We start from the raw sequence: 57079 nt of genomic DNA, 5'->3' as shown, positions 1-57079 counted from the left end.
GACATTCCACCGTGACGGGGTCGTTCATCTGGAGGCGCTGGCCGATGCGACCACGTGTGCACGCCTCCTCGCGGCAGCAGATCGCCGCCTGGAGGATTTCCGCAAGGAAAAGCCCGGCGAATTCGCCAACAATCTCGCGAAGGACGGTACGTTCCTCAGCGAGCGCGAATGTTACAAGCAGGACCCGGTCTTCAACGATTTCTGCATGACGTCACGCATGGCTGCGATCGCCGGCCAGGCGCTGCGATCGCAGGAGGTGCGGTTCTACTTCGATCACCTCTTCATGCTCGACAAGGATTGCGCCAAGGACAGCTACTATTGGCACCAGGACATGCCCTATTGGGGATGCGGCGGCACGCAGATCTGTTCGTTCTGGTTGGCTTTGACTCCGTGCTCCGTGGATAGCGGCGCGCTGGAGTTCGTCAAGGGCAGCGACAAGGGCCGGCTCTATCTGCCCTCGGCGTTCGGCGATGCGGCCAGTGAACGCTTTGCCACCGAAACAGAAAAGACGCCCGAGTATCATCGCCAGCGCGATGTCTACGATATCGCCTCATGGGATATTCAAGTTGGTGATGGCCTGCTGTTCAACGCCCGCATCATGCATTCATCGCGGGGCAATCATTCCAAGACGCAGCGTCGTGTCGCCTATTCGACGCGGTGGATCGGCGACGATGCCGTCTTCGAACCCAAGCGAGGCTTTCAGGATCCGATCACCTATCCCGAGGAGGGGTTTCCGGCCGGCGAGAAGCTGTCTCGGAGCAGCAGGTTTCCCCTGCTGTGGAAGTCGGGCGACCTCGCGTAGTCCCATAACGTGGCACAGCGCGGTGATCGCTCACCGCGCTGTGCCGGTCACCTTGCCCCGTCATCGGACGAGGCGCGCACACCTAGTTGGTGGTACGCGGCGTCGATCCACCCGTGCTCGGCGGCGGCGTGCGCGGAACCTCCTTCACGTAGCCGGGATAATAGACCGCGCTGCGATCGAACTTCGGCATCTTGGACACCGATTCCTTGGTGGCGGACGGATAGACCATGTGGTCCGACGCCATCTGCAGGTCACTGATCGGGACCGCGACCAGCCGGTCGCCGATGCCCAGGAAGCCGCCCACGCTCAGCACGGCGTAGTTGACCTTGGAGTCGTTGCCCATCAACAGATCGTCGATGGTGCCGATCTTGTCGCCCGCACTGTTGCGGACCGACGTGCCGATCATGGCATTGGCGCGCGCCACGGCGCCATCAGGCACAACGCCCTTGTCCGTAGTCGAGCTCACCGGCGGCGGTGATGACGGCGGTTGGCCGGGCGACGTCGTCTGGCCCAGCACGGGTCCGGTCAACGCAAGCGACACGGCCAGTGCCGACGCCACTACGGGGACGGTCACATGCTTGGTTTTCATGGCTTTCTCCACTTTGCCGACTAGGGCCCGCCGCCGCAGGTTTGCACCCGCCGTAGCGCGCTCTAGAGGCCAACGCGCAATAGCCGGGGAAGTTGCCGCGATTCGGCATGGCTGGGGTTGAAGAAGTGGCAACGACACAAGGGCTGCAATAACCCACGGCCGGCCGCTGTCGCCGGGCTGCCATTCGAGGCCCGTCGGGGGCTACGGCGAACATTTTTCACCGCAACGTCATCGTGCTAACGTTCCCGGGACGAGGAGGGCGCAGCAGCGCCGTGCCGGCAGAAGGAGGGCACGATGCCGCGTCAGGACAACAAATCGCGGTGGCGCAATATCGCCATCGCCAGCCTGGTGCCGGTTTTTCTGAGCGGGGCCGCTGAGGCGCAGCAGGCGCCGGGCCCGCAGAGCGAGCGCGTCCGCCTGCCGGATGCCGTGAAACGCGCGTTGCCGGCGGTCGTCGCGCTGAAGGCAACCATTCCGCGCACGGCACGCTCGGCCGAGACGCTGGGCACCGAGCGGGCGGGCCATGGTGTGTTGATCGACGACAGCGGCCTGGTGTTGACGGTCGGCTATCTCGTCATGGAAGCAGAAGCGGTCGAGGTCATCGAGGCCGGCGGCCGGCGCGTATCGGCCACCGTGCTGGCCTACGACTACGAATCCGGCTTCGGCCTGTTGCGCACGGCACTGCCGTTGCGGGCGAACGCGTTGCCGTTTGGCGATTCCGACGTTCTGAAATTCCGCGATGTCGTGACGGTCGCCGGTCACGGTGGCGAGGAGATGGCGCAGCGCGCCGTGGTGGTCGATCGTCGCGAGTTCGCCGGCTACTGGGAGTATCTGTTGGAAAATGCCGTTTTCACCTCGCCACCCTACGGACTGTTCGGCGGTGCCGCGCTTCTGAGCGACGAGGGGAACCTGCTGGGCATCGGCTCGCTGTTCGTCGGCGATGCCTATCGTGCCCACGGCGGCACACTGCCCGGCAACATGTTCATCCCGATCAACCGGCTGAAGCCGATCATCGCGGTCATGAAGGAGGGCAAACGGCCGCCGACCTCCAAGCCCTGGATCGGTGTCTACACCCAGGAGGTGGATGGCCGGCTGGTCATCGCCTACGTTTCACCCGACAGTCCCGCCGACAAGGCCGGCCTGCGTCGCGGCGACATCATTCGCGATGTCGGCGGCAGCGAGGTGGAGGAAGTCGCCGATTTCTATCGCAAGCTGTGGGCCACCGGAAACAGCGGTACGGTGGTGACGCTCGGTATCGAACGCGATGGCGTGGCGGAGGATGTACCGGTGCGTTCGATCGACCGCTACCGGTACCTCAAGCTCGATTCGAGCCTCTAACTGCCATTGCCGATTGAGTTGACTCGCCTGTTGGGCCTATATAGTTACACATGAAACTAATTGGCCGTTGGACAGCGGCCGCGCTGGACGGCGCAGAGGAGGGACGACGATGGTCAAGGCCTTCGCCTCGCAGGCAGACCTGGAAGACAAGAAGATCACCTTCAGCCGGCTGTCGGAGCACGCCTACGGTTTCACCGCCGAGGGCGATCCCAATACCGGCGTCATCGTTGGTGACGACTGCGTGATGGTGCTCGATGCCCAGGCAACGCCTGCCATGGCGCAGCAGGTCATCGAGCACATCCGCACGGTGACCGACAAGCCCATCAAGTACGTGCTGCTCAGTCACTACCACGCGGTACGCGTACTGGGCGCTTCGGCCTACGGTGCCGAGCACATCATTGCCAGCGAAGCCACGCGCGAACTGATCGTCGAGCGCGGCATGCAGGACTGGAAGTCGGAATTCCAGCGCTTCCCGCGCCTGTTCCGCAACGCCGAGTCGATCCCCGGGCTGACCTGGCCCACCATCACCTTCAACGACCGCATGACGATCTGGCTGGGCAAGGTCCAGGTCGACATCATCCATGCCGGGCGTGGCCACACCAAGGGCGACACCATCGCCTGGCTGCCCGACGAGCGGGTGCTGTTCTCGGGTGACCTGGTCGAGTTCGGCGCCACGCCCTACGCCGGCGACGCCTATTTCGAGGACTGGCCGCAGACCCTGCAGCGGCTGCGCGACCTCAAGGCGGAGGCTTTGGTGCCGGGCCGCGGCGATGCGCTGATGACGCCGGAGGCGGTCGAGGAAGGGCTGGCGGGCACGCAGGCGTTCATCACCGAGCTCTATGCCGAAGTGAAGAAGCGGGCGCAGGCCGGCGGTGACCTCAAGACCGCCTACGATGCCGCCATGGCCAAGCTCGGCCCACGCTACGGTAACTGGGTGATCTTCGAGCATTGCATGCCCTTCGACGTGTCGCGCGCCTACGACGAGGCCAAGGGCATCGAGCATCCGCGCATCTGGACGGCCGAGCGCGACATCGAGATGTGGAAGTCGCTGGAATAGCATCGCGCTTTGGCCAACCGGGAAGGCTGCGCCGATGGGCAGCTACGTCTATCCCAAGTATGACTACACACCGCCGCCCGAACTCACGGTCGGCGCCTGTGCTGCGCCGACCTATCCAGTGGTGATCGTCGGCGCCGGGCTGGTCGGCCTCACGCTCGCGCTCGACCTGGCGCTGAAGGGCGTGCCGGTCACCGTGCTCGACGAGGACGACACGGTCAGCATCGGCAGCCGCTCGATCTGCCAGGCCCAGCGCACGCTGGAGGTCTGGCATCGCCTGGGCGTCGCCGACCGCATGGTGGCCAAGGGCGTCACCTGGGACACTGGCGAGCTCTATGTCGGCGAACAGCAGGTCTATCGCTTCAACATGCAGCCGGAGCCGGGCCAGCGGTTCCCGGCCTTCATCAACCTGCAGCAATACTATTGCGAGCAGTTCCTGATCGAGCGCTGCCGCGAGGTCCCGGGCGTCGACCTGCGGTTTCGCAACAAGGTGGCAGACGTGCGGCCGGCCAACGACCATGTCGCCGTCGATGTCGACACACCCGACGGGCGCTACATGTTGCGTGCGCAGTGGTTGGTGGCCTGCGATGGCGTGCGCAGCGCGGTGCGCGGCCTGCTGAAGCTGCCCTACGAAGGCGAAGTCTTCGACGATCAGTTCCTGATCGCCGACATCCACATGAAGACGGCGCTGCCCAACATCCGCAAATACTGGTTCTACCCGCCGTTCCATCCCGACAACTCGGTATTGCTGCATCGCCAGGCCGACGACGTGCTGCGCATCGACTTTCAGCTCGGCCGCGAGGCCGACGCCGACAAGGAGCGCAAGATCGAGAACATCGACCGGCGCCTGCGCATGATGTTCGGACCCGAGGCACGCTGGGAGCACGAGTGGACCAGCATCTACAAGTTCACCTGCCGCATGCTGTCGCGCTTCGTGCACGGCCGGGTGATCTTCGCCGGTGATGCCGCGCACGTGGTCTCGCCGTTCGGCGCGCGCGGCGGCAATTCCGGCGTGCAGGACGCCGACAATCTCGGCTGGAAGCTGGCGCTCGTCGTCAAGGGCGACGCGCCGGCAGCGCTGCTGGAGAGCTACAACCACGAGCGCGTGCAGGCGGCGCGGGAGAACATCCGCCAATCGACCCGCAGCACTGATTTCATCACACCCAAGTTTACTGCCAGCCATGTGTTGCGCGATGCCGTCCTGGATCTGGCCCGCGCCTTTCCCTTCGCACGCGCCATGGTCAACAGCGGCCGCCTGACGCGACCGACCCGGTGTGCCGATTCGCCTTTGCACGCGACCAACGACGACGGTGACTGGTCGCAGGCTCCGGTTCCCGGCGATGTGCTGCCGGATGCGCCGCTGGCCAACGGCAGCAGCACCTGGACCACAGAACGGGTCGCGGGGCGATTTGCTGTCGTGACGTTCACCGATGCGCCACAGACGCTGCCGGCGGATGCCGCGGCACGTCTGGCCGGGCCGATCGATGTCGAGCGCCTGGCCATCGTGTCGGACCCTGGAGCGTCGCCTGCGGGCTGGACCGCGCTGCACGATACCCAAGGCCTGCTGGCGCGGCGCTGCGATGCGCGGCCAGGCACGACCTATCTGGTGCGGCCCGATCAGGTCATCGCCGGCCGATGGCGCGCGCTGGATCTGGCCGCGCTGGCCGACGGCGTGCGCCGGGCCACGGGCTGCTGAAGGAGGGACCATGGCGTTGCGGCGTGACCTCAACCTGGCGCGGCCGGATGACGTGTACAACCTGCTCGTGGACGCCCACAAAGGTCTCGACGAGGCGCAATCCCGCGCCTTCGACGCCCGCCTGATCCTGCTGCTGGCCAATCAGGTCGGCGACGAAGCCGCCATCCGCGAAGCGATCGACGCGGCGCGGGCCGGCCTGGCGCCCTGAGCGTTGAAGTCCTTCCCCCTCCGGGGGAAGGATACGAGAGAGGTGGAGCGTGACGGATAATCTTCTGAGCGGCCGCGTCGCGATCGTCACAGGCGCCGGCCGCGGCAATGGTGCCGCGATCGCGCTCGGGCTGGCCAAGGCGGGCGCCGTCGTGATCGTGACGGATGTCGATGGCGCCCTGGCGCAAGAGAGCGCGGCGGCGATCCAGAGCGCCGGCGGTGCGGCGCACGCCGTGACACTCGATGTGCGCGACGCCGCGGCCTGCCTGCAGCTCGCGCGCAACGTCGAAGCCAGGCATGGCAAGGCATCGATCCTGGTCAACAATGCCGGCATCCTGCTGCGCGGCGGCCTGTCGGATGCCGATGCGCGCGACAAATGGCGTGCCACGTTCGACGTGAATCTCGACGGCACCTTCAACGTCACCACGGCTTTCGTCGAGCAGATCAAGGCCACGAAAGGCAGCGTGGTGAATGTCGCCTCGATCCAGTCCTTCGTCGGACCGCCCAACTCGGCGGCCTATTCAGCGTCCAAAGGGGCGATCGCGCAGTTCACGCGGGCGCTGGCCAACGAGCTGGCGCCGCATGGCGTGCGTGTCAACGCCATCGCGCCCGGCATCATCGAAACGGAGATGACGACGCAGACCCGTGCCGATCCCGAGCGCCTGCGCCAGTACCTCACGCACGTGCCGCTGCGCCGGTGCGGCGCCCCGGACGAACTGGCCGGGCCTGTCGTCTTCCTGTGCTCCGACGCCGCCAGCTATATTACCGGCGTCGTGCTGCCGGTCGACGGCGGCTATCTCGCGTTTTGAGCCAACCATGTCCCAGGTCACTGTCCGTCCGGCGACACTCGCCGACGCCGCCACCATTCACCGCTTCTGCGTTGCGCTCGCCACGTTCGAGGGTGAACCCGACGCCGTGAAGGCGACGCCGGAGGTACTGGCCCGCGACGGTTTCGGCCCGGACGCGAAGTTTGCCACCATGATAGCCGAGCTTGGTGGCAAGCCGGTGGGCTTCGCGCTCTACACGTTCAACTACTCGGTCTGGGAAGCCGGTCGCGGCCTCTTCGTCGAGGACATCTGGGTTGAGCAGGATGTGCGCCAGGCCGGTGTCGGCCGGGCGCTGATGGCGGCCTTGGCGCGCGAGTGCCGCGACAAGGGCTACGGCCGCATCGATCTCAACGTGCTGCACTGGAATCCGGCGCGCCGCTTCTACGAGGCAATCGGCTGCACCCATATCGAGACGTGGCTACCCTACCGGATTCGCGGCGCGGCCTTGCAGGCCCTGGCGGGAAGCTGAACAGCGCCGGGTCGGCAGCGCGGGTATCTCAGCGCCGCCGGATTGCAATGACGCGACCGGCCTTCTCCGGTTTGGACAGCTTGGCATGCGCCGCGGCCATCTGTTCCAGTCGGCGATAGGTCTCGGCCGGCCACGGTGCCGAGCGCCGCGTCTGGAAGTCGATGTTCATCAGGATCAGCTCGTTGGTGGCCGATACCCAGCCTTCGCTGCCATGATGCATGGTGTGGAAGTAGTGCACGCGCTTGCTGTCGTAGTCGAGGACCTGCGTGGTGATGCGCAGCGGGTCGCCCTCGCGCACCTCGCGATCGTAGGTGACATGCGCCTCGAGCACGAACGTCATGCCGACCTTGTCGCGCGTGTACTCCCAGCCGACGCCGAGCTGCGTGCAGAACGTGTCGGTCGCCTTGTCGAAGGCCACGACGTAGAAGCCGACATTCATGTGGCCGTTCCAGTCGATCCATTCCGGCAGCACGGTGGCGTGATGGCGATCGAGCGGTGCGGTGAGGTCGAGGTCGACGAGGGGGTAGGGCAGCGTTGTCATGGAACGACCGTAGCGAAGCGGTGACATCGGAAGCAAGTGTTCGTCTTTTTGGACTGCGCGCGTCCACGCGCGCATCGGCGTGCAACGCCGAATGGCCGTCGCCCTGCGCGTGCGCTTCGGGCGATGCGGGCGTGGACGCCCGCGGTCCAAGCGCTACGGCACCGCCAGCAGTTCGGCGGCGACCAGGTCGGGCGCCGAGATGATGCAGTTGTGGCCGGCTTCGATGGGGCGGAAGCGCACATCGGGCATCGCCTGAACGCGTTCGTGATTGCCGGCGGACACCGGATAGCGGGGCTTGACGCAGGCGATGTAGGTCATCGGTACGCCGTTGCCCGGCGGGTTGTGCAGGCGGATGGGATCGACATAGCAGCGCAGGGGATGCGGCGTCAGCTGCCGGTGGGTCCACTGCGCCAGGTCGCTGTCGTCGATGATCAGGCTGGTCACGGGTGCGAACGGCAGGACCTTGACGCCGTTGATCTCGGTCGCGAGCCTCTGACGCTTGTCGGCGATGTGCTGCGGGATGCGACCGAAGATCGACTGGCCGTCGCGCGGGATACCGCCGTCAATGATCACGAGATGCGATGCGTATCCTGGCGCACGATCGACCACCAGCCCCGCGATCAGGCTGCCGAAGGAGTGGCCGACCAGCACGACGTCCCGCAGGTCGTTGTCGGCGAGGCAGGCGATGGCGTCGTCGACGCAGCTCTCGTTGCTGGTCTCGGCCGACAGCTCGTGGGCCCGTTCAGCCAGGCCGCGGAAGGTCGGCGTGAAGACGATGTGTCCGGCCGCACGCAGCCTGTCGGCCACGAAGGTCCACGACCAGCCGCCCATCCAGGCGCCCGACAGGCAGACGAAAGTGCGAGGTATTGATGGAGTCATCACGGCGGATGATGCGAGGCGCGGTGATGCAAGTCGAGCCACGCATGCCATCGGCGTTTCGGTGCGCGAAGCCGTGGTATCGCTAGAGCCGGGTCAAAGGTCTGGTCGGATCAGGGCCAGGCCGCTCGCAGGATCGAAGCGCTTGCGCAGATGCACCGGCGATTCGGTGAGCACCACTTCCAGCGTGGGGCGTACCTGCGCCTGGGTGAGATGGCCGGCCAGCGCCGTGCCGTCGCGGCGGCCGAGCACGGCATGGATGTGCAGGGCCGGCTTGCCGTCGGGGGAGAGCGCGACATCGCCCGTGAGCGAGGCAACTTCGACCTGCTCGTCTACCGGGATGGGAAGATACTTTTTGCGCTCCCAGTCAAAATAGTTCAGCACGGCCGCGCTCAGTGCACCGATCGCCGAAAACTGCGCCGCGCCGATGTCCTCGGTCGCGACGAATTTCCGCAGCGATTCAAGTGCTTCCTCGCCGCTTTCCAGGACGATGGCGTATGTCCGCTGGCCATCATCTTCATGCAGCAGCTTGCTGCGCATTTCCGGCGGCCTCCTGACCAATCACTCACCCCGATAACGAGCGTTGCAGCCATGCGGTTCCCGTACTTGAGCGGCGCGCCGGGAAGGCTTACATCATTAGACACCGAGGCAACTGACACCTGCCGATGCCGTTAAGGCATTACCTGCAGCTGGAGGCAAACATGGCCACGGTCGATCGCTTCCATCGTTTCATCGCTGACCACGTGCATCACCATGCCAGCGACCATGCGGCATGGTGGGAAGTCGTCGCCTATGTGTTCATCGCACTGATGCTCGGCGTGTTGTTGGCATCGGCGTTTACTTTCGCCGTGCCGCGCATGATGGCCGGCTTCTGACGCCGAACACGTGAGACCAGCGCGCTCCGCGCGCGACGCACGGTCGAGAGGAATGGGCCCGCCGGGAGACCGGCGGGCTTTGTCATGTGTGATGGAAACTCAGCCACGCATAGCGCCGGTCACCGCCCTTGGCGTCCCAGTATTCGGCCTGGGACGGGCGCACGCGGATCGCCGCCATGTCAGGACCGTCGGGACCCTCCGGAAACCAGGTGTCGTCGTTCGACGTCCAGATCGCTCGAATCAGGTCGCGGTCCTGGGTCAGCGTCGCTGTCCCTGAGACCGACACGTAGTCCTCCCGGTCGGTGGCGAGAAAGGCGAGATTGACCTCGCCGATATCGTCGATCTCGTCCGCCTTGTGCGAGGAGCGTCGGGTCAGAAACCGAATCTCTTCTTGAGCCGGATCGATGTTGGGTGCCATCGGGCGCGAGCGCAACGAGAGGCCGTCGCGTGTCACCAGCATGCACACCGGCATGCCGGCGAGCAGCTTCCAGAAAGCTTGCGGATCGACGAGACTCATCTTTCACTCCGCCTGACCGTTGGCATCTAGGCAATGACGATGGACAGCAGCACGCCCAGGACGACCAGGCCGAGCGCAGTGGCAAGTCCCAGGAAAACGAATTGCAGCGGGCCCATCAATCGCACGCCGTCACAATGGCTGGCTGTGACGCCAACGTCGGACGTCAGGCGTCGTTCCCATGGTTTCGCCCAGCAAATCCATACGCTGGCGCCCCCGCGGTGATGCGACTACGGTGCCCGGCATAATTCAAAGGGAGGGGATTCCCAATGGCCGAGACGAACCGCCGCGTGCTGTTGAAGTCGCGTCCTCAGGGCGAGCCGACACCGGCGAACTTCGATGTCGTCGACGCGCCGCTGCCGGAACCCAAGGACGGCGAATACCTGTCGCGCACCATCTGGCTGTCGCTGGATCCCTACATGCGCGGCCGCATGAGCGAGGCCAAGGGCTACGCCGCCAACCTCAATCTCGGCGATGCGATGGTCGGCGGTACGGTTGGCCAAGTGGTGACGTCGCGCAATCCGAAGTTCAAGGAAGGTGATTTCGTCGTCGAGTATTCGGGCTGGCAAAGCCATGCCGTGTCGACGGGTGCGATGTCGATGAAGCTCGATCCGAAGGTGGCGCCGCTCTCGACGGCGCTGTCGGTGCTGGGCATGCCGGGGCAGACCGCGTGGTGGGGCCTCATGAAGATCGGCGCGCCGAAGGCGGGCGAGACGGTCGTGGTGTCGGCTGCTTCGGGCGCCGTCGGCTCCGTGGTGGGGCAGCTCGCCAAGCTGCAGGGCTGCCGCGCCGTGGGCATCGCCGGTGGCCAGGACAAATGCGACTACGTGATCAAGGAACTCGGTTTCGATGCCTGCGTCGACTACAAGGCGGCCGGCGCCAATCTGTTCAAGGCGATCCGCGAAGCCTGTCCCAAGGGCATCGACGTCTATTTCGAGAATGTCGGCGGTGCCGTGCAGGCGGCCGTGCTGCCGCAGCTCAACGACTTCGCGCGCGTGCCGCTGTGCGGTCTGATCTCGCAGTACAACGAGATGCAGATGAATCCCGGCCCCGACTGGCGGCTGCTGCTGGTCAAGCGGGCGCTGGTCAAGGGCTTCATCGTCAGCGACCACTTCGCCGACATGCAGGGCTTCTGGCAGGACGTGCCGGCCGCGGTGAAGGCGGGCAAGATCAAGTACCGCGAAGACATCGTGAAGGGCCTCGACAAGGCGCCTGAGGCTTTCATCGGCCTGCTCAAGGGCCGCAACTTCGGCAAGCTGCTGGTGCAGGTATCCGACGATCCGACCCGCGCATGACCGCGATCAGCGAAGAACACAGGAACACATGTCCGAGAAGAAACCGCCGGTAACGCCAGTCCCCGCCACCACCGTGCTGCTGCTGCGGCCTTCCGTCGACGGCGATCCGGCGTCGACGCCCGAGGTGTTCATGGTGGTGCGCCATCACCAGATTGATTTCGCATCCGGCGCGCTGGTCTTCCCGGGCGGCAAGGTCGATGCCGCCGACAGTGATCCGCGTCTGCGTGACCTGTGCACGGGCATCGATGGCGCATCGGATGCCGAGTTGGCGTTTCGCGTGGCCGGTATCCGCGAGGCCTTCGAGGAGACCGGCGTCCTGCTGGCCCGTCGGCGCGGCGCCGCCGACCTGATCGCCGCCGCGGCGCTCAAGCCGATCGAGGACCGCTATCGCCAGGCAATGGTGAAAGGCGAAGTGACGATGGCCGACATGGCCCGTGTCGAGAACCTGGTGCTGGCCTGCGATACGATGCTGCCGTATGCGCACTGGATCACGCCCACCTTCGTGCCCAAGCGCTTCGACACCCGCTTCTTCGTGGCGGCGGCGCCGTCGGACCAGGTGGCCCTGCACGACGGCCACGAGTCCGTCGATTCGGTGTGGATCCAGCCGGCGCAGGCGATCGCCGACGCCGAGGCGGGGCATCGCACCATGCTGTTTCCGACCAAGCTCAACCTGATGAAGCTGGCCGAGATCCCGACCGTTGCGGCCCTGCTGGCGCACTATGGCAGCTACTTGCCGAAGCCGATCCTGCCCATCGTCGAAGTGCGCGATGGCCGCCGGTTCCTGACGGTCGGCAAGGAGTCGGGCTACGCGCTCTTCGAGCGCGAGATGGATGCCAGCTTCCGCGGCTAGCCGGCGGCCTTTGCTTCTTCGGCGAGCCAGGCGACAAAGGCTGCCGTTGCCGGCTGCTGCAGGGCGCCGGGCCGGGTCACGACGTAGTAGGCGAACCGGGCCGGCCACGGGCAGTCGAGCGCGACGGCGAGCCGTCTGGCGGCGATCTCCTCGCGGGCGTAGATATCGCGGATGAGGGCGATGCCCTGGCCGGCGCCCGCGGCGCGGATCAGCAGGAAATCATCGTCGAAGCTCGTACCGCGCTCGGCCCGCGGATCGTCTGCGACATCGTGCGCGCGCAGCCACAGGAGCCAGTCGGCGCGATCGGAGTCCTGGAGCAGTGGGTACTGCAGGCAATCGATCGGGGCGCTGATCGGCGGGCCTTTCGCCAGCAGGTCAGGGCTTGCGACGGGAATGAAGACGGGCGTCATGAGATGGGTCGCGCGCAGTCCGGGATAGTCCCCCAGACCGTGCCGGATGGCGACGTCGACGCGATCACGCCTCAGATCGACGGGCGACGACGTTGCTTCGAGGCGCACCTCGATGGTGGGATGCCGTTGCGTGAAATGACCGAGGCGGGGGGCGAGCCACGAGGCCGCGAATGACGGGACGGCACTGACGGTCAGCGTCTGGTGCGCATGAATGGCGTCCAGCGCCGCGAGTGCCGTCTCGATCTGATCGAAGGCACGGGCAAGCGTTGCGTGGACGCGCGCGCCGGCCTCGCTGAGATGCAGGCCGCGCTGCTCCCGTTCGAATAAAGCGACACCGACCTGCGCCTCCAGCGCCTTGATCTGCTGGCTGACGGCGCCGGGCGTGACGCCCATCACAACGGCCGCCGCCTTCACGCTCCCATGCCGTCCCACTTCGGTGAAAGCGCGCAAACCCAGGAGCGGTAGAACCCTGTTCATATGATTTAGGCATTCTAAATTCAGGAATGAGAAGGAATCGCTCGTTTACCGAAGAATTGCAACATATCTCTCGAACGCATCCCGGCATCAGAATTTAGCGTGTCTCCATAATTGATGCCGGAACAGCAACATCCGGACCAGGAGTTGAGGCATGAACGCGCTCGGGACGACGGCAGCGGCCATCAGGACATCATCGCCGGCACCGGCAGCCGGCAGCTCAATCTTCGGCGCCCATCCCGGCTTCCGGCGCATGTTCGCATCGGACAAGTTGACCGTCGGCATCTTCCTGCCGCTGCGGTTCTACCAGGGCGACATGCGGGTTCTCGAAAACCAGGCCGATCACGTCGCGGCGATCGACCGCCGGAATTTTGCGGCCGTCTGGGTGCGCGACGTGCCCCTGTTCGATCCGAGTTTCGGCGACGCCGGTCAGCTTTTCGATCCGTTCGGCTATCTCGCGTATCTCGCGGCGCGAACCAGCAACGTCGCGCTGGTGACCGGCAGTGCCATCTTCACCCTGCGCCATCCGATCGACCTCGCCAAGGCGGCGGTCACCGTCGATCAGCTGTCGGGCGGTCGGCTGGTGCTGGCCATCGCATCGGGCGATCGGCCGGTGGAGTTCCCCGCGTATGGCATCGACATGGATGGGCGCAGTGTACGGTTCGCCGAATCGGTGCACCTGTTTCGTGCGCTGACCGCCGCGCGACGCGGCGCCATCCACTCGCCCCTCGGCGTGATCCCGCCAGGGGTCGAACTCCTGCCGAAGCCCGCGACCGGCGCGATCCCGCTCATTGTCACGGGCTCCAGCCGCCAGACGCCGGCGTGGATCGCCGAGCACGCCGATGGGTGGTTGAGCTACCCGGGACCCGCGGTAACGCGCCAGGACGTGATGGCGCTCAAGCCCAAGATCGATGCCTGGCGTGCGATGATTCCGGATGGCGCCTTTCGCCCGCACATGACCAACGAATGGATCGACCTCGTCGACGACCCCGATCACCCGCGCATGGCGCTGCGGGGTGGGTTCGTGCTGCGCACCGGCCGCAAGGGCCTGATCCAGCTCCTGGAGGAGTGGCAGTCAATCGGTGTCAATCATGCCGCGCTCGGCATCCAGTTCGCGCAAAGGCCGGTCGACGAGATCATCGAGGAGATCGCGCAGGAGGTGCTGCCGCTATTCCCGACGCATGACGGTCCGGCCGCCTTGCCGACCCGCTGGTGACGATGTGTCGGCGGCAATCACCAGCCGCATGGCGCGCACCAGCTCTTCCGTCAGCGTCGGATGGTCGAGTTGCAGCGGACCGGGCGCGTTGATCAGGGCGTTGATCAGCGTGCCGTTCATGATCTGGAAGGCAAAACGGATGCGCCGCTCCAGCGCCTGGGCCGGCCGATCGCCGGCATCCCGCGCCAGGCGGTCGAGGTAGCGGTCGGCCACGAAATGCCCATGCGCGCGCATGGGCTCCCACACCGACGGATCTTCCATGCTCTTGCGCAGGGCGGCACGCAGGAAGCCCGGCCGGCGCCGGAACGTCTCGGTGATCATGGCCACCAGCGCTTCCAGGGGATCGCCGTCATCAGGCGTATCCAGCAGGGCGGCGATGCCGGTGCGTGCTTCTTCCAGACGGTGGGCGATCAGGGCGCGGAAGAACGCATCCTTGTCGGCGAAGCGGAAATAGAAGGCGCCCACCGAGCAGCCGGCGGCCTTGGCGATGTCGGCGATCGACACCGCCTCGAAATCGCGCACCTCGACCAGGCGATAACCCGCGGCCAGCAACTGATCGCGCGTGCGGCGACTGCGCGCCTGCTTGGCGGGCAGGGCACCGGTCCTGTCGCCGTCGGTCGGGGGGAGGGCTTGACTCATAATCTGAATCATGGTTCTGGTTCAGATTATAGGGTAGAGGTGAACGGGTCAAGCATCAGCCGGTGAGGAGACGGTCATGACGTACGAAACGATCCAGGTGCGGCGGGTGACGGGCGGCTGCGGCGCGGAGATTTCCGGCGTCGATCTGACGCGGCTGTCCAACCGCCAATGGGACGAGGTCCGCCGCGCCTTCGTCGATCACGGTGTGATCTTCTTCCGCGATCAGGACCTGTCGCCCGAACAGCATATCCAGTTCGCGCGCCGTTGGGGCCCGATCGACATCAACCGTTTCTTCACGCCGGTCGAGGGCTATCCTGAGATCGCCGAGGTGCGCAAGGAGAAGGCGCAGAAGACCAACATCGGCGGCGGCTGGCACACCGATCACAGCTACGATCCGGCGCCGGCCATGGGCTCGATCCTGCTGGCGCGCGAGGTGCCGGACGAGGGCGGCGACACGCTGTTCGCCAGCATGTACGCCGCCTATGAGGCGCTGTCGGACGGGTTGCGCCAGACCCTGGAGGGCCTGCGTGCCATCCACTCCGACGAGCACGTGTTCGGCGCCAAGGGCTACCACAAGCAGACTGCCGATACCGTAGGCCGCATCGGCAACGCGCACGCCGTGCGCGGTGATGTCACGCATCCGGTGGTGATCACGCATCCCGAGTCGGGCCGCAAGGCGCTCTACGTGAACCCGGGTTTCACGGTGCGCTTTGACGGCTGGTCGGAAGCCGACAGCAAGCCGCTGCTGGAGCACCTTTACCGGCACGCGACGCGTCCGGAATTCACCTGCCGCTTCCGCTGGACGCCGGGCGCGCTCGCCTTCTGGGACAACCGCGCGACCTGGCACTATGCCGCCAACGACTATCACGGCGAGCAGCGCCTCATGCACCGCATCACGGTCGCGGGGTGCACGCTGTCGTAAGGGGGCATTCTCCCCACCGGCAGGTGGGGGAGGTGGCCGAAGGCCGGAGGGGGAACCAACGTAGTCTCAGTTATCAAGACCACGTCGCCTTCCCCACCGTTTCGACGCCAAGCGTCGAAACGTCGTATTGGGGCACCTCCCCAGCAAAGCTGGGGAGGATGGATGCCTCAATCAGTCGAAATCGAAGATATCGCCGAGGAACGACTTGCGGCGGCGGCCCTTGCCGTACTTGTAGTCGTCATCGTCGTGCTTCTTGTAGCGCGGGTCGTAGTGGTGATCATCCCGTTCATAGTGGCGGGGTGGCGGCGCCTCGCGCCGCTCGTCGTCATCCCGCCGCTCGGTACGCTGCTGCACACCACCGGTGGATTTCTCGATGAGCTTGTCCAACTCGCCGCGATCCAGCCAGACGCCGCGGCACTTGGGACAATAATCGATCTCAATGCCCTGGCGGTCGGCCATGACCAGGCGTTCGGTGGTGCAGACAGGACATTGCATCGCGACAGTCTCCCTGTTCGAGTTGTCTGCGATGTGTAGTGCCAATCGTGGCGTTTCAAGGACATCGAAGGCAACAATGTTGCACCTAGTCAGCGCGCGACCACGATCAGCTCCCGGCCGTATTCCGGCCCGGAGCCGCTGAAATCGCTGTAGTCGGCCTCGATCGTGAAGCCGCAGAGCTCGAGCAGGTGGCGCAGCTCCCACCGGTAGGTCCAGCGCAACGCCATCTCGCGCGTCGCTTCGGCAAGGACGGCGTCATTGTCGCCGACTTCGGCGTAGCGCCAGAGGTCCCAGCGCACCTGCGCGACAGGGTCGATATTGGCGCGCAGCACCTCGGCGACGTAGCGGCGCCCGGTGACAGGGTGCGTGCCCGACGCGATGCGGCCGGCACCGCCGTCACCGACCATAAGCTCGAGGCGCGGATCGAACAGATGCAGCGCCAGGCGGCCGCCGGGCTGCATGTGACGGCGAATGACCCCCAGCGCCTGGCGTTGGCGTTCGACGGTCAGCAGGAGCTGAAACGACCGGAACGCCACGAACACCAGTCCGAACGTCCGCCCCAGGTCCAGGTCGGTCATGTCGCCCTGGACGAGGGTCAGGCGCTCGCGCACCGGTGTGGGTGCAGCCTGCACGCGCCGGGCGGCGATGGCGAGCATGGCCTCGGCGTTGTCGACGCCGGTGACGTCCAATCCCGCTTCGGCCAAGGGCACGGTGACGCGGCCGGTACCGCACGCCAGTTCGAGAACCGGCCCACCGGTTGCCCGCGCCAGCCGCTCATAGAACGCGATGTCGCCCGCGAGCATCGCCGGCGGATCGGCACCGTAGAAGGCGTCATAGGCTTCGACGAAGATCGAGCCGACGCCGTCGTAGAACGAACTCACGCGCGTCTCCAGGCAAGCAAGTCGTGACAGTGTAGCGCCTGGCGCTGTTGTCAGGCACCCGGCTGCTTGGACGAGCTGAACGCTGGGGGCTGTTCCGATCGAATGGCCGCACGCGGTTGCTCGATCTCCGCCGTCGCCGTCATCCTGAGCGCAGCGAAGGATCCCGCAGTGTTGGCGTAACTGCTGTTGGCGCTGATGATCACCAGTACCGACATTCCTTGAGCGATCCACCGCAAGGTCCTTCGCTGCGCTCAGGACGACGGCAACGGCGATTCCATGAGACGATGAACCGCTCTAGAGACCGGCAGCCGGCGTGTTCAGGAACTCCCGCGCCACGTCATGCAAGGCGTGGTGCAGATCGATCGAGGCGTCGATTTCGTCTTTGTAGATCGACACGCTCTCGACGTTCAGTCCCAGCGGGATCGTCCGCACATAATCCTGGCTGAGGATGGCTTGCAGGTGGTCGCGACAGATCGCAATCGACCGGCTGAGCGGCGCGGCGTCGGCGAAGATCGATGCCGCCGTCGCGTCGGTGATGGCGATGCCGAGCCAGCGGATGAACGCGAGCGTCCTGGCGCGTCCGCACGGGATGAATGTCAGGATGACCCGTCGGGGAGTAACGCCCTCGCGCGCGCAGTCGCGGGCATAGTCGGTCAGCAGCCGTATCGTCGTTTCGGCGTCGTAGACGGCCTGGGAAATGAAGAAGCGGCATCCGTCGGCGGCTTTGCGCAGCATCCGCTCGCTTTCGTTCCGCCCGTGTCCGTGACGCTCGGCGATCGCGACGCCGCCGAGCGTGAATCCCGCCAGATGTGTCGCCGCTAGCCGCGTTGCCTCGGACAGGGGCAGTACGCTTGTGGCGCCACGCGATGATGGCAGGCCAACGAGAGACAGGTGGTCGATTCCATAGTCACGATGCGTCTCTGCCAACCACGGCGACCAATCGGCGCGCGTCATGTCCGCGACGCACTTGTAGGTCACGGTCGGCTTGCCCGTCAGTTGGTGCAGCTGGCGGCTGTAGTGGCGGGGGTCGATCGTCGGCAGGAAGGGGCGACGTATGGATGTGCGCGTCGCCTCATCCTGCACGTCGTAGACCACGAGGCCGTCGATCGGCAGCGCGCGCACGCGATCCGCCAGCCGCTCCGCTGCGCGCGCGACGTCTTCAAGGCCTGCATCGGCGCGTGGTGGTGTCGTGCCGTAGAGCGACACCATCCGGTCCGCGGGTACGCCCAGAAGAAGCGCGTCCTTTTCCATGACCGCCGGAGCCCGGCCGAGAAATCAGGCGTCGTATCCCAGGTTCGGCCGCAGCCACTTCTCCGCCTGCGCCACCGGCACGCCGCGGCGGGCGGCGAAGTCCTCGACTTGATCCTTGCCGATGCGGGCGACGCCGAAATAGGACGCCTGCGGATGGGCGAAGTAGTAGCCCGACACGGCGGCGGTGGGCAGCATGGCGAAACCGTCGGTCAGGCTCATGCCGGCGTTCTGTCCGGCGTTCAGCAGCCGGAACAGCTCGGGCTTCTGCGAGTGGTCGGGGCAGGCGGGATAGCCCGGCGCCGGACGGATGCCGTGGTACTTCTCGTGGATCAGCTCGTCGTTGCTCAGGCTCTCGTCCTGGGCGTAGCCCCAGAACTCCTTGCGCACGCGCTCGTGCAGGCGTTCGGCGAAGGCCTCGGCCAGGCGGTCGGCCAGCGCCTTGAGCAGGATGCTCGAATAGTCGTCGTGCGCCGCCTTGAAGCGCTGCAGATGCGCCTCGATGCCGTGGCCCGCCGTCACCGCGAAGGCGCCGAGATAGTCTTCGTCGGGCGAGACGAAGTCGGCCAGGCACATGTTGGCGCGTCCCTCGCGCTTGTCGATCTGCTGGCGCAGGAAGAACAGGCGCGACAGCTCCTTGGCACGCGCCTCATCTTCGTACAGCACCACGTCATCGCCCTCGCGCCGGCACGGCCAGAAGCCGATCGCGCCTTTGGCCACCAGCCACTTCTCAGCGACGATGCGGTCGAGCATGCGGCGCGCATCGTCATAGAGTTGGCGCGCGCTCTCGCCGACGACGGGATCTTCGAGGATCTTGGGATAGTTGCCGGCCAGTTCCCACGAGCGGAAGAACGGCGTCCAGTCGATGCGCTCGATGAGATCCTCGAGCGGATAGTCACTGAAGGCGTTGGTGCCGATGAAGCTCGGTCGGGGCGTCTTGTGGCCGTTCCACTCGATCTTCAGGCCGTTGGCACGCGCAGCGGCCAGCGTTGCCAGCTTGTCCTTCTGTCCGCCGGCGCGCTGGCGCCGGATCTCCTCGTACTCGGCCGCAACCTGGGCCGTGAAATCGCTGGCCTGCGTGTCGGAGGCCAAAGTGGTGCAGACGCCGACGGCGCGCGAGGCGTCGAGCACATGCACGGTGGGGCCGTGATACTTCGGCGCGATGCGCAGCGCCGTGTGGACCCGCGATGTCGTGGCGCCGCCGATCAGCAGCGGGATCTTGAAGCCCGACCGCGTCATCTCCTCGGCCACCGTCACCATCTCGTCGAGCGACGGCGTGATCAGGCCCGATAGGCCAATGAAGTTGGCGTCGTTCTCGTTGGCCGCCTTCAGGATGTCCTGCACCGGCACCATCACGCCGAGATCGACGACCTCGAAGTTGTTGCACTGCAGGACGACGCCGACGATGTTCTTGCCGATGTCGTGCACGTCACCCTTGACCGTGGCCATCACGATCTTGCCTTTGGGCTTCGACTTCTCGGTCTTCTCGGCTTCGATGAACGGGATGAGATGGGCCACCGCCTTCTTCATCACGCGCGCCGACTTCACGACCTGCGGCAGGAACATCTTGCCGGCGCCGAACAGGTCGCCGACCACGTTCATGCCCGCCATCAGCGGCCCTTCGATCACCTCGATCGGCCGCCGGGCCGACTTGCGCGCCTCCTCAGTGTCGTCGACCACCCATTGGTCGATACCCTTGACCAGCGCGTGCTCCAGTCGCTTGGCGACGCCCCACGAGCGCCATTCGGCCTCGACGGTCTCAGCGACGGCGCCTTCCTTCTTGTAGCGCGGCGCCAGCTCCAGCATGCGCTCGGTCGAGTCGGGCCGGCGGTTGAGGATCACGTCCTCGCAGGCATCGCGCAGTTCGGCCGGGATCTGGTCATAGACGTCGAGCTGGCCGGCGTTGACGATGCCCATGTCCATGCCGGCCTGGATGGCATGGTACAGGAACACCGAGTGCATGGCGCGACGCACCGGCTCGTTGCCGCGGAACGAGAAGGAGAGATTGGAGACGCCGCCCGAGATCTTGGCGTGCGGGCACTCGGCCTTGATGCGCCGCACCGCTTCGATGAAGTCGACGCCGTAGTTGTTGTGCTCCTCGATGCCGGTGGCGACGGCGAAGATGTTGGGATCGAAGATGATGTCTTCGGCCGGGAAGCCAACCTTGTTCACCAGCACGTCGTAGGCGCGTTTGCAGATCGCGACCTTGCGCTCGATGCTGTCGGCCTGGCCCTTCTCGTCGAACGCCATGATGACGGCGGCGGCGCCGTAGCGGCGCACCTTGCGGGCATGGGCGATGAACGGCGCCTCGCCTTCCTTGAGGCTGATCGAGTTCACGATCGCCTTGCCGGCGACGCACTTCAGGCCGGCCTCGATCACGCTCCACTTGGAGCTGTCGATCATGATCGGCACGCGGGCGATGTCGGGCTCGGCGGCAATCAGCTTGAGGAACGTGTCCATCGCCTTCTCGGCGTCGAGCAGGCCCTCGTCCATGTTGACGTCGATGATCTGCGCGCCGGCTTCGACCTGCTGGCGCGCCACGTCGACCGCGGCCGTATAGTCACCAGCCAGGATCAGGTTCTTGAACTTGGCCGATCCGGTGACGTTGGTGCGTTCGCCGATATTGATGAACGTCGCTACACGCTGTGACATCAGAAGAAACTCGCGGCTTCCATGCCCGACAGGCGCAGCGCGGGCGGCAGAACGGTGGGGGTACGCGGCGCAATGCCCTTCACGGCCTGGGCGATGGCGCGGATGTGGTCGGGCGTGGTGCCGCAGCAGCCGCCCACGATGTTGAGCCAGCCGCTCTCGGCCCAGCCGCGCACCAGGCGTCCTGTCGTCTCGGGCGCCTCGTCATAGGCGCCCATCTCGTTGGGCAGCCCGGCGTTGGGGTAGACGCACAGCAAGGTGTCGACCTGGGCATTCAGCACGCCGACATAGGGATGCAGCTCGGTGGCGCCGAACGAGCAGTTCATGCCCATGGTCAGCGGCCGGATGTGGCGCACCGAATGCCAGAACGCCTCGACGGTCTGGCCCGAGATGTTGCGGCCGGCGAGGTCGGTCAGGGTCATGGAGACCATGACCGGCAGTTCCTCGCCGCGCTCTTCCGCCGCTTCGTCGGCGGCCACGATCGCAGCCTTGGCGTTGAGGGTGTCGAACACCGTCTCGATCAGGATGAAGTCGACGCCACCGTCGAGCAGACCATCGATCTGTTCGCGGTAGATGGTCTTCACCTCGTCGAAGCTGACGGCGCGGTAGCCCGGGTTGTTGACGTCGGGCGATACGGACAGCGTCTTGTTGGTCGGCCCCAGGGCGCCCACGACGAAGCGCGGTTTGTCCGGCGTCTTGGCGCTCCAGCGATCGGCCGCCGCGCGCGTGAGCCGCGCCGCGGCGAGATTGATCTCGCGCACCATGGACTGGATGCCGTAGTCCGCCTGGCTGATGGCGTTGGCGTTGAAGGTGTTGGTGGCCACGATGTCGGCGCCGGCCGCGAGATAGGCCTCGCAGATCTCGCCGATGACGTCGGGCCGCGTGAGGTTCAGCAGATCGTTGTTGCCCTTCTGGTCCTGATTGAACGTCTGGCCGCCGCGGAAGCCCGCTTCGTCCAGACCGTAGTTCTGCACCATCGAGCCATAAGGGCCGTCCTTCACCAGGATCCGCTCGCGCGCCAGCCGGCGCAGCAGGTCAGCCTTCTCGTCGCGTCGCATCACGATCACTCCGCGCGGGGCCGCGCCTGTGGCCGCACGCCCAGCAGATGGCAGAGCGCGTAGGTCAGGTCGGCCCGGTTCAGGGTATAGAAATGGAAGGCCGAAACGCCCTCCGACTCCAGCTTGCGGCAGAGGTCGCCCGCCACCGTGGCGGCGATCATGCGGCGCGTTTCGAGATCGTCGTCCAATCCCTCGAACAGCGCGGCGAGCCAGCCCGGTACCTTGGCGCCGCACATGCCGGCCATGCGGGTGATGCCCGCGAAGTTGGAGACCGGCATGATGCCGGGCACGATCGGCACCTGCACGCCGACGGCCGTGGCGCGGTCGCGGAAACGCAGGAAGTCCTCGACGTCGAAGAAGAACTGCGTGATGCAGCGATCGGCGCCGGCGTCGACCTTGCGCTTGAGATTGTCGAGGTCGGTGATGTCATCCGCCGAATCAGGATGGCATTCGGGATAACCCGCGACGCTGATCTGGAAATCGCCGATCCGCTTCAGGCCGGCAACCAGCGCGGCGGCGTTGGCATAGCCGCCGGGATGCGCGACATACTTGCCACCGCTCTCGCGCGGCGGATCACCGCGCAGCGCCACGATATGGCGGATGCCGGCGTCCCAGTAGGCGCGCGCGACGTCATCGATCTCGCCACAGGTGGCGGCAACGCAGGTCAGATGCGCCGCGGGTTCGATGCCGGTCTCGCGCTTGATGCGCACCACGGTCTCGTGCGTGCGCTGGCGCGTCGAGCCGCCGGCGCCGTAGGTGACAGACATGAAGGCCGGCTGCAGCGGCGCCAGCCGCTCGATGGAGTTCCACAGGGTCTCGGCCATCGTGTCGGTGCGCGGCGGCGAGAACTCGAAGGATACCACCAGCTTGGATGGCTTGCGCGCCGGGAACTCGCTGGTCGGCACTGACGTGGAAAGGGGACCGGTGTCGGGACTCATCGCACTCCTGTCGGCGTCGTGACGCGCGTCAGCTCAAGGTGTCGTGGTTGGGCTTGCTGCCGTCCGACAGCGACGGCTGTTCGCGCCGCTCCGGGCGGCGTGCACGCCAGATGCCGACCATCAGCCGGCGGCCGGGCAAGTGGGTCGGTGGCTCGCTCAACAGGCCGGCGGCCGTCAGCCAGCCTCTGACCTGGTTGTCGGCGAAACCCAGGTGGACATGGGCATGCTCTCGGCGCAGTTCGACGAGATCGTGCGGGGCGAAGTCGACCACCAGCATCGTGCCGCCCGGCTTCAGCACGCGCGCCGCCTCGCGCAGCACGGCGGCCGGATCCTCGGCGTAGTGCAGCACCTGATGGATGGTGACGACGTCGACGGACAGCGACGGGAACGGCAGGGCATACATGTCGGCCTGCCGGATCTCGACGTTGCCGTTGCCGATGCGCGCCAGGTTGTTGCGGGCCACGGCCAGCATCTCGCGCGACTGGTCAATGCCGACGGCGTGCTCCACGTGCGGCGCCAGCACCTCGAGGATGCGGCCGGTGCCGGTGCCGATATCCAGCAGCGACTCGGTGTCTTCAGGCAGCTGTGCCAGCAGCGCCGCCTCGATCTCGGTGTCGGCGACATGCAGGGCACGCAGTTGATCCCAGCGCTGGGCGTTCTGCCGGAAATAGGCGATGGCGCGGTTCTCGCGCCGGCGCTTGAGATCGGTCAGGCGCGCCTGATCGGCGGCCAGCAGGTCATTATCGGTCGGCAAGCGGGCGATGACCTCGCGCACCAGGGATTGGCTCGACCCCAGGTCGCGCACCAGCCGGAAATAGGCCCACTGGCCCTCGCGGATGCGCTCCATCAGTCCGGCTTCGACCAGGAGCTTGAGGTGGCGCGACACGCGCGGTTGCGACTGGCCGAGGATGTCGACGAACTCGCTGACCGTGAGCTGGTCGCGGGCTGCCAGCGCCAGGATCCGCAGCCGCGTCTCCTCGGCGACCGTCCGCAGAACTGAGAGCAAATCATCCATACATACATATAAGGATATTTTTATGCGTTTGTCTAGCTGCCGGATGTATCGCGACAAGTGGCGGAACTTTCGAAGAACTTTTTGCCGTCAATGGCACAAAATCTGGGCGACATTTCCATGACGGTGTCATGGAAGGCTCAGAGGGCGCGTGCTATAAACCCGCTCAGATCAAGGTTTTCGGCGGCCACCGGGGTTGAACGTCGCAGTCAGTGGTCGCTCTCTTACTTTTGCATTGAGATTTAAGGGTTCACCTCGCCATACTGCCTCGCTGGCGTAGGCGGCTTAACGGGATGTCCATGATGCTTCGGGGTTGGGTTTCGGGCGCGTGCCGCACCATCGCAGTCCTCGCCGTGGCGGGGAGCTTGGTCGGCGGTTGCGCGACTCGTGAGGAAGGGGAGGTCTGGGATCCCCTTGAGACGCCGAACCGCTTCATGTTCGCCCTGAACAAGACCCTGGATACGTTCATCCTGCGGCCGCTGGCGGTGACGTACCGCGACCTGACGCCGCCGGGCGTGCAGCGTGGTACCCGCAACCTGCTCAACAACCTCGGCGAGCCGGTGACGGCGTTCAACGAACTGGCCCAGGGCGAGGGGACCCGCTCGGCCCAGACGGTGGCGCGCTTTCTGATCAATTCCACCATCGGCGTGCTGGGCCTCTTCGACGTTGCCAAGAACATGGGCCTGCCGGGCACCAAGGAAGATTTTGGCCAGACGCTGGGCGTGTGGGCCAAGGCGCCGCCGGAAGATGGCGGCCCGTACCTGGTGCTGCCGCTCGCCGGGCCCTCCAACGCACGTGACGCGGTGGGACTGCTGGTCGATTACCTGGTGGATCCGTTCCGGTTCGCCGCGGCGGAACTCAATGTCGACTATCTGCTCTACGTTCGCGGCGGCCTGGAGGCGGCGGACGCCCGCTCGCGTACGCTGCAGGCGCTGGACGATATCGAAAAGAACTCGGTCGACTTCTACAGCGCTATTCGCAGCGCCTATACGCAGCATCGCGCCGCCCAGATCCGCCAGCGTGGTGTCGTCTCGACCGCAGCGCTCCCGCTCGATGTCGCCGGGCGCGCTGAAATCGGTCTGGCGCGTTAATCCGCTTTTTATTCGGGAGGCCTGCCGTGTCGATACCGACGCTGTCGCGTCGCTTTGTCCTGGGTGCCGCCTGCGGCTTGGTTGCCGGCGCGGGCTTTGCCGCGGCACCGGCCGCCGCGCAGGATGCAGCGGCACTGATCAACAATATCGCCAACCGGCTGCTGACGCTGTTGAAGTCGGGCGTGTCGGACGCCGAGCGCGAGCGCGAGATGTCGACCATGCTGCGCCAGAGCTTCGACCTGCCGGCGATCGGCCGCACCGTGCTGGGACGGCACTGGAATGCCGCGACCCCCCAGCAGCAGCAGCGCTTTTTGGCGGCTTTCGAGCGCTCGGAGGTCAGGGCCTATTCCAGCCGCTTCCGTGAGTACTCAGGCCAGTCGCTGGTGGTGGGCAAGGTGACGCACCAGCCGCCCAAGGATCTGGTGAACAGCCAGATCGTGCAGCCCAACGGCGGACCGGCCATCCGGCTGGTCTGGGAGGTCGTGAACGGCAAGATTGTCGACGTCACCATCGAAGGCGTCAGCATGGCCATCACGCGCCGTTCCGATTTCAACGGCTACATTCAGCGCAACGGCCTTGATGCGCTGATTGCCGAGCTGGAGCGGCGTGCGAGCGCCTGAACGGGTGTCGCCCGAGTCTTTCTTGTTTGAGGGGCTACAAAAACTCGTGTGACGCGGGCTTGCAGTTGTTCGCATTCAAGGTAAGGCTTGCTGTCCAAGCGTACCCATTGCGGCGGGTCATCGGAGGAAGTGATGGATCACAGTGCGATTACCAAAATCGCTGCCGTGGACCCGGTCTGGGCGTCTGTCCGTGCGGCAGCGGAAGATCTGGCGCGGACGGAGCCGGGCCTGGGTGGCCTGCTGCACGCCGCCGTCCTCAACCAGCCGCGTTTCGAAGCAGCGCTCAGCTATCACCTTGCCCGCACGCTGGGCACGCCCGAAACGCCGGCGATGCTCATTCGCCAGACATTCGATGAGGCATTCTCGGCCGACCCCGAGATCGGCGTGGCGGCACGGGCCGACATCGTTGCGGTGAACGAGCGCGATCCGGCCTGCACCTCGCATCTCGATCCGTTCCTGTGGTTCAAGGGCTTCCATGCGCTGCAGACGCATCGTGCCGCCCACTGGCTGTGGAAGCGTGGCCGCAAGGGCATGGCGTTCTTCCTGCAGAGCCGGGCCAGCTCCCTGTTCGGCGTCGACATCAACCCGGCGGCCCGCATCGGCAAGGGCATCATGATCGACCATGCCACCGGCGTGGTGATCGGCGAGACCGCGGTGGTCGAGGACGGCGTGTCGATGCTGCACGGCGTCACCCTGGGCGGCACCGGCAAGGAGCGCGGCGATCGCCATCCCAAGATCCGTCGCGGCGTGCTGCTGGGCGCCAACGCCACGGTGCTGGGCAACATCGAGGTCGGTGCCTGCGCCAAGATCGCCGCCGGCAGCGTCGTGCTCGAGCCGGTGCCGGCGGGCTGCACCGCCGCCGGCGTGCCGGCGCGCATCATCGGTTGCGTCGATGTGCCGGAGCCGGCGCTGGAGATGGACCAGCGGATCTGACCGGCATTCCGCGTAAGCGCGTCGCCGTCATCCTGGTCACCGTCATCCTGAGCGTAGCGAAGGATCTTGCGGTGTTCGCATCAAACATAACCGGCGCTGGTGATCACCAGCGCCGGTATCTTTTGAATGATCTACCGCGGGGTCCTTCGCTCCGCTCAGGACGACGGCGACCTCAGTACCCGACCTTGAACGTCTTCGACCAGTAGTCCTTGACCTGGGTCGCTAGGCTTGGCGGCAGCGGCACGTAGCCGAGATCGGCGGCGTGCTTGGCGCCGTGATCCAACGTCCAGCGGAAGAAGTCGAGCGTAGCGCGCGGGTTCTGCAGCCATGTCGGCTGCTTGTGCATCAGCACGAACACCGTCGCAGCGATCGGATAGGCGTCGGTGCCGGGCGCATCGGTGAGCAGCAGGTGGAAGTCGCTGGTCTTGCTCCAGTCGGCGCGCGCGGCGGCCGCCTGGAAGCTCTGGGTATCCGGTTTGACGAACGTGCCGGCGCTGTTCTGGATCAGCGCGGTGGTGAGCTTGGCCTGGACGGCCTGCGTGTATTCGACGTAGCCGATGGCGTTGTTGGTCCTCTTCACCGCCTGCGCGACGCCCTCGTTGCCCTTGGCGCCCGTACCGGTCGGCCACTTCAACACGGTGTCGACACCCATCGCCTGGCGCCATGGCGGGCTTACCTTGGCGAGATAGTCGGCGAGGTTGAATGTCGTACCGGAGCCTTCGGCGCGGTGGATCACCGCGATCTTGGCATCGGGCAGCTTGAGGTCGGGGTTGACCGCCTTGATCGCCGGGTCCGACCACGTCGTGACCTTGCCCATGAAGATGTCGGCCAGCAGCGGTCCGGTGAACTTGATCTGGCCAGGGCCGATACCCTCGACATTGACCGCGACCACCACGCCGCCGATCACGATGGGAAACTGGCCGAGCCCCAGTTTGGCGAGCTCATCCGATTTCAAGGGTGCGTCGGAGGCACCGAAGTCGACGGCACGGTCCTTGACCCGCATCGTGCCGGCCAATGAGCCGCTGGGCTCATAGTCGAGGATCGAGCCGCTCTGCGGGTCCTCGAGACCGGAATTGGTGGTCGGGAAGTCGCCGCTGCCGCCCTGACGATAGGCGCGTGACCATTTGGTGAGAACCGGATGGGCGAAGGTCGAGCCGGCGCCCGTGATCGTCGTAACCTCCTGGGCGCTGGCGGCACCCATCCAGGCGGCGACACAAAGCGCGGCAAAGCCGAGCACGGCCGAGCGTTTCACGATACATCCCCCAACGTGACTGCGCGTCCATTGGTAGGATCAGACAATGACAGTGCAGTGACGGCCTGCCATCGACGGAACGAGCCCGTCAGGGTCGCATGAAGCCCATGGCCTCGTCGTCATCGAGGTTCTCGGCCGTGGCCACCAGTTCGGCGGCGATGTCGTCCAGCGGCCGGCCCTCCTGCTTGAAAATGCGAACCGCCTCGGCCAGCAGATTGCGGGCAACGACATCGGCCGAAATGGATTGCGAGGCTGCCTCCGCCAGGGCGGCGTCGACATGCTTGGCGATCAAGGCATAGGCACTCATCGGCAATCCTTTCTGACCGGTCGCGGCCGTCCGGCCTACGACGCCGCGGGTGCCTGCGCCGGCGGTGCGGCCTGCTCGAAGGTCGGGATCAGCAGCGCCTTTTCGGCCATCAGGCGGTCGATGTCGGCCTGCGTGTAGCCGTGCGCTTTGAGCACGTCGGGTCCGTCGATGCCCAGCCGTGGCGCATGACGGCGGAAGCTGGTCGGCGTCGCCGAGAAGTCGAGCGGGCTGGCCATGGTCGTGATGCGACCTTCCGTCGGATGCTCGCGCTCGCTGAAAAAGCCGGTCGCTACCAGGTGTGGATCGCGCGGGATATCCTCCAGGGTGCGCACCGGCATCGCCGGGATGTCGGCCTTGTCGAACAGGTCGAGCCATTCCTCGGTGGTGCGGTTCAGCAGCAGGGTATCGAGCACCTGGTAGAGTTCCGAGTAGTGCCGCGCCCGCGTCGGGCCGTCGCTGAAGCGCGGGTCCTTGGCAATGTCGGGGCGCTCGGCCAATTCGAAGAACTTCAGCCAGTGCCGGTCGGTGTAGGGCAGGGCGCAGATATAGCCGTCCCTGGTTTTGAACGGATGGCGGTATTTGTTGATGATGCGGTCGTAGCCCATGGCGCCCGTGGGCGGATCGAACGTCTCGCCGAACAGATGCTCGGTCATCCAGAACGAGACCAGGGTCTCGAACATCGGCACCTCGATCATCTGGCCCTCGCCGGTGCGCTGGCGATGGAACAGCGCGGCCAGCACGGCCATGGCCAGGTGCAGGCCGGTGGTCTTGTCGGCGATCAGGCTGGGCATGAAACGCGGCGGCCCGCCATCGACGCGCGATTGCAGGGACGCAGCGCCGCTGGCGCCCTGGACCAGGTCGTCGAAGGCCGGCTTGTGGCCGTAGGGCCCGCTGCGCTTGTAGCCCAGCGCATAGGCATAGACGATGTCGGGCTTGATCTTCTTCAGATCGTCGTATCCCAGCCCCAGCCGTTCGATCGCCTGCGGGCGGCTGTTGTGGATGAAGATGTCGGCGTCCTTCACCAGGCGCTTCACCACCGCGACGGCGGCGGGCTTCTTCAGGTCCAGGCACACCGAGCGCTTGTTGCGACCGGCCGCGACGTAGATCGGTCCCATCTTGGGCGACGGCCCGCGGCCGGAATTGCGCAGCAGGTCGCCTTCCGGTGGTTCGATCTTGATGACGTCGGCGCCCATGTCGGCCATGTGCTGCGTGGCAAATGGCCCCAGCAGCACCGCTGTCAGGTCGACGATCTTCACACCCTCCAGAGCGCCCGGCATGCCTGTTTCCTCACCGCTGTCGTCGCCAATGACTTTGTCTGTCCGCCAATCCTAGCGGACCGTCGCACCCGACTGTCTTGGAGATGTCGTAACCCTGTCATGTTGGCCGGGCAACAATCACGCAAGTTGTCTGGGGTCGTCAGGTTCGGGTCGATGCCGACCCGTGCGCTGTTGCGGCGTTGCTGCCGGAATTGTGCACGGTGTTTCCCGAGCGGCCGTGTCGTGCCGCGAAGGACGTGTGTTCCGCATCCCGAACGCGCTGACGTTCGCCCAGGCTCGTTTGGGGGCTTCGTGCGATGCAGGCTGACATCTTCAAGGACATTCTCGTGCCGGTGGTCGGCGGGCTGGGCATCTTCATGCTCGGCCTGGAGTTCATGAGCAACGGCATCCAGGCGCTCGCCGTCAACAAGATGCGGGCATTCCTGGCCAAGGTCGCCGGCACGCCGGTTACGGGCTTGGCCGCCGGCACGGTCATCACCGGCGTCATCCAGTCCAGTACCGCCATGACGGTCATGACCGTGGGCCTGGTCAATGCCGGCGTGCTCGGGTTGCGGCCGGCGATCAGCGTCATCATGGGCGCCAACATCGGCACCACCTTGGGCAATGGCCTGATCGCGCTGCCGCTGGGGCCGCTGGGTCTGATTCTGGGCGGTATCTTCGCGCTCATCTACGTGTTCGCCAAGGACGACAAGGTTCGCAACATCGCGCTCGCGTGCATGGGCTTCTCGCTGATCTTCTACGGCCTGAACCTGATGACCGGCGGCCTGCGGCCGCTGCGCGGCATGCCCGAGGTGATGCAGCTGCTGGCCAGCCTGAAGGCCGACAACTACGTCGCGCTGATCTACTGCGTGGTGATCGCAGCCTTGATCACCGCCATGATCCACTCCTCGTCGGCAACCATCGGCATCGTCATGGGCCTGGGCTCGGCCGGTGTGCTCGACTGGCAGACGGCCGTGGCGTTTTCGCTGGGCGCCGATCTGGGCACCACCATCACCTCGTGGATGGCATCGCTCAATCTGTCGAAAAACGCCAAGCGCGCCGCCTACGCCCATATCTCGTTCAACATCATCGGCGTGGCGGTGATGATCCCGCTGTTCTTCGTGTCCATGAACCTGCTGGTCTGGGTCATGGGCTGGTTCGGCGGCGATCCGGGGACACCCGAGATCGTGAACGGCAAGGAAACCTTCCCGCTGGTGCCGGTCGCGGTCGGCCTCTACTCGACGGCTTTCAACATCTTCAACACTGCGCTGTTGTTCCCGTTCACCGAGGTCTTCTATCGCGTCCTGTCCCGTGTCGGGCACAACGTGGCCGACGACAAGGAGGACTACTCGGTCCCGCGCTACCTCGATCCGCGCCACGGCAAGGACCTGACCAAGGGCGTGCCGGCGGTGCAGAAGGAGACCGTGCGCTACCTCGATGCGGCCAAGGAATTCCTGGCGATCGCGCGCGGCGCCGAGAACGCCCCGGACGATGCGCAGGAGCATTACGCGGCCATCGATACGCTGAGCCGGGACATCCGGCAGTACACTGCCGCGATGTTCGATCCCGACATGCCCTACGCCAAGGCCAACCTGCTGGCGAGCCTGATCGAGGAGGAGGACTTCACCGCCAGTCTCGGCGAGACGCTGTACCAGGTCGGCCGGCGCGTCGAACGCCAGATCTTCGGTGACATCGGCCGCGAACTGGTCAATGCCACGATCGATCAGATCGCCGAGGCGATGCGGGCGATCGCACCGGAGGACGCCAACGCCTCGCCGGTATCGGCTTTGGCCGAGCCGCGCCTGCCCGGTCTCGAGGCGCTGCGCGAGCGGTGCCTGAAACTGGGTGCCGAATTACCCTGGGTCGAGCGTGGCGCCATCCTGGCGCTGCTGGGCAGCGCCGAGCGGGCATTCTACCTGATCGAGCGCATCGATGCCGAGCGCCGCTCGGTGGCCCGCGTCGTCGAACCCGAGTCGGCGGCCGCCAGGGATTTGCCCGCCGGTCCCGCGCAGGCTGCGCCGCTGCCAGCGTGATCTCCTCTCCCGCAGGCGGGAGAGGAAGGGGCCCATCGTGCGTAGCACGATGGGAAGGTGAGGGGCCAAGGACACGACGCTTCGTGTGTAGTCCCTCACCCGCCGGACGCATCGCGTCCGTCGACCTCTCCCGCCTGCGGGAGAGGTTCATCAATACGACTTCGGCAGCCCCAGCACCTTCTCGGCGATGTAGCAGAGGATCAGCTGCGGGCTGACCGGCGCGATGCGCGCGATCATGACCTCGCGCAGGTAGCGCTCGACGTGGAACTCCTTGGTATAGCCGTAGCCGCCGTGGGTCATGATGGCGCGCTGGCAGGCTTCGAAGGCGGCCTCGGCGCCGAGATACTTGGCGGCGTTGGCCTCGGCACCGCACTCCTGGCCGTTGTCGTAGAGCCAGGCGGCCTTGAAGGCCATCAGGTCGGCGGCCTCCAGCTGCATCCAGCTTTCGGCCAGCGGATGCTGGATCGCCTGGTTCTTGCCAATGGGGCGGCCGAACACGACGCGTTCCTTGGCGTATTGCGTCGCGCGCTTCAACGCCGCGCGGCCGATGCCGATGGCCTCGGCCGCGATCAGGATGCGCTCGGGATTGAGGCCGTGCAGCAGGTACTGGAAGCCTTTGCCTTCCTCGCCGATGCGGTCCTCCAGCGGCACCTTCAGCCCGTCGATGAACACCTGGTTGGTGTCGACCGCCTTGCGGCCCATCTTGTCGATCTCGCGCACCTCGATCTTGGAGCGGTCGAAGTCGGTGTAGAACAGCGACAGTCCGTCGGTCGGCCGCTTGCACTGGTCGCGCGGCGTGGTGCGGGCGATCAGCAGCATCTTGTCGGCGATCTGCGCCGTGGTGATGAACACCTTCTTGCCGTAGACCACATAGCCGTTGCCGTCACGCTCGGCGCGCGTCTCCAGCGCCGTGGTGTTCAGCCCGGCGTTGGGCTCGGTGACCGCGAAGCAGCCCTTGACCTTGCCCTGGATGATGTCGGGCAGAATGCGCTTCTTCTGCTCCTCGGTGCCGAACACGACGATGGGGTTGGGCCCGAAGATGTTGAGGTGGATCGCCGAGGCGCCCTGCAGGGCGGCACCCGATTCGGCCACGGTCTGCATCATCACCGCGGCCTCGGTGACGCCCAGCCCGGCGCCGCCGTATTCCTCCGGCATGGCGATGCCCAGCCAGCCGGCTTCCGCCATGGCGGCATAGAAGTCGTTGGGGAACCCGCCTTCCTTGTCCTTCTTCAGCCAGTAGGAATCGTCGAACTGCGTGCACAGCTTCGCCACGCTGTCGCGGATCGCCTGTTGCTGCTCGCTGAAGCCGAATTGCATGGTCTTTCCTCGTTGCTGTGATGCTGCGCCATTCAGGCGTCGTAGGCCGCGGCGATCGCGGCGGTGTCGGTGTACTCGCGAAAGCGGCTGATGACGCCGTCGCGAACGGTGTGGACCTGGATCCAGTCGACGTCCCAGGCGCGTCGCGTCGCCCGTACCCGGAAATGCTCGCGGCCGAACACGACGACGGTGTCGCCATCGGCGATCATCCGCTCGACATCGAACGCCAGCACGTCGACGCTATTGGCGATCGTCGCCAGGAACGCCGCGACGGCCGCGCGGCCCTGGTGAGCGCCGGCGAACGGGATGGTCGGCGGACCTGTGAATTGCCAGTCGACGTCGTCGGCCACCGTCGCCAGCACGCCGGGGCGATCGCGCCGGCCGAGGGCGTCGTAGTGGGCGCGCACCACGTCGATGGCCTCGCGCGTCATTTGTTCTGCCGCAGCCACGACACCATGACCGGGTTGAACGTGTCGGGGTGCTCGACGTTGGGCAGGTGGCGGGCGTCCTTGATCTCCTCGTAGCGGCCGCCCGGGATCTTGGATGCGATCAGCTTGTTGGCGTCCGGCGGCGTGCCGGGGTCCTGGTCACCGCAGACGACAAGGGTCGGCACCTTGATGGAGTGCAGCTGGTTCTCGAAGTTGAAGTTCTGGATCGCGGCGGCGCAGCCCAGGAAGCCCTGCGCCGTCGTGCCCACGATGGTGTCGCGGATCTGCGTCCAGCGCGCCGGGTTGCGGTTCTTGAAGGCCGGCGTGAACCAGCGGTCCATGGTGCCGTCGGCGATCGTGGCCAGGCCGTTGGCCAGCCGCACCGCCGCCTTGCGCTCCTCCCACGAGGCCTCCGAGCCGGGCGGCGTGCCGGGCAGGGTGTCGCACAGCATCGCCGACAGCAGCCGGGTGCCGTGGTCCAGCAGCAGGGCCTGGCCGATCATGCCGCCGATCGACAGGCCGATGTAATGCACCTTGTCGATGCCCAACGTGTCGAGCGCCTTGATCACGTCGCCGGCCAGGATCGACATCGTGTAGTCGCCGGCCACCGGGTCGCTGCCGCCGTGGCCGCGCATGTCCAGCCGCAGCACGCGGAAGCCGGCGCCCAGCAGGATCGGCACCTGCTCCTGCCACATGCCGCCGTCCGACGACAGCGAATGGGTGAAGCACACGACCGGCGCCTGATCGGGGCCGACGATATCGTAGTAGACGCGGTGTCCGTCGATTGCCAGGAGCATGGATAGCCTCCGTTCCCTTTGTCATGCCGAGCGTAGCGCGGAATCTTTTCTCAGTAAGAACGCCTGCCGCAGAAGGTCCCTCGTGCCGCTCGGGATGACGGTCGCTTGCGCGACCGTCACATCGCGCTGATGCCGCCGTCGACCACCACTTCCGAACCGGTCATGAAGCTCGATTCGTCGGAGGCGAGGAACACGATCGGCCAGCCGACTTCCTCGGGCCGGCCCAGCCGTCCGATCGGCACCTGGCGGCCGAGCTTCTGTTGCATGACCTCGTCGCCGAAGCGCGTGCGGTAGCGGTCGAGGATCGGCGTGTCGATGAAGGTCGGGTGCACCGAATTGCAGCGGATGTTGTAGCCCGATTTGGCGCAATGTAGCGCCACCGACTTCGACAACAACCGCACGCCGGCCTTGGCCGAGTTGTAGGCCGCCATGTTGGCGCCGGCGATGATGCCCGAGATCGACGAGATGTTGATGATCGAGCCGCCCAGCGCCCCGGTATGCTTCTTGATCTCGCGCACGCCGTGCTTGCAGCCCAGGAACACGCCGTCCAGATCGATCGCGTGCACGCGGCGCCACTCCTCGAGCTCGATATCCTCCACGGTCTTGCCCAGCCCGATACCGGCCGAATTCACCAGCACGTGCAGGGCGCCGAACGTGGCGACCGCCGCGGCGATCGCTGCCTGCCATTGCGCTTCGCTGGTCACATCAAGCAGCACGAACGATGCGGCGCTGCCGATCTTGCCGGCCACGGCCTTGCCTTTGTCGGCCTGGATGTCGGCGATCACGACCTTGGCGCCTTCCTGCGCCATCAGGATCGCCGCGCATTCACCCAGTCCCGATGCGCCGCCCGTGATCAGCGCCACCTTGCCGTTCAACCGCCCGCTCATCCGTCACTATCCTCCGATCCGTCCGTCGATGGTGCGCCGCTTACCGGCGGCTTACCGGCACCGTTTCTGCACTTCTGCCATGACCTCGCGCTGCTTCGCCTCCGAATTGCCCAGCAGGATCTTGTCGGCAGCCGGCATGGGTTTGACGACGTCAAGCGCGCAGGTGCAGTAACGCTGCACCAGGGCTTCGGCGTCGGGTCCGGTCTTGCCCTGCTGCGTCAAGGCGCCACGCGCCGATTTCAGGCAGTTATCAAGGAAGCTTTCGTTGAAGGACTGGTCGAACGCCGGCCCGGCCTCCTGGACCACCATGCGATAGACCAAGAAGGCAATGACCAGCACGGCGGCGATGCCGCCGGCGACGATGGCCGCGATCTTGCCCCTGCTCATTGCTCCCCATCCCCTCGAAACCGGTTCACAAGAGGCATTTAAGGCGATTTCACGGGCCGGGAAAAGGCGATGCAAGAGCGCGGTGGTTACGTTGCCATCGCAGCGCGGCTCCGCTAGAGAAGCGGCCCGATTGCCCCCGAAATTTCGCGCAGCAGGAATCCATCATGGCCGCGTACCAGTACATCTATGTGATGAAGGGTCTGTCCAAGACCTGGCCTGGCGGCAAGCAGGTCTTGAAGGACATCTGGCTCAGCTTCCTGCCGGGCGCCAAGATCGGTGTGCTGGGCCTCAATGGCGCCGGCAAATCGACCCTGCTGCGCATCATGGCCGGCCAGGACGACAATTTCACCGGCGAGGCGTGGGCGGCCGACGGCGTCAAGGTCGGCTACCTGGCCCAGGAGCCGCAACTCGACCCGTCGAAGGATGCCCTGGGCAACGTGATGGATGGCGTCGGTGAAGCGGCACAGTTGGTGCAGCGCTTCGAGGAAGTGTCGAACCAGCTGGGTGAGGTCAGCGATCCCGATGAGATGGAGAAGCTGATCGCCGAACAGGCCGAACTGCAGGAGAAGATCGACGCCGCCGATGCCTGGGATATCCAGCGCACCGTCGAGATCGCCATGGACGCGCTGCGCTGCCCGCCGGGCGATGCCGATGTGTCCAAGCTGTCGGGCGGCGAGCGCCGCCGCGTGGCGCTCTGTCGCGTGCTGCTCAGCAAGCCCGACATGCTGCTGCTGGACGAGCCCACCAACCACCTCGACGCCGAGTCGGTGGCGTGGCTGGAGCGCTACCTCAAGGAGTTCCCCGGCACCGTCGTGGCGATCACCCACGATCGCTACTTCCTCGACAACGTCGCGGGCTGGATCCTCGAGCTTGACCGTGGCCAGGGCATTCCATGGGAGGGCAACTACTCCTCGTGGCTGCAGCAGAAGGAACAGCGGCTGGTGCAGGAAGAGAGGTCGGCCGACGCCCGCCGGCGCACTCTGCAGCGCGAACTGGAATGGATGGGCCAGAGCCCGGCGGCGCGGCGCAGCAAGAGCAAGGCGCGTATCGCCGCCTACGAGCAGATGCTGGCCGAGGGCGAGAAGCAGAACCTCGAGAAGGCGCAGATCGTCATCCCGGCCGGGCCGCGGTTGGGCGATCTCGTGATCCAGGCCGATCACGTCGCCAAGGGCTTCGGCGATCGCCTGCTGATGGACAACCTCAACTTCAAGCTGCCGGCCGGCGGCATCGTCGGCATCATCGGCCCCAACGGCGCCGGCAAGACCACGCTGTTCCGCATGATCACCGGCCAGGACAAGGCCGACACCGGCACGTTCACCGTCGGCTCGACGGTGAAGCTGGGCTATGTCGATCAGTCGCGCGATACGCTCGATCCCAACAAGAGCGTGTGGGAGGAGATCTCCGACGGGCTCGACGTTCTGCAGATCGGCAAGCGCGAGATGCCCAGCCGCGCCTACTGCGGCGGCTTCAACTTCAAGGGCGCCGACCAGCAGAAGAAGGTCGGCCAGTTGTCGGGCGGCGAGCGCAACCGCGTGCATCTGGCCAAGATGCTCAAGAGCGGCGCCAACGTCCTGCTGCTCGACGAGCCGACCAACGACCTCGACGTCGACACCTTGCGGGCGCTGGAAGAGGCGCTGGGTGATTTCGCCGGCTGCGCCGTCATCATCAGCCACGATCGCTGGTTCCTCGATCGCATCGCCACCCACATCCTCGCCTTCGAGGGCGACAGTGAGGTCGTGTGGTTCGAGGGCAACTTCCAGGACTACGAGGAAGACAAGCGCCGTCGCCTGGGCGCCGACGCCACTGAGCCGCATCGCATCAGGTACAAGCCGCTGACACGCGGCTAACGCGCCGTCTGTCATCCCGCGCCAGCGCGCGGGATGACAGACGGCCCAGACTTTGTTGCAATCGGAAATGTTACGTTATAACATTCTATAATTCGCGATCGGAAAGGTGCGTTGGGGAGTTCGGGAATGCGTTGTCGGTTCAACCGCTCGCGAAGACGGCTGTACTGGTCTCTGCTGGCAGTGGCGCCGATGATGTCGGGCGAGGGGCAGGCCCAGGAATCCCAGGAGCTGCCCGCGGTCGTCGTCAGCGCCACGACGACCGAACGCAAGCTGCGCGACGCGCCGGCGACAGTTACCGTGGTGACGCGCGATCAGCTGAGCCGGCGACCGGTCCAGGATCTGTCGGATGCTCTGCGCGGCACGCCGGGAATCACCATCGGCGGTATCGGCCTCAACCGGCGCGGCATCAGCATCCGCGGCATGCCGAGCGAACACACGCTGATCCTGGTCGATGGCAAGCGCGTCAACACCGCGGGCAGCGCCATCGCCCATGCCGACTACGACCTGAACTGGATTCCGGTCGAGGCCATCGAGCGCATCGAGGTGGTGCGCGGTCCGATGTCCTCGCTCTACGGCTCCGAAGCGCTGGGTGGAGTCATCAACGTCATCACGCGACGCGCCACGGATGCCTGGCACGGCGGTTTCTCCGGCACCGGTGGCCTGCAGCAGCGTCGCGGCGGCGATACGTATCAGTTCGGCGGCTATGCCGGCGGTCCGCTGGTGCCCGGTCGTCTCGCGCTCAGCCTCTATGGCGAGGCCAGCGGTCGCCAGCTGGCCCCCGATCCCACCGAGCCGCGCCGGTCGGAACTCGAGAAGCGCGACAGCGCCGCCGGCAAGGCGGTTCTGACATGGACGCCCGATCAGGCGCAGCGCATCGACCTCAGCTACGGCTATGGCGTCGATCGGCGCCTGTACAAGCTGTTGTCGGAGGGCCCCGCGCCGTCGTTCTACAAGACGACCGATGATGTCGAGCGCCAGCAGTTCTCGCTGACCCATCAAGGAGACTGGGGTTGGGGCAGCAGCACGCTGCGTGCCTATCGATCGACCCTCTATCGCGAGAGCCGGCGCTCGCAGGGGACACCGTCGGGGCCACACCGGCTGACCGACGACATTGTCGATGGCCATCTGACGTTCGGTGCGTTCGGCTTCAATCGCATCACGCTGGGCGGTGAATGGCGCGAGGAGCGCCTGAAGGACAGCACGGTCAACCGCCGCGGCCGGGCGCAGGCGACGCACCAGGCGCTCTTCCTGCAGGACGAGATCACGCTGGGCGCCGACTGGTCGCTGGTGATCGGCAATCGGCTCGATCATCACGATGCATTCGGCTGGCAGAACAGTCCGCGCGCCTATCTGGTGCATCACTGGAATGACGCGCTGACATTTCGGGTCGGCGTCGGTCGCGGCTTCAAGGCGCCGACCCTGAAGCAGCTGTCGCCGGAGTACCGCGCCGTGGCGGCGGCCGGCCGCTTCACCATCGTGGGCAACCCCGATCTGCGGCCGGAGATCAACACATCCTACGAGTTCGGTGCCGACTACCAGGCGGCGTCATGGTCGTTGCGCGCCACGGTGTTTCAGAACGACCTGAAGAACCTGATCCAGACCGCGTGCGTACGCTTCTGCGGTATCCGCGGTCGCGAGATTCGCACGTACGAGAATGTCGAGAAGGCGCGCATTCGCGGTGTCGAGATCGCCGGTGGCGTGGCGCTGCCCTGGCAGCTGCGCCTGGATGCGAACTACACGTTTCTCGACACCAAGAACCGCACGACGGGCCAGGAATTGCCGGAGCGCCCGCGGCACAGCGGCAACGTCACGCTGGGCTGGACGCCGCGCGAAGGCACGACCGTGCAACTGCGCGGTGACTATGTCGGGCGGCAGATCGTGTATCCGACCGCGACCGGCGGCCGGCGTCTGCCGGGCTATACGCTGTGGTCGATCGACCTCAGTCATCGACTGACCGACACGGTCACCATGCGCGCCGGCGTCCAGAACATCGCCAACGAACGCCTCGCCGAAAAATCGTCGTTGTTCACCTATGCCGAGCCGGGTCGCCTCTACTGGGTCGGCCTCAACTACAGGTTCTGACATGCCCACGATCGCGCGCGTGATGGCCTTGGTGTGCGCTCTCTTCTCGGCGAGCACTGCGCAGGCCGAGCCGGTGGTGCGCATCGTCACCAACGACTTCGTGCTGCCGGCCAAGTTCGCCAGGCTCGCCGCATGGGGACGTGAGGCCGGTGTGATGGTCGAGCCCGTCTACATCGACGCCGCGCCGGGCGACCCGGCTGCCTGGATTGCCGGCGCCAACCTCGTGATCCTCGACACGCCGCGGCCGAACGACCTGGCAGCCGTACAGGCGCGCCTGGGCACGGCCCTGACTCAGAGCACCATCCCCTGGATCCGCATCGGCGGCGGTCCCCCGGCCTTCGATCGCATCGCGCCTGAGCACGCGCAGCGCCTCGTCGCGTACTACGCCAACGGCGGCGAGGCCAACCTGCGTCGGCTGGTCGGCTACATCAAGCAATGGCAGGCCGGCGGCGACGTTGCGTCGGTGGCACCACCGGCGGTCCTGCCCAAGGCCGGTTTCTATCACCCCCGGGCGCCACAGCCGTTTGCGCAGGTCGAGACCTATCTGGCCTGGGGGGCTGATCGCTGGCGGCCGGATGCGCCGCGCATTGCGTTCGCCGTTCATGCCAGCGCACTGGCCAACATGCAGACCCGCGTCATCGATGCGCTGGTGGCGGCCAGCGAAGCGCGCGGTCTGGTGCCGCTGGTGTTCTGGTTCGAGGCGGCCGATCCGCGCGCGTTGCAGAGCACGCTGGGGTCCGCCAGTCCCGACGTGCTGGTCAACCTGCAGCACATGTTGAACGGCCCGGTGCGCCTGGCCGAGTTCCAGGCGCTCGACCGGCCGGTGCTGCAGACCATCACCTTCCGCGAAGGTGATCCGGCAGCGTGGCGCCGGGCCACCAGCGGTGTGCCGCCGCACATCGTGGCGCCGTTCCTCAGCCTGCCCGAGAGCTGGGGTGTCAGCGATCCGCTGGTGATCGATGCCGTGGAGAATGGCGAGCCGACGCCGCTGCCCGAGCAGGTCGCTGCGCTGCTCGACAAGGCCGCCGCGCTTGCCGCCCTGCGGCGCACGCCGGTGGCGGACAAGCGCCTGGCGTTGATGTTCTGGAACTACCCGATCGGCGAAAAGAACCTGTCGGCCTCGCACCTCAATGTGCCGCGCAGCCTCGAGCGGATCAGTAAGGCGTTGTCAGCGGCCGGCTATGACGTGACGCCGGCTGACGAACGGCAGCTGATCGACGCCGGACAGTCGATGCTGGCGGCGTTCTATCGGCCCGAGGTACTCGAGAAACTGCTGGCCGATGGGTTGGCGGAAGCTGTCCCGGTGGCGCGCTATCGCGCCTGGTTCGACGGGTTGCCCGAGACGGTGCGTGTCGCGCTCGTCGAGCGCTGGGGGCAACCCGAGGCGCATGCGGCGGTGCGGCAGGTCGATGGCCAGGCGCAGTTCATCGTTCCGCGTCTGCGGCTGGGCAAGCTTGTCGTGATGCCGCAGCCGCCGCGCGGCGGCGATTCCGCCAAGGCGTATCACGACACGCGCACGCCGCCGGATCATCTCTATCTGGCGGCCTACCTGTATGTCCGCCAGGTGCAGGGCGCGCACGCGCTAATCCATCTGGGCACGCACGGCACGCAGGAATGGACGCCGGGCAAGGATCGCGGCCTGGCGGCCAGCGACTTTCCGTTTCTCGCCGTGGGCGACCTGCCGGTTTTCTACCCCTACATCCAGGACAATATCGGCGAAGCCATCCAGGCCCGGCGGCGCGGGCGTGCCGTCGTCGTGAGCCATCAGACGCCCGCCTTCGCGCCAGCTGGCCTCTATGACGAACTGCGCGACCTGCATGTGCTGATCCACGATTACCTTCAGCTTGCCGAAGGACCGGCCCGTGATCGCACCGCGACGCAGATCCGCGCGGCGGTGCTGAAAGGCAACCTGCAGCGCGATCTCGGCTGGGACGAGGCCGCCATGACGCGCGACCCTGACGGCTTCGTCGGTGCCTTGCACGATCATCTGCATCAACTGGCGCGCCACGCGCTGCCGCTGGGGTTGCATACGTTCGGCGACCCCGCGGCGCCGGAGCATCGTCTGGCCACGGTGATGCAGCAACTGGGCGAGTCGTACTACCGGCGGCTGGGCCTGGATTCGCAGGAGGTCTTCGCCGAGGATTTTGCGGCGCTGCAGGACAGCGAGCCCTATCGCTATCTGCGACGCTATCTGCGCGAGGGCGTACCGATGGCGGACGTGGACGCCGGCATGCGGCAGGTGCTGGCGCGTGCCGTCGCGCTCGACCGGCACCTCGGCGACCCGCAGGAGATCGAGGCGCTGCTGGCCGGCCTCTCCGGCGGGTTCGTGGCGCCAGGGCCGGGCGGCGATCCGATACGCAACCCCGATGTGCCCAGCGGTCGCAACCTCTTCGCCTTCGAACCCGACAAGATTCCGACCCGCGCTGCCTACGACACCGGGCACGAGGCCTTGCAGAAGCTTCTCGATGCCTATCGTCTGCAGCATGACGGCAAGCCTCCCGAGAAGCTCGCCTTCTCACTGTGGTCGTCGGAGGCGTTGCGCCATCTTGGCGTGCTGGAAAGCCAGGTGCTGCACGCGCTGGGCCTGCGGCCGGTGTGGAACAGCGGTGGGCGGGTCGTCGCGCTCGACATCATTCCCGCGTCCGAACTGGGACGGTCGCGCATCGATGTCGTGCTGCAGGTCACCAGCGTCTACCGCGATCAGTTCGACGGCTTCATGCGACTGCTGGCCGACGCGATCGAGCGTCTGGCCATGCTCGACGAGCCCGGCAATGCAGTGGCGCACAACACGCGACAGATCATGCAGCAGCTGCAGGCGCGCGGTGTCGCGCCGCAACGCGCGCAGCAGCTGGCGAGCCTGCGGCTGTTCAGCAATGAACCGGGCGACTATGGCAGCGGCCTGCCGGACGCGACCTTGCGCTCCGCGTCATGGGACAGCGACGCGCCGTTGGCTGAGCGTTTCCTGGCGCGCCTGCAGTATGCCTACGGCAAGCGCGACTGGGGCGTGCGGCTGGATGACGGCAACCTGTTCGCCCTGCAGCTGCATGGCGTGCAGGCGGCTGTCCTGGCACGCTCGTCGCGGCTGCACGGCATGCTCTCGACCGACCATCCGTTCGAGTATCTCGGCGGCCTGTCGCTGGCCGTGCGCCATCTGACGGGCAATGCGCCCGACCTGTACGTCGCTGACCTGCGCGACGCCAAGGCGCGGATGACTCCGGCAGCGCGCCTGCTGGCCGACGAACTGCGGGCGCGATACCTCAACCCGCACTGGATCGGCGCGATGAAGCGCGAAGGCTATGCCGGCACCGTCGAAATTCTGAAGATCGTGAACAATGTCTGGGGCTGGCAGGTGACGGCGCCGGATACGGTGCGGGCCGACCAGTGGCAGGCCATTCACGACACGTTCGTGCGCGACCAGCGCAAGCTGGATCTGAACGGCTGGTTCGCACAGCACAATCCGACGGCCCAGGCGCAGGTCGTCGAACGCCTCGTCGAAGCGATTCGCGAAGGCTACTGGGATGCGAGCGAACAGACGCGGCGCGAACTTGTCGAGCGCTGGCAGCAACTGGCGCGCGATCATGGCGTCGATATCGGCGCCGAGGCCACGCGCGCCTTCGTGACGCAGGCTGCGGCGGGCTTCGGCCTGTCGGCGACAGCAGCGCCGGCGCAGTCCGCTGTGCCGCCCGCCGGACGTGCGCCCGAGCCGGTGCAAGGTCAGGTCCTGGCACCTGTGCCGCGGCAAACCACCGAGCCATCGGCGTGGCTGGCCTGGCTCTGCCTGTCGGCGCTGTGCACCTGTTTCCTGGTCGGCATGGCGTGGCAGGCCCGCAGCAACGCAGGCGCGCGAGAGGGAGTGTCATGACAGCCTTGGAATCGAGTCTCTATGAGGTCACCCGCCTGTTCCTGTTGCCGGTGCTCGTCCTGGTTCTGGTGGCTTTGGTCTACGTCTTTGTCGCGCTGGGTGCTTTCGCCATGGAGGCCTGGCAACGCTGGCGCGGCGTTCATCGCTCCCGTCTGGCGGCGCATCACCGCCAGACCAATTGCAATTCCGACGACCTGGAGATCTGGATCCTGAAGCGCCTGGAGTGGCTGCGCGTGGTTGCCCGCAGCACGCCGATGCTGGGTCTGGTGGCGACGATGATTCCCATGGGCCCGGCGCTGCTGGCGCTGACGAACAACGATGCCAAGGCGATGGGCGAGAACCTGGTGGTGGCGTTCTCGTCGGTCATCCTGGCGCTGATCAGCGCCAGTCTCGCCTTCTTCATGCTCACCGTCCGCCGCCGCTGGCTGCTTCAGGAACTGCGCGCCATCGAACGCGCGCGGGAGACATCGTGATGCGGTTCCTGGCCGATGATGATGCCGACGATCCGGTCCTCTCCGTCGTCAACCTGATCGACCTCTTTCTGGTCGTGATTGCCATCCTGATGGTCGCCATCGTGAACAACCCCCTCAACCCGTTCAGCGCCAGCAAGGTGGTGACGGTCGAGAACCCGGGCGCGCCGGATATGCGCATCACGGTCAAGGACGGCAAGGAACTGACGCGCTACCAATCCAGTGGCCAGATCGGCGAAGGGCAGGGTGTGCGGGTCGGCATCACGTACCGCCTGCCCGACGGCCGCCTGATCTATGTTCCGGGTGCCGACGGCCGATAGCAGCCGGCGTGCGGGCTACACCAGCGGCAGGTCGGGCCGTCCATCGGCGTCGAGGTCGAATGTGTGCCACCAGCTGCGGCGCACGCCGGCCAAGGTCGAGAGCATCATGTTGCGCGTCGGCGCCAGCGTGCAGAGCGTGCCGAAGCTGAGATCGCGCAGCCAACCCAGCGGCATCAGGTGCGACTGATAGAAGGGGGTCAGCAGATGGCTGGCCTGACGGTAGAAGCGCGTCGGACCCTGGCGGGCGGCTTCAGCCATGGCAAGGCCGCTCGCGATGTCGTTGGTTTGCGCCAACGCGCTCGCCAGCGTGGCCGCATCGAGCAGCGCCATGTTGGCGCCCTGGCCCAGCTGGGGAGATGTGCCGTGCGCGCAGTCGCCGAGAAAGGCGACCCGATCACGCGACCAGCGCGGCATGGCGACGTGGCGGTAGGTGGCGCCCGCAACCTGCTCCATGTCGCGCAGGTCGGCCAGGGGCTCGGCGAGATCGGGCCAGTGGCGCCCGATATTGGCCTTCAGCGCCGCGATGCCGGCCGTGCGCGCCGCATCGATATGGCGTGCCGGCAGGCTCCAGAACACGGTGATGCAGGGTGTGCCGGCGGGATCATCCGGTCGGCGACCGACCGGCAATGCGCCGACCATCACGCGGCTGTCCGCAAAGCGCTGGTGCAGCACTCCGGCGAATCGCGCCTGCGGATCGGGCAAGGTCACCCATAGGCAGCCCCAGGGATAGACCGGCGCGCGATGTGGGATGCCGAACTGCGTGCGCAATGCGGAGTGCGCACCGTCCGCCACCAGCGCCAGGTCGACCGACACCGGCGCGGTACGGTTGGTGAAGCGCAGCGTCGCCTGCGTGGCCGTCGTTGCGATGGCGGCCACCTCGGACGCCGTTACCAGCGTCGCGGGCGAGCGCTTCAGGCGGTCGAACAGCAGGCGAAACAGCGCACCGCGATGAATGCCCAGTCCGTGCAGCCGCGCATCGAGATCGCTGTAGGCCAGGTGCAATACCTGGCGGCCCCGCGTGGTGCGCCCGTCGATGCCGGCGATCCGCGCGCCCGCCTCGAGCGCCGCGGTTTCGATGCCCAGCCGGTGCAGGACCTTCAGTCCGGTCGGCTGCAACAACAGGCCGGCGCCCAGCGGGCGCGGCTCCGCGAAGCGCTCATAGACCGTGACGTCATGGCCGGCCTCTGCCAGCAGGGTGGCGACGGCCATGCCGCCGACACCGCAGCCGACCACGGCGATGCGATAGGCAGTCACGGTGCGGCGCTGCGCGCAGGCCGATCGTGTGAGACGTACCGAGGTGCAGGGGCAGAGGCGATCGTGCTGTCAGGTGAACGTGCCGGCCGCGCCAACGCGATACTCCCTTGTTGTCAGGCACGATTTACAGTCACCTGTGGCGAGGCGTCAAACCCCCACGGCGGGATCGATCGATATACCCACACACCTCAGTTCGGTCTTTTCATCGACGTCGCTTCAAGTCGTTCGATGAAACGAGTCACCTCGTCCAGAATGGCAAGCAGTTCGCGTCGTATTTCGGCCCCGAGGATCGTGATGATGTTGCCGCGCTGGACTGCCGCGTCCAGCCGCTGACGCGCCTTGCTGCGTTTCTTCTCCAGGTCGTCCAGGTATGTATCGTCGATGTTCGAGAATTCGCCTCGCTCCCGGAACTCGCGGATTCTGAACTCGATGCGCGCATCCAGCTTGTTGAGGTCACCAAGGGTGTGGTCGTGTGTTCTGATCATGGTACTGATCCTCGATGTTCCCCGGGATCATGCTGGCTGTCCGATGCCGGAGCATTTCTCGGGATGCCATTGCAGAACGTGATGCTTGATTTGTGTCAATCGGGAGGCAAACCGTCTGCTGGATGCGCTAGTAGCCACTCGCGGAAAACACGATCAGGTGAGCGGTTCATGGCGATGACGGCGCGGTCACCTGAGACGCGCCAAAGGTATCGCCATCAGTTGCTTGTAAGGCCGGCAGCCCATATAGCAGGCGGCCCCTAGCCGGAAGCTCTTTCCATGAAACCTCGCTCGTTGTCCCTGGACCAGCGGATCCATCCGCAGGCGATCCTCGCGCTCGCCACTCTTTACGCGCTGGTCTCGCTGCTGGTGCAGATCGGGATCGGTCATTCGAAATGGCGAGTCGATTCTCCAACTGAAGTCTGTGTCAGTATTGTCGTGATGGGTGGCCTGGTGCTGACGGCAGTACAGCTCTACCGCCATTGGCCCGATTCAGCGCTGCGCACAGGATGGTTGTTCGCTGCGATTGGGATCGCCTTCATCACCGTCAGTGTGACGGCCGACTGGTTCGGCGGCTACGCGCTCACGCCGGTCGACCGGAACTGGGCCGAGATCCCGCCGTGGCTGATCGCGGGGTTCTGCTTTCATCAGTGCACGCAGCTGCGTGCCAGCCGCTCGCGCGTTCGCTTCTGGGGGCGGGTAGGCCTCGCCCTCATGCTGGTGTCCGTCGGGCTGAAGGTTGCGGAGAGTGTCATCCCGCTGTCGGACGATCTCCTCGATATCTGTCAGGATTACACGTCGTTGCTGGGCCTGCTGTGCATCCTGTCGGCGCTGCTCTTCAGCAGCCTGGCCGCGGATACGCCGGCAGCCGTCGTCCGGCGGCTCCTCGACGTGTCGGCGCCGGTCTTCAGGGCCGCGGGTGCCTTGCCGGCGCCGGCGCTGACGCCGGTGGCGATCGGCGCCGTGGCGCGCGCGCTGTTCTCCGATCTGCGCCTGTTTCGTGTGGCGCGCTATCCGACGCGCTTCGATATCCTGCATCGTCCCGTCCTGCGGCAGGTCGAGGCCGTGGGTATGGTGATCCTGTTCGGCAGTCGGATCGGGCCACGCGTGCGGCAAGCGGTGGGAACGCCGTTGATGCGCCAGTTCGCCGATCTGCTGCGCATGGGTGTTCTGCAGGGCATCGACGCCGTCAGTTACTATTTGTTCGAGCTCTATCGTCCCGACGGCCGCGCCCGCGCCGCGTACTATCTGACCCGGCGTGAGACCAAGAACGGCCTGTTCGCCGCATTGAACGCCTTGCAGCCGCGCGATGACACCATCGCGCACGACCTCACCGACAAGGCGGCTTTCGGTGCTGCCTGTGCCGCCGCCGGTATTGCGACGCCGCCGATTCTGCTGACGGCGATCGATGGCCAGGTATCGTGGCGCGATGACATCACCGCCTTCGATCGCGACCTGTTCGCCAAGTTGATGCGGGGGCGCGGCACGAAGAAGACCGGCCAGTTTCACCGTGTTGCGCCGTTCGACTATGTCGATCGGCAGGGACGGCTGCTCTCCTTGGATGAGATCGTCGACGACATGCGCCGGCAATCATTGACGATGGTGGGCACGAAGACGGTGCCCGTCATCCTCCAGCCACGCCTCTACAACCATCCTGACCTGGCCGACCTTGCCAAGGACTCGCTGATGGTCATCCGCGCCGTGACCTGCCTCGATCGCGACGGTGCGCCCGAGGTGACGCACGCGATGCTGCGCATCCTCGCCAAGATCGAGCCTGACTGGGATACGCGCCCCGACGCGGAATACGGTGCCGCCATCGATGTCGAGACCGGCGACCTGGGTTGGCTGACGGGTGATGATCCCGAAACCTGCCTTGCCTGGTACGACTCGCATCCCGTGACCGGCGCGCCGGTGCTGGGGCGGCGGATCGAACAATGGCCGGCGTTGCGCGAACTCGCGCTGCGCGCCCATCGCGTGTTTCGCCGCCGCATCGTCATCGGCTGGGACCTGGCGCTCACCACCGACGGTCCGATGGTGGTCGAAGGCAACAGCAACATGGATGTATCGTTCATCCAGCGCGCCTACCGCGAACCCATCGGTCGCAGCCGGCTGGGCGAGCTGCTGGGTTACCACCTGTCCAGGCTGTAGAGCCCGCGCCGCGCTGACGTCGTACGGTTCAGCCGTGTCGTCCGGACACGAGAAGCGCGACCACCGCCACGACGGCGGCGGCCACGATGAACACCACGCCGCGGATGAGGGTGTCGGCCGTGGAGGCGAGCACCCAGGTGCCGGCGACTTTCCCGAACGTCCAGCGTGATCCCTCTGCCTTCAGTGGAACGCCACATCCGACGCAGACGATTGCCTTGTCGGAGATCTGGCGTGCACATTCGGGGCAGGAAATCAGGGCCATTGTCGAGCTCCACGCTGGTTGTCGTCTTTCCCGGCTAGTGGAGCTTTGTGGTCAAAGCAATGACAGCGTGCCGCGATGCGAGATTGCGCGGCCCAACGCGGCGGCATCCGACATGACCGATCGGCCGCCGGCCAACCGTCCGCCGCAGTTTCGACGCGAATTTCCCTGATGATGTGGCGCTGTCGTCCCTGCGAGGAATGAATGCCGAAAGCGCCGCGAACGGGTGTCGGGATGACCGATAGGATCGACCATCACCGACGGCGGCTTCTGCTCGCCCTGGCGGCAGTACCCGCACTGGCACTTCCCGGTATGGGGCGAACGGGCGCGGCATTGGCCGCGCCGCCGGTCGCAGCGGATGGTGCGGCCCTCCGTACGGTGCTTCAGATCGGCCACAACGATCGTGACCAGGTGCCCGGGCCGATCCGCGCCATACGCATATCGCCCGACAATCGGCTGGTGGCGACCGGCAGCAGCGATGAGCATGTGGTGAAGCTGTGGGACGCCGAAACAGGCAGACTCCTGCGCACGATGCGCGGTCATGACACTGCGATCCTGTCGGTCGCATTTTCCGGCGATTCACGGCACCTGGTGTCGGGCGATCGCGGCAAGACGATGGTGCTGTGGGATGTCGAGAGCGGCGCCGCGATGCGTCGCTTCGCGACCGCGGAGCAGGACATCGTGTCGATTGCGGTGACGCCGGACGGTCGTCATGTCCTGGCCGGGAGCAAGGCGCAGATCGGACACAGCGTGGCCGTGGAGCTGTTCGACACGACCAGCGCCACGCTGGTGCGGCGCCTGGAGGGGCATGATGGCGCCACCTTGGCGGTCGCCGTTTCCCCCGACGGCAAGATCGCGGCGTCGGCCGGCGAGAGGATGCTGACACTGTGGGATCTGGCGAGCGGCAAGGTGCTGCGCGACCTGCCAGCCTACGCCGCCGAGGGCGTCAGCGCCGTATTCTCGGACATCGTCTTTTCGCCGGATGGCCAAAGCCTGTTCACGTCGCGGACGATGACGCTGTGGGACGTCGCCAGCGGTGATATCAGGCGCCGCTTCAGTACCCCCGCCGATCGTGCCGGCACGGCGGCTTTCTCGTCCGACGGGCAGTATTTGCTCACCGCCGACGAGTACTCGAAGCTGGTGCTGCAGATGTGGGATGTCGCCACGGGCGAACGGATCCGTCGGTTCGCCCAGTTCAATCCAGGGGCCTACCGCGAGAACTGGGATGCCGAAGCCGTGGCCTTCCTGCCGAACCGGCGGGGCGTACTCGCCGTCGGTCGGTTCGGGTCTTTCACGCAATGGCACCGGGATACCGGCGTGGTCGTGGACAGTGTCACGCCGCCACGGGGTGGCGACGTGCGGTCCATTGCCGTTACGCCGGACGGTGGTGCTCTGGTCTCGGCCCAGCCGCATGGCGCGCTGGTGTGGGACCTGACCAGCGGTACGATCCGTCGGCGCCTGGGGGACGACTCCAGCCATGACGTCAACGCGACGGCGATTTTCCCCGATGGCAGGTTGGTCTTGACGGGTGAGGGTGCACCGCCCCGCGACTACAGGGCACCGGGCGGTGCCGATGTCTTGATCCTGCGCGAGATCGACACCGGCCGGACGGTACGCAGCTTCAAAGGCCACCGGGGGCCGGTCATATCCGTCGCCGTCTCGGCCGACGGCCGGCGCATCGTATCGGGCAGCGAGGACAGGACCATGAAGCTGTGGGACGCAACGTCGGGCGCCCTGCTGCGCAGCTTCGATGATCATACCAACGCGGTCTATGCCGTCGTGACCTCCGGCGACGGACAGCGGCTTGTATCGGCCGGTGACAAGGCGACCGTCGTGATATGGGATGCCGCGTCAGGCAAGACCGTTCGTACCATCGCGGCGGATGAACTCGGCGTCAGTACGCTCGCGCTCTCGAGCGACGGCAAGGGGCTGCTCACCGGCGGCTGGTCCAAGACCGCCATTCTGTGGGACGCCGTGTCGGGCACGAAACGTCACACCCTGACAGGGCATGCCGCCATCGTCATCGCCGTCGCTTTCTCCGCCGATGGTCGCGTGGCGGCGACAGGCGACAACGGCGGCTCGGTATATCTCTGGGATACGACAACGGGTCTGCGGTTGCTGGCACTCGACGGGCACGAGGATGGCGTGACATCGATTACGTTCCTGCCGAACGGACGGTTCCTGGCAACCGGAGGCCGCGACAAGACGGTGCGGCTGTGGAACATCCAGAGCGGCCAGCTGGCGGCAACCTTGTTCGGCGACGAATACGACTCCATCGCGCTGGCGCCTGACGGTCGCTTTGTCGCCCATGGTGATCCGCGGCGCATCGTTGCCCTGGTCCGCGGCACGGCGGTTCAGCCGATCGACGACGTCCTCCAGCGCAATCGCCGCCAAAGCCTCGCGGAACTGCTCACGCCCGCCTAGATAAGTGCGCGCAGCGCGCTACTATGCCGGCGTTGCAAGCCGCAGGGAGCGGCCTGCCGCCATGCGATACGATCGCAGCGAGACGCCTCGTCGGGCGGCGCATGGCGCCTTAGCATGGTGTGTTCGCGCGGCGCCGCAAAGGAGAGACGGGTGGCGGATAGCTACGACTACATCGTTGTCGGTGCCGGCTCGGCGGGCTGCGCCGTGGCGGCTCGGCTGAGCGCGGACACGCGGCACAAGGTGCTTCTGCTCGAAGCCGGGCCGGCCGACAACCATATGTGGATCCACATCCCGATCGGCTACGCCCGCACCTTTCTCGACGAGAAGGTGAACTGGAAGTACGAGACCGAGCCCGAACCGCACCTCGGCGATCGCAAGATCTACTGGCCGCGCGGCAAGACGCTGGGCGGTTCCAGTTCGATCAACGGCCTGATCTACATTCGCGGCATCCCGTCGGACTTCAACTACTGGCGCCAGCTCGGCAATGCCGGCTGGGGCTTCGACGACGTGCTGCCATACTTCAAGAAGGCCGAGCGCAACGTGCGCGGCGGCGATGACCTCCATGGCGGCGAGGGCGGGTTGGGTGTCGACGACATGCGCTGGCGCAATGCGCTGTCGGACGCCTACCTCGAGGCTGCCGTCCAGGCCGGCTACCCGCGCAACGACGATTTCAACGGGCACAAGCAGGAGGGCGTTGGCTACTACCAGCTCACGACGCAGGGCGGCCGGCGGTGCTCCAGCGCCCGTGCCTACCTGCAGCCGGCGCGCGGGCGCGCCAACCTGCGCATCCTCACCGACGCACTGACCGAAAAGATAGAGATCGAGGATGGCCGCGCCACCGGCGTGCGCTACCGCGTGGGCGATCGCGTCGAGACGGCCAAGGCCGGGCGCGAGGTCATCCTGTGCGGCGGCGCCATCAACTCGCCGCAGCTGCTCATGCTTTCGGGCATAGGCCCGGCCGAGCATCTGGCCGAGACCGGCATCGCGGTGCGGCGTCACCTGCCGGGCGTGGGTGAGAACCTTCACGACCACTACCAGTGCCGCCAGCTCTATCGCTGCGCCAAGCCGGGCACGATGAACGAGGCGGCCGGCAGCCTGTTCGGCAAGATGAAGATGGGGCTGGACTATGCGTTCGGAAGGCGCGGCCTTTTGACCGTGGGTGCCGGGCTGGTCGGCGTGTTCCTGCGCACGCGGCCTGAGCTGGAGGACCCCGACATCCAGCTGCACTTCATCCCGTTCTCGACCGACAAGATGGGCACGAGCCTGCACGACTTCCCCGGCTTCACGGTAACGATGAACCAGTCGCGCCCGCAGAGCCGCGGCCGCCTGACCCTGCGCTCGGCCGATGCGCGCCAGTACCCCGCGATGGTGGCCAACTACCTGGCGGACGCGGCCGACCGCCGCGCCGCGATCGATGGCCTGAAGGCCGTGCGCCGCATCGCGCAGCAGCCGGCGCTGAAGGACTGGATCGCCGAGGAACTGCTGCCCGGCCCCAAGGTGCAGAGCGACGTTGAGTGGCTGGACTTTCTGCGTGGCAACGGCGGGTCGATCTATCATCCCGCCGGCACCTGCAAGATGGGTCCGGCCAACGACACGATGGCCGTGGTCGACGAGCGCCTGCGCGTGCGCGGCATCGATGGCCTGCGGGTGGCCGACGCCTCGGTGATGCCGCAGGTGGTGTCGGGCAACACCAACGCCGCCTGCATCATGATCGGCGAGAAATGCGCCGACATGGCCCGCGCCGACGCTGCGTAAATTTCCTCCCCACGAGAGTGGGGAGGTGCCCCGAAGGGGCGGAGGGGACCTAACGTGGTTTTGGTAGCAGAGACCACGTCGGCTCCCCATCCGGCCTTCGGCCACCTTCCCCGCAAGCGGGGAAGGGAAGACCCCAAACAATGGAGCAAACGATGGACTACGAGCAGATCAAGTACGACGCCAAGGACGGCATTCTCACCATCACGCTGAACCGGCCGGACAAGCTCAACGCTTTCACCGGGCGCATGCTGTCGGAGCTGCTCGATGCCCTCGACCGCGCCGATCGCGACGATGACGTGCGCGCCATCGTCTTCACCGGCGCCGGTCGCGGCTTCTGCGCCGGCGCCGATCTGTCGGGCGGTGCCAACACCTTCAACGCCGAGAACCGCGGCCCGGTCGATCCCGGGCTCGACGGCCACCGCGACGGCGGTGGCCTGCTGACCCTGCGGCTGTTCGACTGCCTGAAGCCGCTGATCGCCGCCTGCAACGGGCCGGCGGTCGGCGTGGGCATCACGATGCAGCTGGCCATGGACGTGCGCCTGGCGTCCGAGGAGGCGCGCTACGGCTTCGTCTTCACCCGCCGCGGCATCGTGATGGAGGCCTGCTCGAGCTGGTTCCTGCCGCGCCTGGTGGGACCGCAGCAGGCGCTCGAGTGGGTGATGACCGGCCGTGTCTTTGGTGCCGAGGAGGCGCTGCGTGGCCGCCTGGTGCGCTCGGTTCACAAGCCCGCCGAGCTGCTGCCCGAAGCCTACAAGCTCGCGCGCGAGATCGCCGACAACACCGCGCCGGTGTCGGTGGCGCTCAACAAGCAGATGATCTGGAAGATGCTGGGCGCCGATCACCCGATGGAGGCGCACAAGGTCGACTCCAAGGGCATCTATGCGCGTGGCAAGTCGGCCGACGTGCGCGAGGGCGTTGTCTCGTTTCTGGAGAAGCGCAAGGCCAACTACCCCGACAAGGTCAGCACGGACATGCCGAGCTACTTCCCGTGGTGGCAGGAGCGGGTGTTCAAGTAACCTGGGAGCGCGGGCGTCCCGCCCGCATCAGGCCAAAGGCCCGCTCCACCTGATATGAGCGGGCGGGAGGCCCGCGCTCCCGGGGCAGCCGTCCAAATCAAAACCGCGTTAGACTCCACGGTACCGGCTGCATGGCTGGTCGAATGGTCGCACGGCGCGGGCTTTCTTCGCATTGCAGCTTGGCGGCCTTATATTGCTGCACTGCAATGTCGTTGTTGCGTCATCGCTCGCCCTCGTCTCGGCGCGGCCCGCTGCCCTGCGCCGACGGGCGGGTGCGCCCACCGCGGAAGGCCTGAGCGGCATGCTGGGCATTGTCCGCGTCGCCCTGCGGCGGCCCTACACATTCGTCGTGATGGCGCTGCTGGTCATGATCGCGGGCCCGCTGGCGGCGCTGCGCATGCCGGTCGACATTTTTCCGGAGATCCGCATCCCGGTCATCGCGGTGGTGTGGGGCTACACCGGCCTGCCGCCGGATCAGATGGCCGGGCGCATCCTGGGGCCGTATCAGCGCTCCCTGACCACCACCGTCAATGACATCGAGCACATCGAGGGCAACTCGTACACCGGCATCGGTATCGTCAAGATCTTCTTCCAGCCCGGCGTCGATATCCGCACGGCCAATGCGCAGGTCACGGCGGTGTCGCAGACCGTGCTGCGCCAGATGCCGGCCGGCATCACGCCGCCGTTGATCCTCAACTACAACGCCTCGACCGTGCCGATCATCCAGCTGGCGCTGTCGGGTGCCGGCTTGTCGGAGCAGGCGCTGGCCGACCTGGCGTTGAACACGGTGCGCACGCCGCTGGTGACGGTGCCGGGCGCGGCGATTCCGTTTCCGTTCGGCGGCAAGACGCGGCAGATCCAGATCGATCTCGATCCGGCGGCGCTCGCCGCGCGCGGCCTGTCGGGCCAGGATGTCGCCAATGCGCTGGCGGCGCAGAACCTGCTGACGCCGGTCGGCACCCAGAAGATCGGCAGCCTCGAGTACACGATCCAGCTCAACACGGCACCGTCCGAGATCGCTGCGCTGGGCGATCTGCCGATCGGCACCGCCAACGGCACCGTGGTCTATATCCGCGACGTGGCGCAGGTGCGTGACGGCAACCCGCCGCAGACCAACATCGTGCACGTCGACGGCGGCCGCTCGGTGTTGATGCAGATCCTCAAGAACGGCGCGACCTCGACCTTGGCGATCATCGACGGCATCAAGCGCGAGGTGGCGGGTCTCAAACCGGTCCTGCCCGAGACGCTGAGCATCGTGCCGATCGGCGATCAGTCGCTGTTCGTCGAAGGGGCGATTTCCGGCGTGGCCTATGAGGGCGTGATCGCCGCCGCGCTCACCAGCCTGATGATCCTGCTGTTCCTGGGCAGCTGGCGCTCGACGGTCATCATCGCCATCTCGATTCCGCTTTCCGTCCTGGGTGCCATCGCCGGACTGGCGGCGCTGGGCGAGACGCTGAACATCATGACCCTGGGCGGCCTGGCGCTCGCTGTCGGCATCCTGGTCGACGACGCCACGGTCACCATCGAGAACATCAACTGGCACCTGGAGCAGGGCAAGGACGTCGAACCCGCCATTCTCGACGGCGCCCGGCAGATCGTGGTGCCGGCCTTCGTCTCGTTGCTCTGCATCTGCATTGTCTTCGTGCCCATGTTCTTCCTGCAGGGTGTGGCGCGCTTCCTGTTCGTGCCGATGGCCGAGGCCGTGATGCTGGCCATGGTGTGCTCGTTTATCCTGTCGCGCACCCTGGTGCCGACCATGGCGAAGTACCTGCTGCAGCGCCATGACGCGCACGATGCCGAGGCGCCGCGGCCGTCGTCGCGCAACCCGCTGGTGCGCTTCCAGCACGGCTTCGAGACACGCTTCGAGGCGTTGCGCGTGGGCTACCGCGGGCTGCTGTCGTCGGCGCTCGCCAGCCCGCGTCTGTTCATGACAGGCTTCATGGTCGTGGTGCTGGCCTCGTTCCTGCTGGTGCCGTTCCTGGGACGCAACTTCTTCCCGGCCGTGGACTCCGGCCAGATCCTGATGCATGTGCGCGCACCGATCGGCACGCGCGTCGAGGAAAGCGCCGTGCGCTTCGCCGCCATCCAGGCCGCGATCCGCCAGATCATCCCGCCGTCCGAACTGGCGACGATGGTCGACAACATCGGCATGCCGGTCAGCGGCATCAACATGACCTACAACAACACCGGCACCATCGGCTCGCAGGACGGCGATATCCAGATCCGCCTGCAGCCCGGCCACGCGCCGACCGCGTCCTACGTGAAGCGCCTGCGCGAGGAACTGCCGCGGCGCTTTCCCGATACCAGCTTCTCGTTCCTGCCCGCCGACATCGTGAGCCAGATCCTGAATTTCGGTGCGCCGGCGCCGATCGACCTGCAGCTGCGTGGCCCCAACCTGGCGGCCAACTTCGACTATGCCAACAAGCTCCTGGCGCAGATCCGGCGCGTGCCGGGCGTTGCCGATGCGCGCATCCAGCAGTCGCGCGGCAGTCCGGTATTCAACGTCGATGTCGATCGCACGCGGGCCCAGAATGTCGGCATGACCACGCGTGACGTGACCAACAGCATGGTCGTGTCGTTGGCCGGCAGCAGCCAGGTGGCGCCCACCTACTGGCTCAATCCCGACAACGGCGTGTCGTACCAGATCGTGATGCAGGCGCCGCAGTATCGCCTGGACTCGCTGGCGGCGTTGCGCAACCTGCCGGTGTCGGCCGCCGCCGGCGGCGGCAACGCGCAGGTCCTGGGCGGCATCGCCGACATCAGGCGCTCGACCGCCAATGCCGTGGTGTCGCACTACAACATCCAGCCCATGGTGCAGATCTACGCCACGACGCAGGGCCGCGATCTCGGCGCCGTCGCCGACGACATTCGCAGGATCATCGCTGATACGGCCAAGGACGCACCCAAGGGCACGGCCGTCGTGCTGCAAGGGCAGGTCCGCACGATGAACGATGCCTTCAGCGGCCTGCTGTTCGGCCTGCTGGGCGCGATCGTGCTGATCTACCTGCTGATCGTCGTGAACTTCCAGTCCTGGAGCGATCCGTTCGTGATCATCTCGGCGCTGCCGGCGGCGTTGGCCGGCATCGTCTGGATGCTGTTCGCGACGTACACCGAGCTGTCTGTGCCGGCGCTGACCGGCGCCATCATGTGCATGGGCGTGGCCACGGCCAACAGCGTGCTGGTGATCAGCTTCGCGCGCGAGCGCCTGGAAGCGGTGGGCGATGCCGCGACGGCGGCGCTGGAGGCCGGCTTCATCCGCTTCCGCCCGGTGTTGATGACGGCACTGGCGATGATCATCGGCATGGCCCCGATGGCCCTTGGCCTGGGCGAGGGCGGCGAGCAGAATGCCCCGCTGGGGCGGGCCGTGATCGGTGGCCTGGTGTTTGCAACAGTCGCTACGCTCGTTTTCGTACCCGTCGTCTTCAGTGTCGTGCATGGGCGCCGCCGCGGCGCGCCCGCCGGAGCCCCTCATGCCGCCTGATCCCCAGGACACCGCCGTACCCGTTCCGCGCCGGAAGAGGGTGATGGTCGGCGTGGCCGCGTTGCTGATCGCCGGCCTCGTGGTCGGCAACGGCATCGCGAGCCGCTTTGCCGATGACAGCCGGCTGCGCGAATGGACGGAGGCCCAGGCGGTACCCCCAGTCAGCGTCGTGCAGCCCGGCAAGCGGACCAACGCCGCCTTCCTGGACCTGCCCGGCCGCCTCGATGCCTATGCCCGCGCCGCACTCTATGCCCGTGTCGCCGGGTACCTGAAGACGTGGTCCGTCGATATCGGTGCGCCCATCAAGGCCGGGCAGGTGCTGGCCGAGATCGAGGCGCCGGACCTCGATCAGCAGTTGCTGCAGGCCCGGGCCAGCCTGGCCAGCGCCGAGGCCGCCGAGGCCCTGGCCGAGGTCACCGCCCGGCGCTGGCAGGCGCTGACCGGATCGAACGCCGTCTCCCAGCAGTCGATCGAGGAGAAGGTCGCCGACCATCGC

General features: G+C 66.3%; 50 protein-coding genes and 1 pseudogene (2 of these 51 cut by a window edge). 27 read left to right on the top strand and 24 right to left on the bottom strand.

Translation table 11 applies throughout. The features are described from left to right. Positions 1-802, top strand: partial view of a phytanoyl-CoA dioxygenase family protein gene (locus tag FQU96_RS25840; RefSeq protein ID WP_178130706.1) — the 3' portion only. 59 nt of this gene lie to the left of the window's left edge; only the last 802 of its 861 coding nucleotides appear in the window; the start codon falls outside the window, past its left edge; its stop codon occupies positions 800-802. Positions 803-884: 82 nt separating this feature from the next. Here FQU96_RS25840 and FQU96_RS25835 read toward each other — a convergent pair whose 3' ends face one another. Further along, complete coding sequence (locus FQU96_RS25835; protein WP_146544243.1) at positions 885-1391, bottom strand: PRC-barrel domain-containing protein; 507 nt, start codon at positions 1389-1391, stop codon at positions 885-887. Between the two features lie 294 nt (positions 1392-1685). Between FQU96_RS25835 and FQU96_RS25830 the strand changes: the two genes are divergently transcribed. From FQU96_RS25830 to FQU96_RS25805, 6 genes are all read left to right on the top strand, one after another. Continuing rightward, a complete protein-coding gene (locus FQU96_RS25830; protein WP_146544242.1) occupies positions 1686-2729 on the top strand; it encodes a S1C family serine protease in 1044 nt (347 codons plus the stop codon). Positions 2730-2838: 109 nt separating this feature from the next. Further along, positions 2839-3786, top strand: a complete 948-nt coding sequence (locus tag FQU96_RS25825) for an MBL fold metallo-hydrolase (protein WP_146544241.1) — start codon at positions 2839-2841, stop codon at positions 3784-3786. Positions 3787-3820: 34 nt separating this feature from the next. Further along, on the top strand, positions 3821-5479 hold the full coding sequence (locus tag FQU96_RS25820; RefSeq protein WP_146544240.1) for an FAD-dependent oxidoreductase: 1659 nt from the start codon (positions 3821-3823) through the stop codon (positions 5477-5479). 10 nt (positions 5480-5489) lie between these two features. Continuing rightward, positions 5490-5687 (top strand): DUF2783 domain-containing protein, encoded by a 198-nt coding sequence (locus FQU96_RS25815; RefSeq protein WP_146544239.1) that lies wholly within the window; start codon positions 5490-5492, stop codon positions 5685-5687. A gap of 49 nt (positions 5688-5736) precedes the next feature. Then, complete coding sequence (locus FQU96_RS25810) at positions 5737-6495, top strand: SDR family NAD(P)-dependent oxidoreductase (protein WP_146544238.1); 759 nt, start codon at positions 5737-5739, stop codon at positions 6493-6495. Between the two features lie 7 nt (positions 6496-6502). Beyond that, positions 6503-6982: a GNAT family N-acetyltransferase gene (locus tag FQU96_RS25805; RefSeq protein WP_146544237.1), complete on the top strand. Its 480-nt coding sequence runs from the start codon at positions 6503-6505 to the stop codon at positions 6980-6982. A gap of 28 nt (positions 6983-7010) precedes the next feature. On the opposite strand, the gene FQU96_RS25800 is transcribed toward FQU96_RS25805, so the two are convergent. The 3 genes from FQU96_RS25800 to FQU96_RS25790 all read right to left on the bottom strand — a co-directional run bounded on the left by FQU96_RS25800 (position 7011) and on the right by FQU96_RS25790 (position 8939). Then, positions 7011-7523, bottom strand: coding sequence for a thioesterase family protein (locus tag FQU96_RS25800; protein ID WP_146544236.1), 513 nt, complete (start codon positions 7521-7523; stop codon positions 7011-7013). Positions 7524-7676: 153 nt separating this feature from the next. Continuing rightward, positions 7677-8402 (bottom strand): alpha/beta fold hydrolase, encoded by a 726-nt coding sequence (locus tag FQU96_RS25795; protein WP_178130705.1) that lies wholly within the window; start codon positions 8400-8402, stop codon positions 7677-7679. Between the two features lie 93 nt (positions 8403-8495). Continuing rightward, a complete protein-coding gene (locus tag FQU96_RS25790) occupies positions 8496-8939 on the bottom strand; it encodes a PPC domain-containing DNA-binding protein (protein WP_146544234.1) in 444 nt (147 codons plus the stop codon). Between the two features lie 161 nt (positions 8940-9100). On the opposite strand from FQU96_RS25790, the gene FQU96_RS42275 reads away from it, so the two are divergent. Further along, a complete protein-coding gene (locus FQU96_RS42275) occupies positions 9101-9274 on the top strand; it encodes a hypothetical protein (RefSeq protein WP_178130704.1) in 174 nt (57 codons plus the stop codon). Positions 9275-9356: 82 nt separating this feature from the next. On the opposite strand, the gene FQU96_RS25785 is transcribed toward FQU96_RS42275, so the two are convergent. Continuing rightward, the gene (locus FQU96_RS25785; protein ID WP_146544233.1) at positions 9357-9791 is read right to left on the bottom strand and encodes a pyridoxamine 5'-phosphate oxidase family protein; all 435 of its coding nucleotides are present in this window, start codon (positions 9789-9791) and stop codon (positions 9357-9359) included. A 266-nt stretch (positions 9792-10057) separates the two neighbouring features. On the opposite strand from FQU96_RS25785, the gene FQU96_RS25780 reads away from it, so the two are divergent. Then, positions 10058-11083, top strand: coding sequence for an NADP-dependent oxidoreductase (locus FQU96_RS25780; protein ID WP_146544232.1), 1026 nt, complete (start codon positions 10058-10060; stop codon positions 11081-11083). A 28-nt stretch (positions 11084-11111) separates the two neighbouring features. Continuing rightward, entirely contained in the window at positions 11112-11933 is an 822-nt protein-coding gene (locus FQU96_RS25775; protein WP_146544231.1) for an NUDIX hydrolase, read from the top strand. Here FQU96_RS25775 and FQU96_RS25770 read toward each other — a convergent pair. Continuing rightward, positions 11930-12820 (bottom strand): LysR substrate-binding domain-containing protein, encoded by an 891-nt coding sequence (locus FQU96_RS25770; protein ID WP_146544230.1) that lies wholly within the window; start codon positions 12818-12820, stop codon positions 11930-11932. The two genes, FQU96_RS25775 and FQU96_RS25770, sit on opposite strands and share 4 nt — an antisense overlap. A 151-nt stretch (positions 12821-12971) precedes the next feature. Between FQU96_RS25770 and FQU96_RS25765 the strand changes: the two genes are divergently transcribed. Further along, on the top strand, positions 12972-14033 hold the full coding sequence (locus FQU96_RS25765; protein WP_218574862.1) for an LLM class oxidoreductase: 1062 nt from the start codon (positions 12972-12974) through the stop codon (positions 14031-14033). On the opposite strand, the gene FQU96_RS25760 is transcribed toward FQU96_RS25765, so the two are convergent. Beyond that, positions 13986-14672 (bottom strand): TetR/AcrR family transcriptional regulator, encoded by a 687-nt coding sequence (locus FQU96_RS25760; protein WP_178130703.1) that lies wholly within the window; start codon positions 14670-14672, stop codon positions 13986-13988. The two genes, FQU96_RS25765 and FQU96_RS25760, sit on opposite strands and share 48 nt — an antisense overlap. A 76-nt stretch (positions 14673-14748) precedes the next feature. Here FQU96_RS25760 and FQU96_RS25755 point away from each other — a divergent pair, with 76 nt between their 5' ends. Then, entirely contained in the window at positions 14749-15594 is an 846-nt protein-coding gene (locus FQU96_RS25755) for a TauD/TfdA family dioxygenase (RefSeq protein WP_146544228.1), read from the top strand. A gap of 171 nt (positions 15595-15765) precedes the next feature. Here the strand turns inward: FQU96_RS25755 and FQU96_RS25750 are convergent, their stop codons facing one another. The 6 genes and pseudogenes from FQU96_RS25750 to FQU96_RS25720 form a co-directional block, all read right to left on the bottom strand. Continuing rightward, positions 15766-16089 carry a zf-TFIIB domain-containing protein gene (locus tag FQU96_RS25750; protein WP_146544227.1) on the bottom strand — a complete coding sequence of 108 codons (324 nt, stop codon included), beginning with the start codon at positions 16087-16089 and terminating at the stop codon, positions 15766-15768. An 89-nt stretch (positions 16090-16178) separates the two neighbouring features. Next, positions 16179-16970 (bottom strand): class I SAM-dependent methyltransferase, encoded by a 792-nt coding sequence (locus FQU96_RS25745; RefSeq protein ID WP_146544226.1) that lies wholly within the window; start codon positions 16968-16970, stop codon positions 16179-16181. Between the two features lie 294 nt (positions 16971-17264). Beyond that, positions 17265-18221 carry a hypothetical protein gene (locus tag FQU96_RS25740; RefSeq protein ID WP_146544225.1) on the bottom strand — a complete coding sequence of 319 codons (957 nt, stop codon included), beginning with the start codon at positions 18219-18221 and terminating at the stop codon, positions 17265-17267. Between the two features lie 24 nt (positions 18222-18245). Further along, positions 18246-21925 (bottom strand): annotated as a pseudogene (gene metH / locus FQU96_RS25735) (methionine synthase). 5 nt (positions 21926-21930) lie between these two features. Then, on the bottom strand, positions 21931-22863 hold the full coding sequence (metF, locus tag FQU96_RS25725; RefSeq protein WP_146544223.1) for a methylenetetrahydrofolate reductase [NAD(P)H]: 933 nt from the start codon (positions 22861-22863) through the stop codon (positions 21931-21933). A 28-nt stretch (positions 22864-22891) separates the two neighbouring features. Then, positions 22892-23878, bottom strand: a complete 987-nt coding sequence (locus tag FQU96_RS25720) for a metalloregulator ArsR/SmtB family transcription factor (protein ID WP_146544222.1) — start codon at positions 23876-23878, stop codon at positions 22892-22894. A gap of 290 nt (positions 23879-24168) precedes the next feature. On the opposite strand from FQU96_RS25720, the gene FQU96_RS25715 reads away from it, so the two are divergent. From FQU96_RS25715 to cysE, 3 genes are all read left to right on the top strand, one after another. Next, positions 24169-24966, top strand: coding sequence for a VacJ family lipoprotein (locus FQU96_RS25715; RefSeq protein WP_146544221.1), 798 nt, complete (start codon positions 24169-24171; stop codon positions 24964-24966). Between the two features lie 26 nt (positions 24967-24992). Then, complete coding sequence (locus FQU96_RS25710) at positions 24993-25586, top strand: phospholipid-binding protein MlaC (RefSeq protein WP_178130701.1); 594 nt, start codon at positions 24993-24995, stop codon at positions 25584-25586. A 132-nt stretch (positions 25587-25718) separates the two neighbouring features. Then, the gene (cysE, locus tag FQU96_RS25705) at positions 25719-26519 is read left to right on the top strand and encodes a serine O-acetyltransferase (protein ID WP_146544219.1); all 801 of its coding nucleotides are present in this window, start codon (positions 25719-25721) and stop codon (positions 26517-26519) included. Between the two features lie 172 nt (positions 26520-26691). Here cysE and pstS read toward each other — a convergent pair whose 3' ends face one another. The 3 genes from pstS to FQU96_RS25690 form a co-directional block, all read right to left on the bottom strand. Further along, positions 26692-27771 (bottom strand): phosphate ABC transporter substrate-binding protein PstS, encoded by a 1080-nt coding sequence (gene pstS, locus FQU96_RS25700; RefSeq protein ID WP_255468535.1) that lies wholly within the window; start codon positions 27769-27771, stop codon positions 26692-26694. A gap of 88 nt (positions 27772-27859) precedes the next feature. Continuing rightward, entirely contained in the window at positions 27860-28078 is a 219-nt protein-coding gene (locus FQU96_RS25695) for a hypothetical protein (RefSeq protein ID WP_146544218.1), read from the bottom strand. Positions 28079-28113: 35 nt separating this feature from the next. Continuing rightward, positions 28114-29355 carry a CaiB/BaiF CoA-transferase family protein gene (locus FQU96_RS25690; RefSeq protein ID WP_146544217.1) on the bottom strand — a complete coding sequence of 414 codons (1242 nt, stop codon included), beginning with the start codon at positions 29353-29355 and terminating at the stop codon, positions 28114-28116. 296 nt (positions 29356-29651) lie between these two features. On the opposite strand from FQU96_RS25690, the gene FQU96_RS25685 reads away from it, so the two are divergent. After that, positions 29652-31367, top strand: coding sequence for a Na/Pi cotransporter family protein (locus tag FQU96_RS25685; RefSeq protein ID WP_146544216.1), 1716 nt, complete (start codon positions 29652-29654; stop codon positions 31365-31367). A gap of 150 nt (positions 31368-31517) precedes the next feature. Here the strand turns inward: FQU96_RS25685 and FQU96_RS25680 are convergent, their stop codons facing one another. From FQU96_RS25680 to FQU96_RS25660, 5 genes are all read right to left on the bottom strand, one after another. After that, a complete protein-coding gene (locus tag FQU96_RS25680) occupies positions 31518-32684 on the bottom strand; it encodes an acyl-CoA dehydrogenase family protein (RefSeq protein ID WP_146544215.1) in 1167 nt (388 codons plus the stop codon). Positions 32685-32716: 32 nt separating this feature from the next. Further along, positions 32717-33115, bottom strand: a complete 399-nt coding sequence (locus tag FQU96_RS25675; RefSeq protein WP_146544214.1) for a nuclear transport factor 2 family protein — start codon at positions 33113-33115, stop codon at positions 32717-32719. Next, positions 33112-33909 carry an alpha/beta fold hydrolase gene (locus FQU96_RS25670; protein ID WP_146544213.1) on the bottom strand — a complete coding sequence of 266 codons (798 nt, stop codon included), beginning with the start codon at positions 33907-33909 and terminating at the stop codon, positions 33112-33114. Before FQU96_RS25670 ends, FQU96_RS25675 begins: the two co-directional genes overlap by 4 nt. Before the next feature lie 116 nt (positions 33910-34025). After that, positions 34026-34796, bottom strand: a complete 771-nt coding sequence (locus tag FQU96_RS25665; RefSeq protein WP_146544212.1) for a glucose 1-dehydrogenase — start codon at positions 34794-34796, stop codon at positions 34026-34028. 51 nt (positions 34797-34847) lie between these two features. Then, complete coding sequence (locus tag FQU96_RS25660; protein ID WP_146544211.1) at positions 34848-35183, bottom strand: hypothetical protein; 336 nt, start codon at positions 35181-35183, stop codon at positions 34848-34850. A 164-nt stretch (positions 35184-35347) separates the two neighbouring features. Between FQU96_RS25660 and ettA the strand changes: the two genes are divergently transcribed. The 5 genes from ettA (at position 35348) to FQU96_RS25635 (ending at position 43764) form a co-directional block, all read left to right on the top strand. Further along, positions 35348-37030 (top strand): energy-dependent translational throttle protein EttA, encoded by a 1683-nt coding sequence (gene ettA, locus FQU96_RS25655; RefSeq protein WP_146544210.1) that lies wholly within the window; start codon positions 35348-35350, stop codon positions 37028-37030. A gap of 126 nt (positions 37031-37156) precedes the next feature. Then, complete coding sequence (locus tag FQU96_RS25650; protein ID WP_146544209.1) at positions 37157-39112, top strand: TonB-dependent receptor domain-containing protein; 1956 nt, start codon at positions 37157-37159, stop codon at positions 39110-39112. Between the two features lies 1 nt (position 39113). Then, positions 39114-42974: a cobaltochelatase subunit CobN gene (cobN, locus tag FQU96_RS25645; protein ID WP_146544208.1), complete on the top strand. Its 3861-nt coding sequence runs from the start codon at positions 39114-39116 to the stop codon at positions 42972-42974. Next, positions 42971-43447, top strand: a complete 477-nt coding sequence (locus FQU96_RS25640; RefSeq protein WP_146544207.1) for a MotA/TolQ/ExbB proton channel family protein — start codon at positions 42971-42973, stop codon at positions 43445-43447. Before cobN ends, FQU96_RS25640 begins: the two co-directional genes overlap by 4 nt. Next, the gene (locus FQU96_RS25635) at positions 43447-43764 is read left to right on the top strand and encodes a DUF2149 domain-containing protein (protein WP_146544350.1); all 318 of its coding nucleotides are present in this window, start codon (positions 43447-43449) and stop codon (positions 43762-43764) included. Before FQU96_RS25640 ends, FQU96_RS25635 begins: the two co-directional genes overlap by 1 nt. Positions 43765-43779: 15 nt before the next feature. Here FQU96_RS25635 and FQU96_RS25630 read toward each other — a convergent pair whose 3' ends face one another. Both FQU96_RS25630 and FQU96_RS25625 read right to left on the bottom strand, forming a co-directional pair. After that, positions 43780-45018 carry an NAD(P)/FAD-dependent oxidoreductase gene (locus FQU96_RS25630; protein WP_146544206.1) on the bottom strand — a complete coding sequence of 413 codons (1239 nt, stop codon included), beginning with the start codon at positions 45016-45018 and terminating at the stop codon, positions 43780-43782. Between the two features lie 188 nt (positions 45019-45206). After that, the gene (locus FQU96_RS25625; RefSeq protein WP_146544205.1) at positions 45207-45503 is read right to left on the bottom strand and encodes a hypothetical protein; all 297 of its coding nucleotides are present in this window, start codon (positions 45501-45503) and stop codon (positions 45207-45209) included. A gap of 276 nt (positions 45504-45779) precedes the next feature. Here FQU96_RS25625 and FQU96_RS25620 point away from each other — a divergent pair, with 276 nt between their 5' ends. Further along, positions 45780-47648 carry a sugar-transfer associated ATP-grasp domain-containing protein gene (locus FQU96_RS25620; protein ID WP_146544204.1) on the top strand — a complete coding sequence of 623 codons (1869 nt, stop codon included), beginning with the start codon at positions 45780-45782 and terminating at the stop codon, positions 47646-47648. A gap of 28 nt (positions 47649-47676) precedes the next feature. Here FQU96_RS25620 and FQU96_RS25615 read toward each other — a convergent pair whose 3' ends face one another. Beyond that, positions 47677-47910 (bottom strand): hypothetical protein, encoded by a 234-nt coding sequence (locus tag FQU96_RS25615; protein WP_146544203.1) that lies wholly within the window; start codon positions 47908-47910, stop codon positions 47677-47679. Positions 47911-48141: 231 nt separating this feature from the next. Here FQU96_RS25615 and FQU96_RS25610 point away from each other — a divergent pair, with 231 nt between their 5' ends. The 5 genes from FQU96_RS25610 to FQU96_RS25590 form a co-directional block, all read left to right on the top strand. Then, positions 48142-50331 carry a WD40 repeat domain-containing protein gene (locus FQU96_RS25610; RefSeq protein WP_178130700.1) on the top strand — a complete coding sequence of 730 codons (2190 nt, stop codon included), beginning with the start codon at positions 48142-48144 and terminating at the stop codon, positions 50329-50331. Positions 50332-50445: 114 nt separating this feature from the next. Continuing rightward, positions 50446-52086: a GMC family oxidoreductase gene (locus FQU96_RS25605; RefSeq protein ID WP_146544201.1), complete on the top strand. Its 1641-nt coding sequence runs from the start codon at positions 50446-50448 to the stop codon at positions 52084-52086. 152 nt (positions 52087-52238) lie between these two features. After that, positions 52239-53102, top strand: a complete 864-nt coding sequence (locus FQU96_RS25600; protein WP_146544200.1) for a crotonase/enoyl-CoA hydratase family protein — start codon at positions 52239-52241, stop codon at positions 53100-53102. Positions 53103-53403: 301 nt separating this feature from the next. Next, positions 53404-56583 carry an efflux RND transporter permease subunit gene (locus FQU96_RS25595; RefSeq protein WP_146544199.1) on the top strand — a complete coding sequence of 1060 codons (3180 nt, stop codon included), beginning with the start codon at positions 53404-53406 and terminating at the stop codon, positions 56581-56583. Next, positions 56573-57079 carry the start of an efflux RND transporter periplasmic adaptor subunit gene (locus FQU96_RS25590; RefSeq protein WP_146544198.1) on the top strand. 675 nt of this gene lie beyond the right edge of the window, so the window shows 507 of its 1182 coding nt (coding positions 1-507); the start codon lies at positions 56573-56575; its stop codon lies off the right edge, out of view. Before FQU96_RS25595 ends, FQU96_RS25590 begins: the two co-directional genes overlap by 11 nt.

The organism is Reyranella sp. CPCC 100927, assembly GCF_007859315.1.
Lineage (GTDB): Bacteria > Pseudomonadota > Alphaproteobacteria > Reyranellales > Reyranellaceae > Vineibacter.
This window is presented reverse-complemented; position numbering and strand designations above follow the sequence as displayed.

Coding starts and splice junctions, on each gene's coding strand:
- FQU96_RS25835 (WP_146544243.1), bottom strand. CDS start 1,391: ATGAAAACCAAGCATGTGACCGTCCCCGTAGTGGCGTCGGCACTGGCC.
- FQU96_RS25830 (WP_146544242.1), top strand. CDS start 1,686: ATGCCGCGTCAGGACAACAAATCGCGGTGGCGCAATATCGCCATCGCC.
- FQU96_RS25825 (WP_146544241.1), top strand. CDS start 2,839: ATGGTCAAGGCCTTCGCCTCGCAGGCAGACCTGGAAGACAAGAAGATC.
- FQU96_RS25820 (WP_146544240.1), top strand. CDS start 3,821: ATGGGCAGCTACGTCTATCCCAAGTATGACTACACACCGCCGCCCGAA.
- FQU96_RS25815 (WP_146544239.1), top strand. CDS start 5,490: ATGGCGTTGCGGCGTGACCTCAACCTGGCGCGGCCGGATGACGTGTAC.
- FQU96_RS25805 (WP_146544237.1), top strand. CDS start 6,503: ATGTCCCAGGTCACTGTCCGTCCGGCGACACTCGCCGACGCCGCCACC.
- FQU96_RS25800 (WP_146544236.1), bottom strand. CDS start 7,523: ATGACAACGCTGCCCTACCCCCTCGTCGACCTCGACCTCACCGCACCG.
- FQU96_RS25795 (WP_178130705.1), bottom strand. CDS start 8,402: ATGACTCCATCAATACCTCGCACTTTCGTCTGCCTGTCGGGCGCCTGG.
- FQU96_RS25790 (WP_146544234.1), bottom strand. CDS start 8,939: ATGCGCAGCAAGCTGCTGCATGAAGATGATGGCCAGCGGACATACGCC.
- FQU96_RS42275 (WP_178130704.1), top strand. CDS start 9,101: ATGGCCACGGTCGATCGCTTCCATCGTTTCATCGCTGACCACGTGCAT.
- FQU96_RS25785 (WP_146544233.1), bottom strand. CDS start 9,791: ATGAGTCTCGTCGATCCGCAAGCTTTCTGGAAGCTGCTCGCCGGCATG.
- FQU96_RS25780 (WP_146544232.1), top strand. CDS start 10,058: ATGGCCGAGACGAACCGCCGCGTGCTGTTGAAGTCGCGTCCTCAGGGC.
- FQU96_RS25775 (WP_146544231.1), top strand. CDS start 11,112: ATGTCCGAGAAGAAACCGCCGGTAACGCCAGTCCCCGCCACCACCGTG.
- FQU96_RS25770 (WP_146544230.1), bottom strand. CDS start 12,820: ATGAACAGGGTTCTACCGCTCCTGGGTTTGCGCGCTTTCACCGAAGTG.
- FQU96_RS25765 (WP_218574862.1), top strand. CDS start 12,972: ATGAACGCGCTCGGGACGACGGCAGCGGCCATCAGGACATCATCGCCG.
- FQU96_RS25760 (WP_178130703.1), bottom strand. CDS start 14,672: ATGAGTCAAGCCCTCCCCCCGACCGACGGCGACAGGACCGGTGCCCTG.
- FQU96_RS25755 (WP_146544228.1), top strand. CDS start 14,749: ATGACGTACGAAACGATCCAGGTGCGGCGGGTGACGGGCGGCTGCGGC.
- FQU96_RS25750 (WP_146544227.1), bottom strand. CDS start 16,089: ATGCAATGTCCTGTCTGCACCACCGAACGCCTGGTCATGGCCGACCGC.
- FQU96_RS25740 (WP_146544225.1), bottom strand. CDS start 18,221: ATGGAAAAGGACGCGCTTCTTCTGGGCGTACCCGCGGACCGGATGGTG.
- metF (WP_146544223.1), bottom strand. CDS start 22,863: ATGAGTCCCGACACCGGTCCCCTTTCCACGTCAGTGCCGACCAGCGAG.
- FQU96_RS25720 (WP_146544222.1), bottom strand. CDS start 23,878: ATGGATGATTTGCTCTCAGTTCTGCGGACGGTCGCCGAGGAGACGCGG.
- FQU96_RS25715 (WP_146544221.1), top strand. CDS start 24,169: ATGTCCATGATGCTTCGGGGTTGGGTTTCGGGCGCGTGCCGCACCATC.
- cysE (WP_146544219.1), top strand. CDS start 25,719: ATGGATCACAGTGCGATTACCAAAATCGCTGCCGTGGACCCGGTCTGG.
- FQU96_RS25695 (WP_146544218.1), bottom strand. CDS start 28,078: ATGAGTGCCTATGCCTTGATCGCCAAGCATGTCGACGCCGCCCTGGCG.
- FQU96_RS25690 (WP_146544217.1), bottom strand. CDS start 29,355: ATGCCGGGCGCTCTGGAGGGTGTGAAGATCGTCGACCTGACAGCGGTG.
- FQU96_RS25685 (WP_146544216.1), top strand. CDS start 29,652: ATGCAGGCTGACATCTTCAAGGACATTCTCGTGCCGGTGGTCGGCGGG.
- FQU96_RS25680 (WP_146544215.1), bottom strand. CDS start 32,684: ATGCAATTCGGCTTCAGCGAGCAGCAACAGGCGATCCGCGACAGCGTG.
- FQU96_RS25675 (WP_146544214.1), bottom strand. CDS start 33,115: ATGACGCGCGAGGCCATCGACGTGGTGCGCGCCCACTACGACGCCCTC.
- FQU96_RS25670 (WP_146544213.1), bottom strand. CDS start 33,909: ATGCTCCTGGCAATCGACGGACACCGCGTCTACTACGATATCGTCGGC.
- FQU96_RS25665 (WP_146544212.1), bottom strand. CDS start 34,796: ATGAGCGGGCGGTTGAACGGCAAGGTGGCGCTGATCACGGGCGGCGCA.
- FQU96_RS25660 (WP_146544211.1), bottom strand. CDS start 35,183: ATGAGCAGGGGCAAGATCGCGGCCATCGTCGCCGGCGGCATCGCCGCC.
- ettA (WP_146544210.1), top strand. CDS start 35,348: ATGGCCGCGTACCAGTACATCTATGTGATGAAGGGTCTGTCCAAGACC.
- FQU96_RS25650 (WP_146544209.1), top strand. CDS start 37,157: ATGCGTTGTCGGTTCAACCGCTCGCGAAGACGGCTGTACTGGTCTCTG.
- cobN (WP_146544208.1), top strand. CDS start 39,114: ATGCCCACGATCGCGCGCGTGATGGCCTTGGTGTGCGCTCTCTTCTCG.
- FQU96_RS25640 (WP_146544207.1), top strand. CDS start 42,971: ATGACAGCCTTGGAATCGAGTCTCTATGAGGTCACCCGCCTGTTCCTG.
- FQU96_RS25635 (WP_146544350.1), top strand. CDS start 43,447: ATGCGGTTCCTGGCCGATGATGATGCCGACGATCCGGTCCTCTCCGTC.
- FQU96_RS25625 (WP_146544205.1), bottom strand. CDS start 45,503: ATGATCAGAACACACGACCACACCCTTGGTGACCTCAACAAGCTGGAT.
- FQU96_RS25620 (WP_146544204.1), top strand. CDS start 45,780: ATGAAACCTCGCTCGTTGTCCCTGGACCAGCGGATCCATCCGCAGGCG.
- FQU96_RS25615 (WP_146544203.1), bottom strand. CDS start 47,910: ATGGCCCTGATTTCCTGCCCCGAATGTGCACGCCAGATCTCCGACAAG.
- FQU96_RS25610 (WP_178130700.1), top strand. CDS start 48,142: ATGACCGATAGGATCGACCATCACCGACGGCGGCTTCTGCTCGCCCTG.
- FQU96_RS25605 (WP_146544201.1), top strand. CDS start 50,446: ATGGTGTGTTCGCGCGGCGCCGCAAAGGAGAGACGGGTGGCGGATAGC.
- FQU96_RS25600 (WP_146544200.1), top strand. CDS start 52,239: ATGGACTACGAGCAGATCAAGTACGACGCCAAGGACGGCATTCTCACC.
- FQU96_RS25595 (WP_146544199.1), top strand. CDS start 53,404: ATGCTGGGCATTGTCCGCGTCGCCCTGCGGCGGCCCTACACATTCGTC.